This window comes from Brumimicrobium salinarum (assembly GCF_002844555.1).
GTDB classification, from domain to species: domain Bacteria; phylum Bacteroidota; class Bacteroidia; order Flavobacteriales_D; family Crocinitomicaceae; genus Brumimicrobium; species Brumimicrobium salinarum.
On the sequence record NZ_PJNI01000009.1, the window covers coordinates 57,672 to 115,342 of the forward strand.

Annotated in this window: 54 protein-coding genes and 1 tRNA gene (2 of these 55 cut by a window edge); 26 read left to right on the top strand and 29 right to left on the bottom strand. The window is 34.7% G+C overall.

Features of this window, described 5'->3' with window-relative positions; all coding sequences use genetic code 11:
• Positions 1–6 carry the end of a thioredoxin family protein gene (locus CW751_RS08990; protein ID WP_101334672.1) on the top strand. 561 nt of this gene lie to the left of the window's left edge, so the window shows 6 of its 567 coding nt (coding positions 562–567); the start codon falls outside the window, past its left edge; it ends in the stop codon at positions 4–6.
• Positions 7–50: 44 nt separating this feature from the next.
• Positions 51–527, top strand: coding sequence for a UpxY family transcription antiterminator (locus CW751_RS08995; protein ID WP_101334673.1), 477 nt, complete (start codon positions 51–53; stop codon positions 525–527).
• A 76-nt stretch (positions 528–603) separates the two neighbouring features.
• On the opposite strand, the gene hemF is transcribed toward CW751_RS08995, so the two are convergent.
• The 4 genes from hemF to CW751_RS09015 form a co-directional block, all read right to left on the bottom strand.
• Positions 604–1,506, bottom strand: coding sequence for an oxygen-dependent coproporphyrinogen oxidase (hemF, locus tag CW751_RS09000; protein WP_101334674.1), 903 nt, complete (start codon positions 1,504–1,506; stop codon positions 604–606).
• Positions 1,490–3,415, bottom strand: coding sequence for a PBP1 and LysM peptidoglycan-binding domain-containing protein (locus tag CW751_RS09005; protein ID WP_165779272.1), 1,926 nt, complete (start codon positions 3,413–3,415; stop codon positions 1,490–1,492). The genes hemF and CW751_RS09005 overlap by 17 nt, the downstream gene beginning before the upstream one ends.
• On the bottom strand, positions 3,412–4,944 hold the full coding sequence (gene guaA / locus CW751_RS09010; protein WP_101334676.1) for a glutamine-hydrolyzing GMP synthase: 1,533 nt from the start codon (positions 4,942–4,944) through the stop codon (positions 3,412–3,414). The genes CW751_RS09005 and guaA overlap by 4 nt, the downstream gene beginning before the upstream one ends.
• Positions 4,945–5,056: 112 nt before the next feature.
• Positions 5,057–5,503, bottom strand: a complete 447-nt coding sequence (locus CW751_RS09015; protein ID WP_101334677.1) for a PaaI family thioesterase — start codon at positions 5,501–5,503, stop codon at positions 5,057–5,059.
• Positions 5,504–5,654: 151 nt separating this feature from the next.
• On the opposite strand from CW751_RS09015, the gene CW751_RS09020 reads away from it, so the two are divergent.
• The 10 genes from CW751_RS09020 to mnhG all read left to right on the top strand — a co-directional run bounded on the left by CW751_RS09020 (position 5,655) and on the right by mnhG (position 13,955).
• A complete protein-coding gene (locus tag CW751_RS09020; RefSeq protein ID WP_101334678.1) occupies positions 5,655–6,140 on the top strand; it encodes a hypothetical protein in 486 nt (161 codons plus the stop codon).
• Between the two features lie 47 nt (positions 6,141–6,187).
• Complete coding sequence (locus CW751_RS09025; protein ID WP_101334679.1) at positions 6,188–6,751, top strand: L-threonylcarbamoyladenylate synthase; 564 nt, start codon at positions 6,188–6,190, stop codon at positions 6,749–6,751.
• A 1-nt stretch (position 6,752) separates the two neighbouring features.
• Complete coding sequence (locus CW751_RS09030) at positions 6,753–8,072, top strand: DEAD/DEAH box helicase (protein WP_101334680.1); 1,320 nt, start codon at positions 6,753–6,755, stop codon at positions 8,070–8,072.
• A 130-nt stretch (positions 8,073–8,202) separates the two neighbouring features.
• The gene (mbhE, locus tag CW751_RS09035) at positions 8,203–10,512 is read left to right on the top strand and encodes a hydrogen gas-evolving membrane-bound hydrogenase subunit E (protein WP_101334681.1); all 2,310 of its coding nucleotides are present in this window, start codon (positions 8,203–8,205) and stop codon (positions 10,510–10,512) included.
• A gap of 1 nt (position 10,513) precedes the next feature.
• A complete protein-coding gene (locus CW751_RS09040) occupies positions 10,514–10,927 on the top strand; it encodes a Na+/H+ antiporter subunit B (protein WP_101334682.1) in 414 nt (137 codons plus the stop codon).
• A gap of 3 nt (positions 10,928–10,930) precedes the next feature.
• On the top strand, positions 10,931–11,284 hold the full coding sequence (locus CW751_RS09045) for a Na+/H+ antiporter subunit C (RefSeq protein WP_101334683.1): 354 nt from the start codon (positions 10,931–10,933) through the stop codon (positions 11,282–11,284).
• Positions 11,281–12,807, top strand: coding sequence for a complex I subunit 5 family protein (locus CW751_RS09050; protein WP_101334684.1), 1,527 nt, complete (start codon positions 11,281–11,283; stop codon positions 12,805–12,807). Before CW751_RS09045 ends, CW751_RS09050 begins: the two co-directional genes overlap by 4 nt.
• Complete coding sequence (locus CW751_RS09055) at positions 12,804–13,280, top strand: Na+/H+ antiporter subunit E (RefSeq protein ID WP_101334685.1); 477 nt, start codon at positions 12,804–12,806, stop codon at positions 13,278–13,280. The genes CW751_RS09050 and CW751_RS09055 overlap by 4 nt, the downstream gene beginning before the upstream one ends.
• Entirely contained in the window at positions 13,277–13,552 is a 276-nt protein-coding gene (locus CW751_RS09060) for a monovalent cation/H+ antiporter complex subunit F (RefSeq protein WP_101334686.1), read from the top strand. The genes CW751_RS09055 and CW751_RS09060 overlap by 4 nt, the downstream gene beginning before the upstream one ends.
• Positions 13,545–13,955: a monovalent cation/H(+) antiporter subunit G gene (gene mnhG, locus CW751_RS09065; protein ID WP_101334687.1), complete on the top strand. Its 411-nt coding sequence runs from the start codon at positions 13,545–13,547 to the stop codon at positions 13,953–13,955. The genes CW751_RS09060 and mnhG overlap by 8 nt, the downstream gene beginning before the upstream one ends.
• Positions 13,956–14,112: 157 nt before the next feature.
• On the opposite strand, the gene CW751_RS09070 is transcribed toward mnhG, so the two are convergent.
• From CW751_RS09070 to CW751_RS09085, 4 genes are all read right to left on the bottom strand, one after another.
• Entirely contained in the window at positions 14,113–14,946 is an 834-nt protein-coding gene (locus tag CW751_RS09070) for an SDR family NAD(P)-dependent oxidoreductase (RefSeq protein ID WP_205677810.1), read from the bottom strand.
• Between the two features lie 47 nt (positions 14,947–14,993).
• Positions 14,994–15,572: a DUF1287 domain-containing protein gene (locus CW751_RS09075; RefSeq protein ID WP_101334688.1), complete on the bottom strand. Its 579-nt coding sequence runs from the start codon at positions 15,570–15,572 to the stop codon at positions 14,994–14,996.
• 203 nt (positions 15,573–15,775) lie between these two features.
• Positions 15,776–16,318 carry a PepSY-like domain-containing protein gene (locus tag CW751_RS09080; protein ID WP_101334689.1) on the bottom strand — a complete coding sequence of 181 codons (543 nt, stop codon included), beginning with the start codon at positions 16,316–16,318 and terminating at the stop codon, positions 15,776–15,778.
• Between the two features lie 174 nt (positions 16,319–16,492).
• Positions 16,493–17,728, bottom strand: coding sequence for an exo-beta-N-acetylmuramidase NamZ family protein (locus CW751_RS09085; protein ID WP_101334690.1), 1,236 nt, complete (start codon positions 17,726–17,728; stop codon positions 16,493–16,495).
• Between the two features lie 21 nt (positions 17,729–17,749).
• Between CW751_RS09085 and CW751_RS09090 the strand changes: the two genes are divergently transcribed.
• The 5 genes from CW751_RS09090 to CW751_RS09110 all read left to right on the top strand — a co-directional run bounded on the left by CW751_RS09090 (position 17,750) and on the right by CW751_RS09110 (position 21,934).
• The gene (locus CW751_RS09090; protein WP_101334691.1) at positions 17,750–19,450 is read left to right on the top strand and encodes an ABC transporter permease; all 1,701 of its coding nucleotides are present in this window, start codon (positions 17,750–17,752) and stop codon (positions 19,448–19,450) included.
• 3 nt (positions 19,451–19,453) lie between these two features.
• On the top strand, positions 19,454–20,521 hold the full coding sequence (ribD, locus tag CW751_RS09095; protein WP_101334692.1) for a bifunctional diaminohydroxyphosphoribosylaminopyrimidine deaminase/5-amino-6-(5-phosphoribosylamino)uracil reductase RibD: 1,068 nt from the start codon (positions 19,454–19,456) through the stop codon (positions 20,519–20,521).
• On the top strand, positions 20,518–21,384 hold the full coding sequence (locus CW751_RS09100; RefSeq protein ID WP_165779273.1) for an EamA/RhaT family transporter: 867 nt from the start codon (positions 20,518–20,520) through the stop codon (positions 21,382–21,384). The genes ribD and CW751_RS09100 overlap by 4 nt, the downstream gene beginning before the upstream one ends.
• A gap of 64 nt (positions 21,385–21,448) precedes the next feature.
• Complete coding sequence (locus CW751_RS09105; protein WP_101334694.1) at positions 21,449–21,718, top strand: ATP-dependent Clp protease adaptor ClpS; 270 nt, start codon at positions 21,449–21,451, stop codon at positions 21,716–21,718.
• Positions 21,719–21,860: 142 nt separating this feature from the next.
• Positions 21,861–21,934, top strand: a tRNA-Arg gene (locus CW751_RS09110).
• A 56-nt stretch (positions 21,935–21,990) separates the two neighbouring features.
• Here CW751_RS09110 and CW751_RS15840 read toward each other — a convergent pair.
• Positions 21,991–22,113 carry a hypothetical protein gene (locus CW751_RS15840; protein WP_262484526.1) on the bottom strand — a complete coding sequence of 41 codons (123 nt, stop codon included), beginning with the start codon at positions 22,111–22,113 and terminating at the stop codon, positions 21,991–21,993.
• Between the two features lie 23 nt (positions 22,114–22,136).
• Positions 22,137–22,577 (bottom strand): hypothetical protein, encoded by a 441-nt coding sequence (locus CW751_RS09115; protein ID WP_101334695.1) that lies wholly within the window; start codon positions 22,575–22,577, stop codon positions 22,137–22,139.
• A gap of 262 nt (positions 22,578–22,839) precedes the next feature.
• Between CW751_RS09115 and CW751_RS09120 the strand changes: the two genes are divergently transcribed.
• Complete coding sequence (locus CW751_RS09120; protein ID WP_101334696.1) at positions 22,840–23,781, top strand: hypothetical protein; 942 nt, start codon at positions 22,840–22,842, stop codon at positions 23,779–23,781.
• Between the two features lie 43 nt (positions 23,782–23,824).
• Here the strand turns inward: CW751_RS09120 and CW751_RS09125 are convergent, their stop codons facing one another.
• A complete protein-coding gene (locus CW751_RS09125; RefSeq protein WP_240612556.1) occupies positions 23,825–24,445 on the bottom strand; it encodes an anthranilate synthase component II in 621 nt (206 codons plus the stop codon).
• A gap of 111 nt (positions 24,446–24,556) precedes the next feature.
• Between CW751_RS09125 and CW751_RS09130 the strand changes: the two genes are divergently transcribed.
• The 3 genes from CW751_RS09130 to CW751_RS09140 all read left to right on the top strand — a co-directional run bounded on the left by CW751_RS09130 (position 24,557) and on the right by CW751_RS09140 (position 32,272).
• On the top strand, positions 24,557–26,071 hold the full coding sequence (locus CW751_RS09130) for an MDR family MFS transporter (RefSeq protein ID WP_101334698.1): 1,515 nt from the start codon (positions 24,557–24,559) through the stop codon (positions 26,069–26,071).
• Positions 26,072–26,168: 97 nt separating this feature from the next.
• Positions 26,169–30,533 (top strand): DNA polymerase III subunit alpha, encoded by a 4,365-nt coding sequence (gene dnaE, locus CW751_RS09135; protein WP_101334699.1) that lies wholly within the window; start codon positions 26,169–26,171, stop codon positions 30,531–30,533.
• A 32-nt stretch (positions 30,534–30,565) separates the two neighbouring features.
• A complete protein-coding gene (locus CW751_RS09140) occupies positions 30,566–32,272 on the top strand; it encodes a M23 family metallopeptidase (RefSeq protein WP_101334700.1) in 1,707 nt (568 codons plus the stop codon).
• Between the two features lie 523 nt (positions 32,273–32,795).
• On the opposite strand, the gene CW751_RS09145 is transcribed toward CW751_RS09140, so the two are convergent.
• The 3 genes from CW751_RS09145 to CW751_RS09155 all read right to left on the bottom strand — a co-directional run bounded on the left by CW751_RS09145 (position 32,796) and on the right by CW751_RS09155 (position 38,241).
• A complete protein-coding gene (locus tag CW751_RS09145; RefSeq protein ID WP_101334701.1) occupies positions 32,796–35,753 on the bottom strand; it encodes a glycosyl hydrolase family 18 protein in 2,958 nt (985 codons plus the stop codon).
• Positions 35,754–35,967: 214 nt separating this feature from the next.
• Entirely contained in the window at positions 35,968–36,528 is a 561-nt protein-coding gene (locus CW751_RS09150) for a hypothetical protein (protein ID WP_101334702.1), read from the bottom strand.
• Between the two features lie 75 nt (positions 36,529–36,603).
• A complete protein-coding gene (locus CW751_RS09155; RefSeq protein ID WP_101334703.1) occupies positions 36,604–38,241 on the bottom strand; it encodes an SGNH/GDSL hydrolase family protein in 1,638 nt (545 codons plus the stop codon).
• A 251-nt stretch (positions 38,242–38,492) separates the two neighbouring features.
• On the opposite strand from CW751_RS09155, the gene CW751_RS09160 reads away from it, so the two are divergent.
• Positions 38,493–38,738: a 4a-hydroxytetrahydrobiopterin dehydratase gene (locus CW751_RS09160; protein ID WP_165779274.1), complete on the top strand. Its 246-nt coding sequence runs from the start codon at positions 38,493–38,495 to the stop codon at positions 38,736–38,738.
• 34 nt (positions 38,739–38,772) lie between these two features.
• Entirely contained in the window at positions 38,773–39,255 is a 483-nt protein-coding gene (purE, locus tag CW751_RS09165; protein ID WP_101334705.1) for a 5-(carboxyamino)imidazole ribonucleotide mutase, read from the top strand.
• Between the two features lie 60 nt (positions 39,256–39,315).
• Here the strand turns inward: purE and nqrF are convergent, their stop codons facing one another.
• From nqrF to CW751_RS09195, 6 genes are read right to left on the bottom strand one after another with little or no spacing between them, the layout of a single operon-like run.
• Positions 39,316–40,614, bottom strand: coding sequence for an NADH:ubiquinone reductase (Na(+)-transporting) subunit F (gene nqrF / locus CW751_RS09170; RefSeq protein WP_101334706.1), 1,299 nt, complete (start codon positions 40,612–40,614; stop codon positions 39,316–39,318).
• On the bottom strand, positions 40,614–41,330 hold the full coding sequence (gene nqrE, locus CW751_RS09175; RefSeq protein WP_101334707.1) for an NADH:ubiquinone reductase (Na(+)-transporting) subunit E: 717 nt from the start codon (positions 41,328–41,330) through the stop codon (positions 40,614–40,616). The genes nqrF and nqrE overlap by 1 nt, the downstream gene beginning before the upstream one ends.
• Positions 41,331–41,349: 19 nt before the next feature.
• Positions 41,350–42,039, bottom strand: a complete 690-nt coding sequence (locus tag CW751_RS09180; protein ID WP_101334708.1) for an NADH:ubiquinone reductase (Na(+)-transporting) subunit D — start codon at positions 42,037–42,039, stop codon at positions 41,350–41,352.
• A 4-nt stretch (positions 42,040–42,043) separates the two neighbouring features.
• Positions 42,044–42,763: an NADH:ubiquinone reductase (Na(+)-transporting) subunit C gene (gene nqrC, locus CW751_RS09185; RefSeq protein WP_101334709.1), complete on the bottom strand. Its 720-nt coding sequence runs from the start codon at positions 42,761–42,763 to the stop codon at positions 42,044–42,046.
• Between the two features lie 2 nt (positions 42,764–42,765).
• A complete protein-coding gene (locus tag CW751_RS09190; RefSeq protein WP_101334710.1) occupies positions 42,766–44,043 on the bottom strand; it encodes an NADH:ubiquinone reductase (Na(+)-transporting) subunit B in 1,278 nt (425 codons plus the stop codon).
• A gap of 25 nt (positions 44,044–44,068) precedes the next feature.
• Complete coding sequence (locus tag CW751_RS09195) at positions 44,069–45,430, bottom strand: Na(+)-translocating NADH-quinone reductase subunit A (RefSeq protein ID WP_101334711.1); 1,362 nt, start codon at positions 45,428–45,430, stop codon at positions 44,069–44,071.
• 222 nt (positions 45,431–45,652) lie between these two features.
• Between CW751_RS09195 and apaG the strand changes: the two genes are divergently transcribed.
• A complete protein-coding gene (gene apaG, locus CW751_RS09200) occupies positions 45,653–46,051 on the top strand; it encodes a Co2+/Mg2+ efflux protein ApaG (RefSeq protein WP_101334712.1) in 399 nt (132 codons plus the stop codon).
• A gap of 134 nt (positions 46,052–46,185) precedes the next feature.
• Here the strand turns inward: apaG and msrB are convergent, their stop codons facing one another.
• Both msrB and CW751_RS09210 read right to left on the bottom strand, forming a co-directional pair.
• A complete protein-coding gene (msrB, locus tag CW751_RS09205) occupies positions 46,186–46,695 on the bottom strand; it encodes a peptide-methionine (R)-S-oxide reductase MsrB (RefSeq protein ID WP_101334713.1) in 510 nt (169 codons plus the stop codon).
• A 372-nt stretch (positions 46,696–47,067) separates the two neighbouring features.
• Positions 47,068–47,367: a hypothetical protein gene (locus tag CW751_RS09210; protein ID WP_101334714.1), complete on the bottom strand. Its 300-nt coding sequence runs from the start codon at positions 47,365–47,367 to the stop codon at positions 47,068–47,070.
• A 152-nt stretch (positions 47,368–47,519) separates the two neighbouring features.
• Here CW751_RS09210 and CW751_RS09215 point away from each other — a divergent pair, with 152 nt between their 5' ends.
• Positions 47,520–48,521 (top strand): NAD(P)H-dependent glycerol-3-phosphate dehydrogenase, encoded by a 1,002-nt coding sequence (locus CW751_RS09215; protein ID WP_101334818.1) that lies wholly within the window; start codon positions 47,520–47,522, stop codon positions 48,519–48,521.
• Positions 48,522–49,052: 531 nt separating this feature from the next.
• Here the strand turns inward: CW751_RS09215 and groL are convergent.
• The 7 genes from groL to miaB all read right to left on the bottom strand — a co-directional run bounded on the left by groL (position 49,053) and on the right by miaB (position 55,929).
• Positions 49,053–50,696: a chaperonin GroEL gene (gene groL / locus CW751_RS09220; RefSeq protein ID WP_101334715.1), complete on the bottom strand. Its 1,644-nt coding sequence runs from the start codon at positions 50,694–50,696 to the stop codon at positions 49,053–49,055.
• A gap of 25 nt (positions 50,697–50,721) precedes the next feature.
• Positions 50,722–50,997, bottom strand: coding sequence for a co-chaperone GroES (locus tag CW751_RS09225; RefSeq protein WP_101334716.1), 276 nt, complete (start codon positions 50,995–50,997; stop codon positions 50,722–50,724).
• 182 nt (positions 50,998–51,179) lie between these two features.
• On the bottom strand, positions 51,180–51,488 hold the full coding sequence (secG, locus tag CW751_RS09230; RefSeq protein ID WP_101334717.1) for a preprotein translocase subunit SecG: 309 nt from the start codon (positions 51,486–51,488) through the stop codon (positions 51,180–51,182).
• Positions 51,489–51,491: 3 nt separating this feature from the next.
• Entirely contained in the window at positions 51,492–52,709 is a 1,218-nt protein-coding gene (locus CW751_RS09235) for a hypothetical protein (protein ID WP_101334718.1), read from the bottom strand.
• The gene (gene lptE, locus CW751_RS09240; RefSeq protein ID WP_133122184.1) at positions 52,709–53,218 is read right to left on the bottom strand and encodes an LPS assembly lipoprotein LptE; all 510 of its coding nucleotides are present in this window, start codon (positions 53,216–53,218) and stop codon (positions 52,709–52,711) included. Before lptE ends, CW751_RS09235 begins: the two co-directional genes overlap by 1 nt.
• An 8-nt stretch (positions 53,219–53,226) precedes the next feature.
• The gene (locus tag CW751_RS09245) at positions 53,227–54,489 is read right to left on the bottom strand and encodes a sigma-54 interaction domain-containing protein (RefSeq protein ID WP_101334720.1); all 1,263 of its coding nucleotides are present in this window, start codon (positions 54,487–54,489) and stop codon (positions 53,227–53,229) included.
• 12 nt (positions 54,490–54,501) lie between these two features.
• Positions 54,502–55,929: a tRNA (N6-isopentenyl adenosine(37)-C2)-methylthiotransferase MiaB gene (gene miaB, locus CW751_RS09250; protein ID WP_101334721.1), complete on the bottom strand. Its 1,428-nt coding sequence runs from the start codon at positions 55,927–55,929 to the stop codon at positions 54,502–54,504.
• Between the two features lie 246 nt (positions 55,930–56,175).
• Between miaB and topA the strand changes: the two genes are divergently transcribed.
• Positions 56,176–57,671, top strand: partial view of a type I DNA topoisomerase gene (topA, locus tag CW751_RS09255; RefSeq protein WP_101334722.1) — the 5' portion only. It continues 907 nt past the right edge of the window; 1,496 of the gene's 2,403 nt are visible here — the first part of the coding sequence; the start codon lies at positions 56,176–56,178; its stop codon lies beyond the right edge, outside the window.

Sequence of the window (57,671 nt, forward strand, 5' to 3'; positions counted from 1 at the left end):
TCTTAATAGATTTAGATTGATTTAATAACTTCCATTAAAATCATCACACAATGCCTTGGTTTGTTCTTATTACCCAACCAAATTCAGAGAAAAAAGTAGAAAGTCGATTACAAAAAATGGGCATTAAAGCCTATTGTCCAACGCGCACTGAATATAGACAATGGAGCGACCGTATAAAAAAAGTACGTATTCCACTTTTACCTTCAATGATTCTTGTGAACATTGAAGCAGCAGAACGTTCAATAGTTTTTAACGCACCAGGCGTATTGCGCTACCTTTTTTGGATGGGAAAACCAGCAATTGTCCATAAACATGAAGTCGAAGCTTTAGAAGAGATTAGCGAAAAAGGAAGAGAAATCTTAGCAGTTGAGAAAATTGAAGAAGGAGATGAGATTAAAATAAATAACTTTGGTACCGAAGTTAAAGAAGGTGTTGTTCAAAAAGTTTCGGGAAATCAATGCTGGATTGCCCTAAAAAACTTGGGTTTTATTATTAAATTAAACACAAAAGTAAGTAACGAAAAATAAGTCACGTCAAGGATAAAACCAGAAAACAATAATTCTAATAAAATTGTAGGTTCAGTTCTTTAGATGACACTATTTTCTAGGTATTACGTATATAATCCACCTCTTTTCTTAAGCCGTGTAAGGTTTTTTCCTCAAGACTATCTTTTTTGGGTTTAAAATCATAAAACCATGATGCATCTTTCGGTAGACTCATTAGAATAGATTCAATTCTTCCTCCGGTTTTAAGTCCAAACTTGGTTCCTCTATCATTTACTAGGTTAAACTCAACATACCGACCTCTACGCAAGTTTCTCCATTCTATATTTTCATTAGAAAACTCAGGAGTTCTATTCTCATTAATTTGATCAGCATAAACCTTAGGAAACAATTCACCTAAATCAATAGCAAAATCTAATAATTGCGTTTTAGAAACACCATCCTTTTCTGTAAGTTTATCATAGAAAATACCTCCTACTCCTCGTGTTTCATTTCTATGTGGAATAAAAAAGTAATCATCTGCCCATTTTTTAAATTTTAGGTAAAAATCAGGATGATATTGATCACAAACCTTTTTAAGGTCCAAATGAAAACGCTTTGCCAATTGGAAGTCAATATAATGAGGCGTCATATCAATTCCTCCACCAAACCAATACTCACCAGTATCCATCTCGAAATATCTAACATTCATGTGCATTATTGGATGAAATGGATTGTGTGGATGAATTACAATAGAAACTCCTGTCGCCAAAAATTCGTTTCCATCTAGTCCTAATTGTTTATTCATAACCGTTGATACAGGTCCATGAACTGCAGAGAAGTTAACACCTCCTTTTTCTATAATGTTACCATCTGTAAGCACACGAGTTCTTCCGCCGCCGCCTTCTTCTCTATTCCAATTGTCTTCATGGAATTTAGATTTACCATCAAGCTGTTCTAATGCATTACAAATATAATCTTGAACTTTTTTAAATCGATCAATTATTTCATTGCTTTCTAACATCGAAATTCTTTTTGTTGGTAATTATATCTAATAATTCAATCTCGAAATCTTTCTGTTTAGAGATAAAAACACTGCTATTTTCATTTCCATGTTGATCTCCAACGGGAGTTACATCGAAAAAATTCATTAAGCCATCATTTTGTGGATACCCCAATAGTAATTCAGAAAGTTGTGACAACATCACATCATAGCCATGAAATGCGTATTTCGACGGGTCTGAATTATAGCGAGATCGGTACTCCTTAGTAAAAGCAAAAGTTTCAGGCAAATCATAATTTAGGTAATTTGATGCTGCAAAATGAAATGTAAAACGATTCTTATAATAGCTATTGAGTGCATTAATCTCCCTCCATGATTGCAATCCAACCATTACAATATCAGATTTACCGTATTTTGGAGTGTAGTTTTTTGCAGCGTTCAAGGTATTCACAAATTTCATTATTTGTTGCACGTCGTCAGAAAGACATATCACAAAATTTTTACGATCAGTATCAATTGATTTAACCAAAACACGACCTGAAACATCTCCAAGCGCTGTCATCTTAATAGATGCAGTCGTATCCTTAGGTAAGTTTTTGTTGAAAACATCTTTAAAGAAAGAAATGCGTTGTTTAGTTTCATTACTTTCCCCGTTAATCATCACAATACTTGCAGTAGCATGATTTTCGGCCAGATATTTTGCCATCCCTGCTATTAGGGTGAGTTCTGAAGGAATCATCGAAAGCACATAAGGATTATTTTCTAATACTTTGGTTGGTATTTTTGTTACTGCAACAACAGGCACCTTGTTATTCAGTCCCCAAGATGCAGTATACTCGATAAGCTTTGGATAAAATGGTCCAATCACAATATCAAAATTGTTGGTATTTCCATTTTCTAAGATAGTTTTAAGCTTTTTCAAATTGCCTTCTGTATCAAAAAATTCAACAGAGGCATTTAAACCAAGTTTCTCCAATGAATCAATAGCCATTTGGGCGCCCATTAAAAACTCAACTGATAAATCTGTTAGTTTATTGAGTTTTGTTGAAGATGTATAAACTCCTGATAACACTTCGGCATTTTCATTAATCTTTAAAGGAAGTGCTACTAGAATCTTGTAGACTTCTTTTTTAGGCACCAGCAAAGGTCTGTTAGTAATTTGAGAGGAATCTAACTTTACAATCTCCCTAATTTCAACCTCTTTTATGCGTTCTTTCTTCAAAACAATTTGAAGCTCTTGCCCAGGTTTAATGGTGTTTTTACGTATTTTATTATCTTCAATAAGCTTTTCTATTGGAACCATAAATCGACGAGAAATAGAATATAAAGTTTCACCTTTTTGAACAGTATATTCTACCACACTATCTTGAAATTCTACCTGATATTCAATTTTTGTAATTGAATCACCTGGTTGTATTGTAGAATCCTGAGCAATATCACGCTCCACATTTTTTTCGGGTTTCCTCTCTTCTTTCTGATTCTTGGCTGAATTGTCAATCGATGAAATTTCATCAGTTGGGATTTTTAATTCTCGCCCCACCTTTAACCCTTCTTCTACACCCGGATTCAGTTCAATTAATTCAGCTACTTTACAATCATATTGTTTTGAGATTCCATACAAAGTTTCTTTACGTTTTACCTTGTGTATTTTATGTACAAATGTTGTATCAACTTGTTTATTATCAATTTCAGCAACGAAAGGAATATACAGTTTTTGTCCAATTTTCAATCCTTCTTTTGTAGATGGGTTAGCCTTAATAATATCATCGATGGCTACATTGTATTTACGATGTAGTCCATATAATGTGTTTCCCGCTTCAACAGCGTGAATTGTATATATTTTTCCATCACGTTTTTCTTTTCCCATTTCCTGCGCAGCGGCAAAAAATGAGATGCCTAAAGTTAAAACAAACAAAATCAATATTCTCATTCCCATTCTATAGTTGCAGGTGGTTTAGAACTAATATCGTAGGTTACACGATTTATTCCTTTCACCTGATTAATAATTTTATTCGAAATCTTACCTAAAACTTCGTAAGGTAGATGACACCAATCAGCAGTCATACCATCTGTTGATGTTACGGCACGCAATGCAACGGCATTTTCATAAGTTCGTTCGTCTCCCATCACACCAACAGTATTTACAGGCAAGAAAATCGCTCCTGCTTGCCATACTTCGTCATACAAACCAGCCGTTTTTAATTCGTTAATAAAAATAGCATCTACTTCTTGAAGAATTTTGACTTTGTCGGCGGTAACTTCTCCCAAAATCCTAATACCTAATCCTGGACCAGGAAACGGATGTCTACCTAAAATAGCAGGAGAAATTCCTAAGGATTTCCCTACCCTTCTCACCTCATCTTTAAACAATAACTTCAATGGTTCTACCACTTTTAATTTCATATAATCTGGCAAACCACCAACATTATGGTGAGATTTTATGGTTTGTGAAGGTCCACCTGTTACGCTAACTGACTCAATCACATCGGGATAAATTGTTCCTTGCCCCAACCACTTTGCCTGATCGACTAATTTTGATTCTTGATCAAACACATCTACAAAGACCTTGCCTATTGCTTTTCTTTTTTCTTCTGGATCTGTTAAACCTTTTAATGCTGCATAAAACTGCTCGGAAGCATCAACTCCCTTAACATTGAGTCCCATCCCCTTATAGCTTTCTAGTACTTGTTCGTACTCGTTTTTTCGTAGCAATCCATTATTTACAAAAATGCAATATAAATTATCTCCGATAGCTTGATGCAGTATAGTTGCGGCAACTGAAGAGTCTACACCTCCAGAAAGTCCTAAAATCACCCGATCATTTCCGAGTTTCTTTTTTAAATCATCAACAGTGGAATCTACAAAAGCATCAGGTGTCCAATCTTGAGCACACCCTGATATATTAACTACAAAATTGTAAATCATTGTACTGCCATCTGTGGAATGATAAACCTCTGGATGAAATTGTATCCCGTAAGTTTTTTCATTTTTAACGGCGTAGGCTGCGTTTTTAACATCCTCTGTACTTGCTATAGTATAAAAATCATTGGGTAGTGATTTTATTGAATCTCCATGAGACATCCAAACTTGAGATTTCTGCGGAACACCTTGCATGAGCTCATTTTCCAAATCATGTTCAACTATATTTGCACGACCATACTCTCTTGTATTAGAAGCGGCAACCTCTCCACCATAATTATGGGCCATATATTGCGCACCAAAACAAACGCCTAATAAAGGTACTTTTCCTTTAATATTTGATAAATCAATATTTGGTGCTTTTTCATCTCGAACGGAGAAAGGGCTCCCAGAAAGAATTACCCCTTTGATATTTTCGGTAATTTCAGGACACTTGTCCCATGGATGAATTTCACTATATATATTAAGTTCTCTTACACGTCGTGCAATTAATTGCGTGTACTGTGAACCAAAATCTAAAATTAAAATTGTGTCTTGCATGGCGCAAAGATAATAAACGCTTCATTTGAATACGAAGTTATTATGCTTTTTTATCTAAAGTTAAAACAAATGATATTCAAAAAATAAAAAAATTAGAAGCACTATAGACGAACTATTTTTGAGGTCCTTTATAATGTTCAAATGCCTTTTCTGCGGGGTAAGCATTAAAAGTACCACTTGCTTTTGCTACCAACACATCATTTTGATTGGTAACCGAAGCTTCTACATATATCAAGCTTTTTCCCGCAGAAATAACTTTACCTATTGCCACCAATTGATCATCTAAAACAACTGGTTTCAGGTAATTTACATGCAATTCAACAGTACTTACAACTTTGTTATTTTTTCCAGCAATTGACAAAGCGGCAACACCTAAAGTTCCATCAATCAAACCTGCAACAACACCACCATGTGCTGCTATTGGTGTGGCCAAGTGTTTTTCTTTTATATTTAAAGTATACTTAACTTCGCCTTCATTCAAAACCTCAAGGTCCATTTCCAAAAACGCACCAAAATTGTTTGACGCTTTATATAACTCCATTACTTTTTCATCAATCATTCTCAAAAAATTTTCAACAAAATTAATACTTTGACCTATATTATCAATTTTGGTAGGATTCTAATAATATGGTTAAACACAATTATTATTTATTTAATCATTAAAAATAAAGAAAAGAATTAACTTTAAATTTTCCAAGTAGAATAATACCATGAAACTTTTTAGAAGAAAGAAGAAATACAAAGGAGACGCAGACAAGAAGCCTGCGGCAAAACTAAGTGTCAAACCACTAGAATATCATCCAAAAATACTATTAGCTTGGGCAAAAGGAATTGAAGGAAACCAAGAGCTTTTAAATTATTTATTAGAAAATGGTTATAAAGAATTGGTAATGGCCACCCATGCAATTCGATTAAAAGACAAAGCACGAGATTGGTTGATGGAAAATGGTTACCCACACTTGATGGCAATGATTAACGCTGCTGAAGGAAACAAACAAGCATTAAGCTGGTTACGAAAAAACAATTTTCATTTACTTTACAATATGGCACGTGCGATAGATGGTGATGCAGAGGGTTTTAAATGGATTAATACAAACAGTACACAAGAGTGGTTCTACCTAACAAAAGTAATCAAAGAAGTTAAAGATGAAATAGAAATGGGGCACAATGATATTCATAAAAGAAGTACAGATTAGCGAGATTACAAATCAGTTCCGTATTTTTGCATTAAAATAATGATCAAGTGTCTAAAAAAGTAAATATTCATGAAGCCATAAAAGGCTTAAAAGAAGGAAATACCCTACTCTATCCAACAGACACAATTTGGGGGTTAGGCTGTGACGCTACTAATGAAGTAGCAATTGAATCTTTAAAAAAATTAAAACAAAGACCTGACGAGAAATCATATATTCTTTTGGTGGACAGTGTGGCAATGCTAGAGCGGTACGTAAGTGACTTCCCAGACGTGTGCTACGACTTGATTGATTTAGCTGAGAAACCGTTAACCATTATTTATGATCAGCCCAAACAATTACCAAAAACGGTATTGGCAGAAGATGGATCAGTTGCTATTCGTGTAACCGAAGATTTAAATTGTAAAAAGCTGATTCAAGGAATGCGTAAGCCTCTTGTTTCTACAAGTGCAAATATATCAGGAAGTACTTCCCCTAATTCATTTGCTGAAATTCATGACAATATAAAAGACCAAGTTGATTTAATCCTCAACACCCGAATGGATGAAAAAATGATGACCCCTTCTGACATTATCAAAGTGAGTAACAACCAAGGGGTAAAAGTAATTCGATAAAATGAAATTTGAAGATATTAAATTAAACAAGCAACTTTTAAGCGCCCTACAACAACAGGGAATCACTGAAATGACTCCAATACAAGAAAAAGCTATTCCTAAAGTACTTTCAGGAACAGACGTTATTGGTATTGCACAAACAGGTACAGGAAAAACCTTAGCCTATTTGTTACCACTTTTACGTGATTTAAAATATGCAAAAACAAACCAACCCCGTGTTTTAATACTAGTACCCACAAGAGAATTGGCTGTACAAGTAGCTACAGAAGTTGAAAAACTTACCGAATTTTTATCTCTCAGATCACTAGCTGTTTATGGTGGTACAAATATCAATACACAAAAAAAAGCAGTTCATGAAGGATGCGATATCATCGTTGGAACACCCGGTAGACTGTACGATATTGCCATGACAGGACTTTTACGATTGAAAGATATCAAAAAAGTTGTAATCGATGAATGTGATGAAATGTTGAGTCTAGGATTCAGACCTCAAATTCAGCGAATATTTGATCTTTTACCGGAAAAAAGGCAAAACTTGTTATTCTCTGCCACAATAACTGATGAAGTTGAAACATTAGTCTCCACTTTTTTTCGAAAAACAGAAAAAATAATTGCAGCTCCATCTGGAACCCCATTACAAAAGATAAATCAAACTGCTTATTTGGCTGACAATTTTAATACAAAATACAACCTCTTAAAACACCTACTTGAGCAGGATGAAGTCATAAAAAAAGCTTTTATTTTTGTTCAGTCAAGAGTATATGCTGACATACTTAGTGAAAAAATCAACATTGATTTTCCAGATCAATTTGGCGTTGTTCATAGCAATAAATCTCAAAACTATCGCTTACGCATGGTAAAGGAATTTAAAAAAGATGAGTTAAGAGGAATAATTGCTACCGATTTAGTTGCTAGAGGAATAGACATCGACAATGTAAGTCATGTAATTAATTTTGATCTACCTGACAATAAGGAAAATTACATCCATAGAATAGGAAGAACTGCTAGAGCTGAAGCTGAAGGAAATACAATTTCATTTATAAAGAACAGCGAAAAAAACAACTTTGAAGCCATTCAAGACTTCATGAAAGTATCCATTGAATTTTCAGCGTTTCCTGAAAATGTTAATCAAACAGAAGAATTAATTCCTTTAGAGCAAACACCAGATATCAACGAAGCTCCTACAGTTCTTAACCCTAAACACTCTATTGGAAGTGGTCCAAAGGATGAACATAAAAAGAAGGAATTCAAAAGGAATATTCGTCCAATAGAGAAAAAATTGGAACGCAAAAAACAAAGAAAAAATAAACGTAAAAAATAAACGTAAAGAATAAACAAAATGATATAGATTTTGTATATTTCGCAGTTATTGTAAAAAATTAAAACTAGCTGTATACATAAGCTCTACAAAGCAATGATATACAATGATTAATCGAGATTGATATTGAATTATGACCTTATTTTTATATGTTATACTCGCTCCATTCCTATTTGCAATACTCTTGTTTGGGATAGGTCAGCAAAACTTTAAGCGAATAACATTACTCGCCTCTATTCTTCCCATTGCTTTATTTGGATATTTTTTAAGCCTCACACCAACCGTAATTAATGGAGATGTACTCACCTCCTTTACTGAATGGGTTCCTTCGTTAGGTATTAATCTAGACTTCAGACTAGACAATCTAGCGCTTCTTTTTTCTTTATTAATTACTGGAGTAGGAAGCATTGTATTTTTATACACCTCGCAATATTTAAAAGGACATCCTAAGTTATTGCGTTTTTACATCTTTCTAACTGTATTTATGGGGGCTATGATTGGATTAGTAACCTCCAACAACATTCTAACGCTATTCATTTTTTGGGAACTTACCAGTATTAGTTCATTCTTCCTAATTAGCTTTAATAATACAGAAGCGTCTTCAAGAAAATCGGCAATAATTGCACTTACCATAACAGGCTTAGGTGGTTTAGCTTTATTAGCATTTGCAGTTTTGGCAGGAGAATTAACAGGAACATACTCAATTGCAGAAATGTTGCAGTCTCCCGAAGTTTTTGCTAACAATGCTTACACAAGTTACCTCATACTCTTTTTATTTTTAGCTGCATTTACAAAATCTGCACAATTTCCTTTTCACTTTTGGTTACCCGGAGCAATGAAAGCTCCAACTCCTGTTTCTACCTATCTACATTCTGCCACAATGGTTAAGGCAGGGATATATTTATTACTTAGGTTTACACCTCATTTTAATGGAAACGAATCGTTTTTTATCATATTATTATTCGTTGGTGGATTTACAATGCTTTACGCTGCGATTAACACATTATTTAAAACAGATCTAAAAGGCATATTAGCCTATTCAACTATTGGTGCTCTCGGTATTATTGTCTTCTTAATTGGGATAGGAACAGCTGCTTCAATTACAGCGGCGATAGTATTTATTGTAGTTCACGCATTGTACAAAGCCAGTTTGTTTCTTGTTACAGGAACCATAGACCATCAAGCAGGAACGCGCGATATTACCAAACTAGGTGGATTAAGAAAAGCGCTTCTACCACTTGCGATTGCTGGGTTCATTGCTGCACTTTCAAGCGGAGGGTTTCCGCCAACCATTGGTTTTATAGGAAAAGACTTAATTTACGAATCCACTTTAAATGCAAGTATTAATCCGACCTTGCTGACCACAATTGCCGTAATCACAAACATCTTCATGGTTTTTGCTGGACTAATTGTTGGCGTTAAGCCTTTTTCAGGTTCAAAACCGGAATCCTTGGGAGCCATAAAAAAACCACACTTTATTCTCTGGCTAATGCCCATGTTGTTGGCGGCTTTAAGTTTAATTTTTGGTTTATTTCCGCAATGGGTTGAAGTATTATTTACACATCAAATTACACCATTATTAACATCCGTAGAAAGTCCACATTTAGCAATTTGGCATGGGTTCAACCTTATTTTATTATTATCTGCCATTACAATAATTAGCGGAATAATTATATACTTCTTTTGGAAACCAAACCACAGGAAAGAGCAACAAATTAAAAGGATTGAATATTTATCTCCACGATCTATTTCTTTACAATTTGCGCAACTCTTTCACAATACATCCTACTTTTTAACGCGTGTTTTTCAAAATGGCTATCTGAGAAGGTACATCATGATTATACTTGTTTTACTCACACTAGTGTTTGGTATTCATATTTTTATTAATCCAAGGATATTTTTAAGTTTAAAAGATATAAAGGCGCTTAATTGGAATGAAGTCGTTATTTTATTCATGATGCTTATATCGATATTATTTACAGTGTTCACAAAATCTAGACTTACCGCTATTGCTGGAATGGGGGTTTTAGGATACACCATGTGTTTTATTTTCGTATTCTATGGTGCTCCAGATTTAGCCATGACTCAATTCTCGATTGATACACTAACCGTTATACTTTTCGTTTTGGTAGTTTATCGTTTACCCAAATATTTAAAACTATCTAATCCTACCAATAGAATTCGAGATGGAATTATTGCTACTTCGTTTGGTACATTCTTAGCCTTTACGATTATTGAAATAATGAATGAAACACCTGTAAAGTCTACCACAGCTTTTTATGCTGAAAATGCTTACCTTTTAGCAAAAGGAAAAAACGTAGTAAATGTAATCTTGGTGGATTTTCGTGGATTCGATACCATGATAGAAGTCTCAGTTTTATCTATTGCTGCCATTGGTGTATTTGCGTTATTAAAGTTACATCTTAAAAAACACGAAAAATAATATGAAAAGTGTCATTTTAAATACCGTTTCAAAAACTTTATTGCCCTTACTGATTTTATTTTCAGTCTTTGTACTACTTCGTGGTCATTACTTGCCTGGCGGTGGTTTTATCGGAGGATTGATTGCTGCTGTGGCGTTTATTCTTCATGCTTTTGCAAATGGACTTACAGAAACACGTAAACTTTTAAGGATACATCCAGGTTTCCTCATACCTGTTGGTCTTCTCCTTGCAGTAATTAGCGCACTAGCTCCAATCTTGGTCACTGGAGAACCACTAATGACCGGTTTATGGCATGATAAAGACATTGCCATTTTAGGAAAAATAGGGAGTGCTTTATTTTTCGACACAGGAGTCTACCTGGTGGTAATTGGTGTTTGTTTAACAATTATATTCACCATTTCAGAAAGCGTTTAAGATATGGAAATACTATTAGCAATAATGACTGGAGTTTTGTACGCAGCGGGAATTTATCTCATTCTACGTCGAAGCTTAGTAAAATTAATCATTGGAATCGTAATTTTAGGAAATGGCGTTAATTTACTGATCTTTTTGATGGGTGGTTTAGTTAAAGAACGTCCGCCATTAATTCCAGAAGATGGTAAAATGCTTGAAGGTGTCTTTGCCGACCCTGTTCCTCAAGCGCTTATTCTCACCGCAATCGTAATTAGTTTTGGACTGCAATCTTTTGCCATAGTGTTAATAAAAAGAGCATACAAAGTTTTAAAAACTGACGATATTGATACTTTAAATAAAACTGACGACATCACATGAGCGAACATTTAACTATATATCCAATTATCGTCCATTTGTTGACGGCAATTCTGTTGCTCTTATTCTGGATGAAACCACAAGTGCAACGCTACATAAGCATCCTAGGAAGTGCAGTAGGAATAGTAATCGCTGTTTTACTATTTCAACGCGTGTGGGAAAACGGTATTCAAAGTGTACAATTAGGTAATTGGGAAGCGCCATTCGGAATAAGCATGGTTGCCGATACCTTGGCGGTAACCTTAATTTTACTGACGAACATTGTAGCCTTTGCACTTTCAATTTATTCAACGGAAACCATGGTTTCTTCACGTGTAAAGTTTGGTTATTACGCCATTTTTCACTTCCTCGTTATGGGCTTAAGCGGTGCTTTTTTAACAGGAGATCTATTTAATCTTTACGTTTGGTTCGAAGTAATTATAATTTCATCTTTTGTCTTACTCACCATAGGTGGACGTAAAATACAAATTGAAGGAGCGGTTAAATACTTTACCCTAAACATGATTTCATCTATAATATTCTTAACAGGAATAGCTATGGTTTATGGCGCAACGGGTTCTTTAAACATGGCAGAACTCTCTAGGATTATTCCCGAAATTGAAAACAAAGGCTTAATGGCTACTATATCATTGGTCTTTTTTATTGGATTTGGTGTAAAATCAGGTGTATTTCCGTTATACTTTTGGTTACCCGCATCTTATCACACACCTCCGGCAGCTGTTTCCGCTTTATTTGCTGGGTTATTGACAAAAGTAGGAATATACGCCATGATCCGTGTTTTTACACTCATTTTTCCACTAGGAGAAACAAATCAAATGATCTTAATGATCATTTCCGCACTTACCATATTTTTTGGCGGAATAGGAGCTCTTGTTCAAAAAGATGTTTTACGGGTTTTTTCTTACCTCATCATCTGTCATATTGGTTTTATGGTAGGAGGTCTAAGCCTTTTTACTGAAGTCGCTATAATAGGAGCTGTTTTATACATGTTCCACGACATAATAGTTAAAGCAACACTTTTCATGATGGGCGGTGTATTTTATCGCATATTCGGACACACCAAAATGGAAAACATGGGTGGTTTAATGAACAATTATCCACGCCTCTCACTGTTGTTTGCTATACCATTATTTGCCTTGGTGGGTATCCCTCCATTATCAGGTTTTTGGCCAAAAGTTTCCTTATTTTCGGCTAGCTATGAACAAGGTGCTATATTTATGTTAATCGTATTTATATTTGCGAGTTTAATAACACTCGTCATTATAGCGAAAGTGTGGAATAAAACTTTTTCTAAAAACCCAACAACATTACCTCGCCAAAAGAACTTGAGATATTTTGATCAGTTTTCCATTCGGGAGAAAGCAGCATTTATCGTTCCTATCGCTATGCTTGTTGGCGTAACATTATACTATAGCTTCTTTGCCGAACATTTTCAATTAATTGCAACACGCATTGGAGAGGAATTAATGAATTCAGAGCATTATTACAATGCCGTATTTAAAACTAAAGAAGTCACAGAATTATGAGGGTTCAGTTTTTATTAAATATATTACTCGCAATAGTATGGGTCTTTTTAACGGGAACCATTAATGCAACTAATTTTGCATTTGGATTTATCTTAAGTTTTCTCGTTTTATGGCTCATCAGTTTCAACGAGAAAAGTAGGAAATATTTCGTTATTGCACCGCGGATCGTAAGTTTTGCTTTTTATTTTCTTTATGAATTAATAAAAGCCAATTTACAAGTAGCTGCAGATGTAATTACCCCCAAATTTTACATGGAACCAGGTATAATTAAATATCCTTTAGATGCAAAATCGAACCTAGAAATTACATTATTGGCCAATGTAATCACTCTTACACCAGGAACCTTAAGCTTAGATGTTTCAGATGACAAAAAAGTATTATACATCCATGCCATGTACGTGCACGATAAGGAAGAATTTATAGCCAGTATAAAAAATGGATTTGAAAAACGAATTTTGAAAATAGTACGATGAATATAGACGAATTTTTAACATATATCATTCTACCGCTTTTAAGCACATCTAGTCTTCTGGTGTTTATACGGTTTCTCATGGGACCTCAATTGCCAGACCGAGTGGTGGCACTAGATTTATTAATTACCATTGGAATATCAATCATTGCAGTGGTGAGTATTATTTCCCACCGCCCCTCTTTCTTAGATATTGCAATGATATTTGCATTAATTGCATTTCTAAGTACAGTAGCATTTTCGTTTTACCTTGAAAAAAGAAAGAAAAATGAATGATATTATCATTATGATTATTATTTCCCTCGGAACACTTTTCATATTACTCGCAGCAGTGGGTTTATTGCGAATGCCCGATCTTTATTTACGTATATCGGTTACTACCAAAGCAGCCACATTAGGAGTTGGACTTATTTTGTTAGGCTTAGCACTCTACTATATGGAAACTTCAATTACCACACGTGTAATCGCAATTATCGTTTTTCTCTTACTTACAGCGCCAATTAGTGCGCATGTAATTGGAAGAGCTTCTTACTTCGTGGGAATTCCGATGTGGAAAAAAACAAAAATTGATGATTTAGATGGAATGTACAACACCAAAACACACGATTTAAGAAGTGGATTTGAAAGAGAGGATGAACTAAAGGAAGAAAACCATCCAGAAAATGAAGGTTTACATTAATACATTAAAAGGAAAAAAATCACATAAACAATATGCGCCTTAACCCATCTACAGCTGCTAGTTACTTTAATAAATAGTTACGGCAAACGCCAATCAGCAAGAGCTTCTAAAGTCGCTTAGCTTCTTTGGGTGACCTGCTCTATTTATACAAAGTAAGCTATTCGCTTTCGCTGGGGCGTGAAGTATCTTTTCTACCCACAAAATGTTCCATCGTTTTATAAATACCGAGAACACGACCAGCAAACCAATCAAATAATCGCAACGGCATAATTGCTTGACCTAATCTTGTTATACGGTAAATATAACCTGGTAAGGTAACCATATACCTCCCTTTCTCAATCGACTTTATAATTTTTAATGCTGAAGGTTCTGGCTTCAAAATAGGAATTTTAGATCGTACGCCGTCAAACATACCCGTGTGGATATAATAAGGCATTATGGTAGTAAATTGAACCTGCTTATTCAGTTGCTTCATCTCTAATCGCAAACTATCCGACCAACCAATTAGCGACCATTTACTCGCTGCATAAACAGACATTTTCGGATTAGAAATTAATCCACCAGAAGAGGCTATATTACATACTACTCCATCGTTTTGCTGTATCATATCATCAAGAAACGCAAGTGTTGTAAGCATAGGCGCATTTGCGTTAATTGCAGATGTATTTAAAATGTTATCAACCGTATGCTCATGGAAATATTTACCGACCACAATTCCTGCGTTATTGATTAGCACATCCACTATACCTTGTTCCTTCTTCACCTGTGTTACTGTAGATTTAATCTGATTAGCATCAGCCAAATCTAAGGTGTAACCTACAATTCTTCCATAATTAGAAAATTCTGTCAATACTTGTTCGATAGCTTCGCTATTTATGTCCCAAATAATAACTTTTGCACCACGTTCTAAACATAAGCGTGCCATTATTTTACCAATTCCTGAAGCACCTCCAGTAATCAACACCCGTTTATTCTTAAAATCCCTCACCATGTTCTTGTTAATAAAAATGCAAAATTAAAATACCCCAAGGTACGAATTTAGGGTGTATTATATCGATAATGACCCGTAATTTTATATCTAAATAAACAATCTTCTAATACTTGACCTGCACCAATATTATGAACAATCAGTGGTCTTTGTTTATCCCTCGATTTTTTATCTGCCACTATTCCAATGTGCTTCATTCCATTTGTTAACTCCCATGTCACAATATCACCAGGAAGGTAAGCATTGGCATCATTTGTAATCGGGAGAGCTGCATTTTTACGTTCGAAAAAAGTTCTCAAATTAGGTACACGCCGATGGTCGATATTTTTATCTGTGCTTTTTAGCCCCCAATTTTTAGGATAAGCACCAAAATTGCGCCGCATATCCTCATGTACTTCTTTTTGTAAATCTATGCCTACTTTTCTATACGCACGAATTACTACATCCGTACAAACACCTTTATCACTTGGAACATCACCATTCGGATAAGCTATTGAAAAGTAACTAGGATCATACGTAACTTTGTCATTTGTTAGCGTTAAAGCAGCTTCAGCCAATGTCAAACTCCCTTGTGCCTGAATGTTTGAAATGAGAAGAAAAAACAGACTAAAAACGAATATAAAACGCATAATTAAAATTTAAATTTGAACATAAATAAGCCTTGATCAATCAATATCAGATACATATAAACAAACTGTTTAAATAATTAAGGAAAATCTATTTAAAAGATAACCGATAATATAATATTCCTCGCTTTTTTTACTAAGGTCTTTAGTAAGTGATACTTCTACCCGAACAAAAATTAGTTGTAAGAAGACAGGGAGTCCATGCGTTATTTATCAATTCGCAAAAAATCTCCTTTTTTATTAAACTCCAATTCTACTCCATTATTAAGCTCTACTTCTTGTTTCATCCCATCCAGTTTCCAATCCGTAATAAAGTTATCACTATAGTTTTCAGAAACAAAAGTCAAAATTTTATTGGGAACTATGCTGTTAGGTAATTGTGTATCACTTTCCACTTCTACGAGTTTGTGCTTTGCATCAAAAGATAGTTCAACATTATTATCTAATTTCACTTCGTATTCATAATCAGTTAAGCGTTTTTCTCGCTCTGCTTCAACCACTTTTTGATTTGGAAAATGTTTTTTAATCACTTTTTGAATTTGCTTTGGTAAATCTTTAGCCGTAATCTTCTCTTCATTATCTAAAACACGATTGTTTTGCTTTGCAAGAACATCCGCATCGGCAATAGATTGTTTCATGATTACTTTTTCCTTGGTAGAAATTCGTGTTTCTTGTGCATTACTTAATCCTCCCATCAAAAAGCTTGCTGACAAGGCAACAGTTGCTATTTTTTGCATTTGATTTTTCATAAATTTTAATTTTAAATGTCTACTTCATTGTAAAAACACTACTAAAATCAACATTTTTATTAAAATAAATGCTATTGATTCCACCAAGAAAAGTTAAGCTCAACACTTTTTATATTTTTTTATGATTCTGAAAGCCAATATTCACCATTACATTCGACAAGCTAATATGGTATTCTAGTCGTATAATAAATACGCTTTCCTTGTTTTTTTAAAAGCATTTAAATCAGGTCTCCAGGACGCTCTAATTTCTTGTGCAGTCTTTCCGGCTTCAATTTGTAGCCTAAGCTGATCAGTGCCTGCCAAAAGATCAAACCATTTGTTTTTAGTTATAAAGAAATCCTCACGCTGCAAAGCATGATAAGATGCTATTAACCATTCAATCTTTAAGGTATGGTATCTTGAAGAGTCTACAAGCCTTCCCAAATCTTTTCCATAACATTGTTCATTTTCCAATTTAGGTGATTTTGCTCCATAACTTGAAACCGGCGTAAAAGTAAAATCGAAACCATCCACATCCTCAAGTGCTGGATGTCCAAACATTTCAAAAGGCCTTTCTGTTCCTCTACCTACACTCATGAGCGTTCCTTCAAACAAACATAAACTTGGATATAACTGAATTGCTGCATCACTTCTCAAATTAGGAGAAGGGGAGATTGGTAGTGAGTACTGCATATCTCTACTGTAATTTTGACAAGGAATAACTTCTAAACTACATTTTAAGCTATCCCTTAACCACTGCTCCCCATTAATCATCTTAGCAATTTCCCCCACAGTCATTCCATGTACAATTGGAATTGGATGCATGCCAACGAACGAAGAAAACCCTTCTTTTCTTACTGGTCCATCAACATAATGTCCATTCGGATTGGGTCTATCCAATACTACCACCGCTAAATTTTGTTCAGCCGCTGCCTCCATAACATAATGCAAGGTAGAAATATAGGTGTAAAATCGTGTACCAACATCCTGAAGATCAAATAATAAAATATCGATTCCAGCTAATTGTTCCTTTTTAGGTTTCTTATTTCCACCATATAAGGAAACAATTGGTAAACCTGTCTTTGCATCCACATCTGAGGAAACATGTTCTCCCGCATCTGCATCTCCTCTAAAACCATGTTCTGGAGAAAAAACAGTTTTCAGATTTACATTTAAACTAAGCAAGGTGTCAACTAAATGCCTAGCTCCTACTCTACTTGTCTGGTTAGCGATGACACCTACATTTCTTCCTTCAGTAAGAGCAAGCACTTTATTTAATTGTTCGGCACCAACTTTTATGGTTTTAGCCAAAGGTTTCTTAACTTTTTCAACTACTTTCACCTCATCATTTTCTTGTGCAGGTAGGTTTCCCTTACAAGAAAGTAGGAAAATTAGGAAAAAACTTTTTAGGAACAGACGCAATGAGTACATTAGCAAGCATTTTAGAATATCGTGAATAAATTATATTACATAGCGAAAAAAATCCACAAGGGAAAAAGCGAAGATAAAAAAGTTTCGCAACCTATCACGCGTATTGCACGTTTGAGTATCATTTTGGCTATGGTTATCAACATCATTACCCTTGCCGTAGTAACGGGGTTTCAAAATGAGGTAAAGGATAAAGTTATTGGTTTTGGTTCACACGCTACCATTGTTAAGGCTGGTGAAAGTTCCACATTTGAATCTGCACCAGTAATCTATAACGATTCCTTACTGCATGAAGTTAAAAAAATAAAGGGCATAAAAAACATTCAACCTTTTGCCTACAAACCTGCACTGCTTCAGTCAGACCCAGACACAAATTTTTATCAAATTAAAGGAGTTGACACCTTTCAAGTACAACAAGAAATTCATGGGATTGTAATGAAAGGGGTAAGCAAAACTTATAATTGGGACTTTTTTAATACGCATTTAATAGCCGGAAAAACACCTGTCATTAATGACAGTGCGCCGAAAAATGAAATAATAATCTCCGAACAAATTGCTAAAAACCTAAACATAGCACTGCAAGATCGGGTTAATGTATTTTTTGTAAAAGCATCACCAATAAAGCTAAAGTACACCGTTACAGGCATATTTAAAACAGGGCTTCAAGAATTCGATGAGCAGGTAGTTGTCGGAGACATTCGAAATGTTCAAAAACTCAATGATTGGGGAATACAAACTGCGGTTCGGGTTGCTGATACGGTAACCAAAGACGGTCAATTTGTAATTTATGCTGACCCAAGAGGAGGTAATGGAAATTACAGACATGATTGGGGAGATGGTTATGAAAATGCTAGAGGTTTTACATATTGCGATGTCAAAGACACAATTATTCGTTTAATTACGTCAGATTATCAAATGTTTTTAGATGGATTTGGTGAATTAAATGCCATTCCAGACACTGCATATCTTAAAGTTACGGTTAAAGGAAACAAACATCTTCCTTGTTACCCTGAAGAATTGGAAATGGGTAATCTTCAGCGTACATTTCTTAATGATTCGGGAACAAAGTTTGCCGTAGATATACGAGGAGGCAAACGTGTTATCTTCGAGTACATCGACGGCAAAGGAAGCCATCAAAACTACGTAGGAGGCTATGAAGTCGAAATCAATGATTTTAACGAATTAAGTGAAATCACATCAGCAGTCAAACGCGCAATTTATTTTCAAGACAATGATGATAAAACGGAATATAGAATTCGGACGATTGCTGAAGACCAGCAAGAAATTTTTCTCTGGCTTGATTTTCTAAATTTAAATGTGATAATAATCTTGGTTCTTATGTTACTCATAAGTACAATTAATATGGGGTCAGGATTGCTAGTACTTATCATAACTAAAACACAATTAATTGGTCTTTTTAAAGCACTTGGATCAACCAATTGGAACATTCGCAAACTGTTTTTATACCAAGCTGTATTTATCATCCTTCGTGGAATGATCATCGGAAATGTTATTGGTATTGGCTTATGCCTATTACAAGATTACTTTACGTTAATCCCATTAAATCCGGAAGTTTATTACCTCGATGCAGTTCCTGTGGAGTTGAATTTATGGCATATTTTATTTTTAAACATTGGAACAATTGTTCTTTGTACTGCCGCTTTAATCATTCCTTCTTATGTAGTTACTCGAATTTCTCCTATAAAAGCATTAAAGTTTGATTAGAACATGTACGATTTAAAGAATAAAGAACAGCATTTGGACTTTCCTTATATGAAAAGAGCATTAAAACTTGCGCGATTGGCAGGAGTAAATGCTGCACCAAATCCTAAAGTCGGTGCTGTCATCACACATAAGAATACAATTATAGGAGAAGGATATCACGTGGAGTTCGGCCAACCCCATGCTGAAGTCAATGCAATTGAATCAGTTAAAAACAAGTCAATACTCAAGGAAGCAACAATATATGTTACGCTTGAGCCTTGTGCACATTATGGAAAAACACCACCATGCGCAGATTTAATTATTAAACATCAGTTTAAAAGAGTTGTTATTGCGTGTAAGGATACTTTTTCAGCAGTTGCTGGCAAAGGAATTCAACGTTTAAAACAAGCAGGCATAACGGTTGATGTTGGTTTACTTGAAAATGAAGCAAGGGCAATTAATAAACGTTTCTTTACTTTTCATGAGCAAAAAAGACCATATATTATTTTAAAATGGGCTGAAACACGCGATGGATTCATCGACCGATTAGCTGCAGACAGAGCAACTGGAATTAATTGGATTACACATCCAAAAACAAAATTATTAGTACATAAGTGGCGCAGCTTAGAACAAGGCATTATGGTTGGCTGGAAAACTATAAAAAATGACAATCCAAAGTTAAACGTTAGAGCAATAGCGGGATGTTCACCGCATCGTTTTATTATTGATCCAGATGGAAAATCTCCTATTAAAGCCAATGTATTTCAAGATGGTAATCCTACATCCATAATAACTAGAAAAAAGACGATTCCCAATCTTCCAAACCATGTTGAAATCATTCATTTGGAAGAATTTAACAATAAAGCAATACTAAAGGCTTTACACGCGCGAAATATTCTTTCTATTTTTATTGAAGGTGGTGGATTCACCCATCAATCTTTTATCGATGAAGGATTATGGGATGAGGCATTTCAACTTATTGGAACCTCAACTTTTGGTCGTGGACTTCCTGCTCCACAGTTAAAAGATAAGATCTTACAATCAAGTGAAAAATGGGGTGAAGATATGGTCCAACATTATACACGGGTATGATTTATTTATTGTTAAGCATCATTAGCTCAACCCTAATCTTGGTTATCTTTAGGATATTTGAGCGGTACTCTATTAATGTTTTTCAGGGCATTGTTTACAATTATATCACTGCTTGCCTAGTGGGGCTTATCTTTTTTGGTGATGAGTGGAAACCAACAGACTGGTCACAAGGAACTTGGATACCATTCGCATTTCTCGTCGGTAGTCTTTTTATAAGTCTATTTGTAATGATGGGCAAGAGTTCTCAAGAAAATGGAATTGGAATTACTTCTGTGACTGTAAAAATGAGTTTAGCGATACCTGTTTTAGCAGCATTTTTTCTTTATGATGAATCTATATATTTTACTAAAATTGTTGGGATTATTGCAGCATTAATCGGCGTGTTCCTTATTACTTTTCAAAAAAAGAAAGCACACGATTCAGGTAAGAAAGCAAATATTATTTTTTTAATCATATTATTTGTAGGAAGTGGATTGCTTGATACGGTTGTAAATTATGTAGAAAAAGTTGCTGCTGGAAGTCTATCTCTAGCCTTATTCTCAGCAATTAGTTTTGGAATTGCTGCAACGATTGGGATGAGCATAATGTTGTTTAAAGCAAGTTTTAAAAAAATACAACTACAGAAACGAGCTATTTTTGGTGGTCTTATTTTGGGAATACCTAACTTTTTTTCAATTTATTTTTTAATGATGGCCATTCGTTTCTCGGGTTTTTCGGACTCGGTAACTTACGCACTCAACAACACAGGTGTTGTAATCACATCATTTCTAATGGGAATAATGGCGTTTAAGGAGGCTACTACAAGCTTAAAAATAATCGGTGGAATTGTCTCTATCATTGCTATCCTCTTATTGATTTTATAAAAGAATTGGTAGTCAACAAATATTACATTAAATTTGCATTTCTATTTAAAATTAAAATTCTAAAATGAGTACCGAAACATTATTTGAAGAAGAAGTTCTCGAGCAAAAGGTCGCTGAGCATAATTTAATTGTATATAATGATGACGTAAACACATTTGACCATGTAATTGAATCCTTGATAAAAGTTTGTAAGCACAAACCTCTTCAAGCTGAACAATGCACTATGCTAATTCACTATCGTGGAAAATGTGAAGTTAAGGTTGGAGAATATGAAAAGTTAGCATCGATGTGCACTGGATTGCTAGATCGAGGAATTTCTGCAGAAGTTCATTAAGAAATGACAATACTGTTAATCAACGTATTAAAATAAATATTGAAATAAAAAACATTTATTTTTAAATAAGATTTGTTTTTAGTTAAAAAACCACTATTTTTGCACCCGCTATGAACGCATAGCATACAAAAAAATAAAACATGGCTCCGTAGCTCAACTGAATAGAGCACTACATTACGGCTGTAGAGGTTTCAAGTTTGAATCTTGACGGGGTCACAAAGAATAAAAGCTTTCACTTTAGTGGAGGCTTTTTTCATTTTTCACCTTTTGATTCAATTATGAATTATGCAATTAGGAATGTTGGATTGGTTTGGATCTCCCAATTTTCCATTCTCAATTCTCAACCATCCATTACCTCTATCCAACAGAAAAGCCGCATCTTTCGATGCGGCCATTTCAAAAACATATAATATTTGAATTATTTATCAATTCGAATTCCTTTTTCATTAAAGTGAAAAGTTTCGCTTCCTTCACCTCTTTTGACACGAACTTCATACGCCTTTTCGCCATCATTATTATAAGAAAAAGCTCTTTCAACCTTACAATCTAAATAAGGTTCTGTTTTAAGTTCTTCCGTTATTGCAGGAGGTAAAAGTGTCAATTTAATTTCTTCTCGCTCTTCTTCCATGCTGGTTTCATGAGCTTCATCTGACGGATGCTCTGATGAAGCGTCACTAGATGGATGCTCTCCTTCGTTGTTTGCTGGATGTTCGTTTCCTGTTTCAGACATTTTTTCAGACATTTCTAAAGAATCTTCATAAGCCTCCATATCTTCTGAAGATGAATTTCCAGAATTACAACTCATCAAAATCATACTTGATGAAAACAAACCAATTAATACCTTTTTACTAATGTTCATACTGTTTAGTTTTTAGTTAATTTTAATTTACAATTAATTAAAAATACAAATTAACAGTAAGTCCCGCAAGATAATACGCTCAGCTTCATTGTCTTTTAGAAATTCTTAACTATTTCTAAAAATATTTACCGATAACGAAGTAATTACATAAGATAAAACAACACTAAAAGTGACCATTGTTACATATCTAAAAAAACAACTGCATTATTATGCATACCTAACATAAATAAACTACCTTTGTCGAAAATTTTACAACTATACAATGACGAAAATCAGTTTCTTAGGTTTAATTTTGTGCGTTTTACTCCTAAATTCTACAAATGCTCAGGTTATTTCTCATTTCACATGGAATGACTTAAATCAAGACCCTGAAATTGCAGATGTAGGTCCAAATGCAACAAGTATTTCACCTGATGCAACAATAACAGCCGATGGTGCAAATGGAACACCAGGTTTAAATGCTGGCAATGAAAGAACAAACATCAATATGATTTTACCTAACGATCCTATTTTTAATGTTCCAGATATTGACATATCAATTGATTATCAAAGAGATGAGAACAGCGGGACTTTTATAAAACGCGGAAGAAACTTTTCATTTTTAGGGGCTTCCAATTTATTTGTCAGATATCAAGTAATGTCTACAATTGATTCAACCATTACAGCAGTAAATTCGGGAAATGTTTATAGCATACCTCGAACCAACGATAATACGTTTAGAAAATATCGATTTACATTTGATGCCGCTACTGGAATAGGCAGACTTACTGTTGATGGAGTTGAAATGTGGGCATCTGCTCCTAGACCTAATTCTATTTTAGTATGGGATAATAGCACAATAAAAATTGGGGATAAAATGGATGGTTCCTCAGAAAACAAAGCTATTTATGACAACCTATTGATTCAGCGCTATCAACCAGAGCCATTACCCATAGAATTGATTTCTTTCTCAGCTGATGAAAGCGCTTTTAAAAATCAAGTAGATTTGAATTGGAGTACAGCATCGGAAAAAAATAATGACTTTTTCACACTCGAAAAATCAACCAATGGCAAAGATTGGGAACTTCTGAAAACTCTAAATGGCGCAGGAAATAGCACACATACTTTAAAGTACCGATGGACAGATCAAAGTCCTTATTCGGGAATATCCTATTATCGTTTGAAACAAACTGACTTTGATGGAAAATTTAGTTATTCATCATGACAAAAAAGTTAGTTGTAAGATAAAAAAACAAATTCACATCCTTTTATAGCATTGCAGACCGTTCTTTACGGTCTGTAATAGTTTTAAGGGCATGATTTAAGAAGTTATCTATAATAGCTTGTCCGTGCTCACTCAAAATAGATTCTGGATGAAATTGAACACCATAAATTGGATAATCTCGATGGCGAATAGACATTATTGTACCATATCCATCAATTGAGGTAACAATTAAAGAGGATGGGAAATTTAATGATGATAAACACCAACTATGATAACGGCCAACGACAAAGCTTTGCGGAAGTTGAGAAAAAAGTATATCCGATTGATCTTTTATAAAAATTGAATCTGCAATCCCATGATAAGTAGTCTCCATATTTTCAAGTTTTGCACCGAAGCACTCTCCAATGGCTTGCATTCCTAAACAAACACCCAAGATAGGTTTTTCAGATCCATACTTTTCAATTAGAGATAACATAATACCTGAATCTTGAGGTAATCCAGGACCTGGTGACAATACAAAAACATCATATATGGAGATTTTATTTATACAGATTTCATCATTTCTAAAAACATCTACCTCGAAGGCACCACTAGATTCTATATAATGTACCAAATTATAGGTAAATGAATCATAATTGTCTAATACAAGTATTTTCTTTTTCACGCTGTGAAGATAGATTTTTTTAAACAATTCAAACCCGATATTGTAAGGAATAAACGACTGGCTTTTAGGAGGCATTTAATTCAATCTTAAGGTTACCTTTGCAATAAGGAAATGGAAGTAAACAAAAAAGAACTCAAGAGAAATTATATCCTCGCTGCGTTAATGACCACAATGGTATTAGCCGCGATGGACAATACAATTGTAGCGACTGCCATTCCACAAATTGTTGGTGATTTAGGTGGTTTTTCCCTATTCAGTTGGCTTTTCTCCATATACCTGCTCATTCAAACTATAACTATACCACTTTATGGTAAATTAACCGATTTATTAGGAAGAAAAGCAATAATCATTTTCGGTATCCTTATATTTTTAATCGGATCAGCCGCTTGTGGATTTGCCTGGAACATGCATTCTTTAATAGCTTTTAGGGGTGTTCAAGCAGTTGGTGCAGGAGCAATTATGGCCACAGTAAATACCATTGCTGGCGATATTTACACCATTGAAGAACGAGCTAAAATTCAAGGATGGCTCTCGAGTGTTTGGGGTATTTCGGCTATTTTAGGTCCTTCTATTGGAGGAGCTTTAGCAGATTATGTTTCGTGGCGATGGATCTTTTTCATTAATATTCCATTTGGGATTATTTCAATTTTACTAATTGTCAAATACTTACATGAAGAAAAACAATTATCAAAACCGAAAATCGATTGGGCTGGAGCCATTGCAATGCTCATTACTGCTTCTGTGATCATGTTCATGTTACTTCAAAGTGGACAATCTTGGCCTTGGATCTCAAGCACAACTCTTATTTTTCTAGTCATAAGCATTGCTTTTGTTTACATCACTATGCGCATTGAACGAAATGCAATAAACCCAATACTTCCGTTATGGGTATGGAAAAAACGCGTTTTAATGGGTGCAAATCTAGCAACTATCGGCATGGGTGTTATTATGATGGGACCAGGTATGTACCTTCCAGTTTTTGCCCAATCCGTAACAGGAGTGAGCGCAATTGCTGCAGGTTTCATCTTAGCCAGTATGAGCATCACATGGCCAATAACCTCCTCCCTATCTGGAAAATTGTATTTAAGAATTGGCTTTAGAAATACGGCGTTAATCGGAATTTCACTTGTAGCAATTGGAACATATTGTTTCTCCTTTATTTCATTTCCTAGTCAAGCATGGTCTTTAGTAGGGATTCAAATGACAATGGGAGGTGGATTTGGATTAATCTCTACTCCTCTTTTAGTTGGTGTTCAATCAACTGTTCCTTATCAACAAAGAGGTGTAGTAACAGGAACCAATGTCTTTTCACGCTATTTTGGTCAAAGTTTGGGTGCTGCAATTTTCGCTGTTGTTTTTAACAATAGTATTTTAAACGCTTTTTCAAAAGCTCCTAAACATCTGAGTGAAAAGTTACCAGAGGTAAATCAAGTGGTTGATGTTTTGCAAGAGAAATCTACATCTTCATCCTTAAAGTTATTTTTAAGAGAAGTTTTCTTTGATGCCACTCAACTCGTTTATTTTGGTCTTTTCTTAGCAGCGCTCACCACTTTTATAATTCTTTTATGGACACCCAAAAAGTTTAAGGTTTTAACAGAAAAAAAGGAAAGTTCTCTTAATCCTTGAAGATAAAGGATTGTTAAAAACTATTTATCTACTTCCTCAATAAACCTCAGAAAAAGTTGCTGCTTATTTGTATCTTTGAAAGTTAAAATCAGCATCCATGTACATAGTTTTTGATACCGAAACAACGGGTTTACCAAAAAATTGGAATCTTCCTTATACAGACACAGATAATTGGCCAAGATGTATTCAAATTGCTTGGCAATTACACGATGAAAAAGGTCAACTTATCGAAGCGAAAGATTTCCTCATTCGACCCGATGGATTTGATATTCCCTACGATTCAGAACGAATTCATGGTATTTCTACACTTTTAGCTGAAACAGAAGGTGTTCCACTTCGGGAAATGATGGAGGAATTCAATAAAGACTTGGCTCAATCTGAGTTTATTGTTGGTCAGAATGTAGGTTTCGATATCAATGTAATGGGATCTGAGTTTGTGCGTTTAAATATGGAAACGCCAATGCATGATATGCCGATTTTGGACACGTGTACTGAAGTTACTGCCAATTTATGTCGTATTCCTGGTGGTAGAGGTGGAAAATTCAAACTCCCGACGCTCACAGAATTGCATGAATATTTATTTGATGTTCCATTCAATGAAGCGCATAATGCTACTGCCGATGTTGAAGCTACTGCCCGATCATTTTTTGAATTGGTAAGGCGACGTATCTTTTCAGCTCAAGAATTAAATAAAGACGAAACTTACTTTGACGATTTTCTTGCTGTAAATACTGATTTAATTGAACCAGTAGGTCTACAACATGAGAATTTAAAAAAGAAGAGTGAGGAGTTAAAAGCAAAACATGAAACGACAGATGAAGTTTCGAAAGAAGAAATTGAAGAAGGTTTACAGCAGTTAGCCGACACATCCTTTGTGCATTTGCACAATCACACACAGTTTTCGGTTTTACAATCAACCAGTAATATAAAAGCGCTTATCAACAAAACTGCAGAATACAATATGCCTGCTGTAGCGCTAACTGATACTGGAAATATGATGGCCGCTTTTCATTTTGAAAAACACATTACTGCGCATAATGAAAAGATTCGCGCAGCACGTGAAAAAGCTAAAGCAGAAGGAAAAGCATATCATCAAAATGAAATTATTCCCATAATTGGTTGTGAATTTAATATATGTGAAGACCACACCAATAAAACGGTAAAAGATAATGGTTACCAAGTTGTATTATTAGCTAAAAACAAACGTGGATACCACAATTTAGCTAAGATGTCTTCAATTGCTTTTACTGAAGGAAAATATTATGTTCCACGAATTGATAAGAAGATTGTTGAAAAGTACAAAGAGGATATTATTGTTTTATCTGGTAATATGTACGGTGAAATTCCTTCCAAAATACTTAATGTTGGTGAAAAACAAGCAGAGGAGGCACTATTGTGGTGGAAGGAGCAATTTAAAGATGATTTTTATCTAGAATTAATGCGCCATAATCAAGAAGATGAACGGCGTGTGAATGAAACACTTCTAAAGTTTGCTAAAACGCACAAAGTTGAAATTGTTGCGACCAATAACACTTTTTACATCGATAAAAAAGATGCCTCTGTTCATGATATTTTATTGTGTATAAAAGATGGTGAAATGGTGGAAACACCAAAAGGTCGTGGCCGTGGATTTAGATTTGGTTTGCCAAACGATAATTATTATTTCAAATCTCCAGAGGAGATGAAAGCGCTTTTTGCTGATTTACCCGAGGCCATAGAAAACACCATTAACATTACTAATAAGTGTGAGCCATATACATTGGCAAGTGACATTTTGCTACCTGCGTTTGATATTCCTGAGGAATTTAGAGACGAAGAAGATGAAAAAGATGGAGGTAAACGTGGAGAAAACAATTACTTACGCCACCTCACCTATGAAGGAGCAAAAAAGAGATATCCCGAGATTACAGATGAAATAAGAGAACGACTCGATTTTGAGTTATCAATTATTGCTAAAACAGGATATCCTGGTTATTTCCTAATTGTGCAAGACTTCTGTCACGCTGCACGAGATATGGGAGTTATTGTTGGACCTGGAAGGGGTTCAGCAGCAGGTTCGGCTGTCGCATATTGTAACGGAATTACAAATGTAGACCCGATTGCCTATGATTTACTTTTTGAGCGTTTTTTGAATCCTGATCGTGTATCGATGCCCGATATTGATATTGATTTCGATGACGAAGGTCGTGGACGAATCATAGATTGGGTAATTGAAAAATATGGCGCAAATCAGGTTGCTCAAATTATTACTTATGGAACCATGGCGGCTAAATCTTCAGTAAGAGATACGTCACGTGTATTAAATCTTCCACTTTTTGAAGCTGATCGCTTAGCGAAGTTAATTCCTGACATTTCCCTATCTAAACTTTTTGGTTTAGATGCCGCTGAGTTATCGGAAAAATTAAAAGGCAATCAAGATAGTATCTCTATGGCTAATCAATTAATTGATATAGCTAAAGGAGATGATTTACCGGCAAAAGTGATTAGCAACGCCCGAAGATTAGAGGGGAATGTAAGAAATACAGGTATTCACGCATGTGGTGTAATCATTACACCTAGCGACATCACAGAATACGTTCCCGTGGCATTAGCTAAGGATTCTGACATGTATTGTACACAGTACGATAACTCAGTGGTTGAGGAAGCTGGACTGCTAAAAATGGATTTTTTAGGTTTAAAAACCTTGACGTTAATAAAAGATGCTGTTGCTTTTGTAAAAGACATTCATGGCATAGAGCTGATTCCTGATGAATTTCCGTTGGACGATGAAAAAACATACGAATTATTCCAGCGAGGAGAAACAGTGGGAGTTTTCCAATATGAATCCGCAGGTATGCAGAAGTACATGCGAGAATTAAAACCAACAGCTTTTGCAGATTTGATTGCCATGAACGCCTTGTATCGTCCTGGTCCATTAGAATACATTCCTGATTTTATTAAGCGGAAAAATGGAGAACAGGAAATTGTTTACGATATAGAAGCATCTAAAGAATACCTGGAAGAAACGTATGGAATTACTGTTTATCAAGAGCAGGTGATGTTACTTTCTCAAAAATTAGGTGGTTTTACGAAAGGTGAAGCAGATACCTTGCGTAAAGCAATGGGTAAGAAAAAGTTGGATCTTCTAGCAGAATTAAAACCTAAATTCTTAAACCAAGGTGTTGAAAGAGGTCATAATAAAGCCAAGTTAGAAAAAATATGGCATGACTGGGAAGCCTTTGCTTCTTATGCGTTTAATAAATCTCACTCTACTTGTTATGCTTGGATCGCCTATCAAACCGCTTATTTAAAAGCGAATTATCCGGCGGAATATATGGCGTCTGTGTTAAGTAATAACATGAATGACATCAAGCAAGTTACTTTTTTCATGGAAGAAGCCAAGCGAATGGGGCTTGATGTTTTAGGACCTGATGTAAACGAATCTAACTTTAAATTTACAGTTAATAAAGACGGAGCAGTAAGATTCGGGTTAGGTGCAATTAAAGGAGTTGGCGCCGGTCCAGTTGAGGCAATTGTTGAGGAAAGGAAAGAAAATGGACCTTTTAGAGATATTTTTGATATTACGAAAAGGGTTAATTTAAGAAAATGTAACAAAAAAGCTTTTGAAGGTCTAGCCCTTTCTGGTGCCTTAGATTCATTTCAAACTATCCATCGTGCGCAATATTTTGTAGAAGAAAATGGTAAAACCTTTTTAGCAAACGCTATTAAATTTGGAAGTAATCATCAAGAAAGTGCCAATTCCAATCAAGTTAGTTTATTTGGAGAAGGAACAGGAGTAGAAACGCCAGCTCCAAAAGTTCCACCAGCTCAAGAATGGTCTTCGCTTCAAAAACTCAATAAAGAAAAAGAAGTGGTTGGAATTTATATTTCTGGTCACCCTTTAGATGACTATAGAATAGATATTGATTCATTTTGTAATGGAAGTGTTGAGTTCATCAATAATGTCGACAATTACAAAAACCTAGAATTTACTGTAGCAGCTATTATAACGGAAGTAGAACACCGTCATACACGTAAAGGAGATCCATTTGGAACTATCACCCTTGAAGATTACAACGATTCTGCAAAATTATATTTATTTAAAGAAGAATACGGCCGTTTCAGAGATTATATGGTTGAAGGTTCTTTTATTTATATGGTTGGAAAAGTAATGCCAAAGCGTTGGAACCCAAACGAATTTGAATTTAAAATACAAAAAATTGATTTTCTCTCTAATTTAAGGGAGCAAAAAGCAAATGCTTTAGAGTTATCATTACCATTGAGCGAAGTAAACCATTCCTTAATAGAAGACTTGGACGGAATCTTTAAAGATCACGAAGGAAACTTTCAAGTTAAATTTAAAATATTTGATACCGTGAATAAATTAGAAGTTGAGATGCCTTCTCGGGCTTTGAAAGTAGACATTAATGAAGTACTTTTAAAATCTTTACAAACGAAGAATATCGATTACAAAATGATATAGTTTTATCCAATCCGAATTTTGACGCTGTAGATATGAGAAGCTTTTTTATTTTATTTGTTAGTTACTTTTTAAGTGTGTTTTGTTATTCACAAAAGAAAGAGATAGATTATGGAGATTATGACCTACATTCTCCTTTGGATGTACCCTTAATTTTGGCGGCTAATTTTGGAGAACTGCGCACTAATCATTTTCACACAGGTATAGATTTAAAAACAGACCGACGAACAGGCTACAATATTTTGAGCATTGCTGATGGTTATGTCTCTAGAATTAAAGTTTCTCCGTGGGGATACGGACATGCTGTTTACATAGACCATTATAATGGATTAACTTCTGTTTATGCACACTGCGAATCATTTGTAGGTAAAATTGGAGAAGTAACTTTATCTCAACAGGAGAAGAATAATTCTTTTGCTATTGATTATTACCCAGAGAAAGACGCTATTCAAGTAAAGAAAGGTCAACTGATCGCAAAATCTGGTAATACAGGAGGAAGTACTGCACCGCATTTACACTTTGAAATACGAGAAACAAAAACAGAACATGCGCTTAATCCGTTATTGTTTAACTTTGATATTCAAGACACCAGAAAACCAAATATTCGGTATTTAAAAGTATATGCATTAACAGAGGAAGGATATCGAGTTCCCAATAAATCAAAACGATTTAGACTTTGGGGAAAAGACGGTCAATTTTATGTTAAAAACAACAGTGTTAATATTGATGCCTCCTACACCTCAGAGCATGGCGGAATTGGTTTTTCATTTGACGCCATAGATCAATTAAATGGTGCCAATAATATTTGTGGAATTCATGAGGCTATTTTAGAAGTGAATAATGACACCATTTACACGCAAAACATGGAGTACATTGACTTTTACACGAACCGCCACATAAACACCCATAAAGATTATGAAGAATTTCATAACCGTAGACGGCATTTTCAGAAAACTTTTATAACAGAACATAATGCACTTCCAATCTATAGACAATTAAAAAATAAAGGAATTATAAAAGCATCACCTGGTAAAAGTTATATCATAAATTATACTGCCAAAGACGCTTATGCTAATACAAGTCAAATCAATTTCACATTAAATGTGGGAACAGGCAAAAAGAAAAAACAACAAACATTATATCTTGAAGAAAAATTGCTGTATCCCGATAGTGCTTTTTTAAGTTATGATAAAAACCACTACCTTCTTTTTCCACCAGGCATAATATATGAACCTACACCTTTAAAGCTAAAATCTGAACCCAATAATATTGAATTTGGAAGTGATTTAATTCCGTTGCAAGAAACGTTTAAGCTAATGTTGCCTATTATTCCTAATCAACAAGAGAATAAACAATATATACAACGTATTTCGCGTTACGGAACGCAATATAGTGAGGGCGGAAGTGTTAAAAATGGTTGGATCACGAGCCGTATTAAGTCTTTTGGAACATTTTCGGTTGAAATAGATACAATTGCTCCGCAAATTAGAGCTAGAAACTTTATAAATAATGGAACGGTTAGGGGAAAAAGATTATCATGGTCTATTGACGAACATGAGTCTGGACTTAAAAGTTATAACATAAGTATAGACAACAATTGGTATTTACTATCCTATGAACCTAAAAGAAGCATGTTCTATTTCGATCCACCAAAAGAGTTGAAGGGAAATAAACAGGTTACTATTAAAGCAACTGATGCTTGTGGTAATGAAAACACTGAAAGTTATCAATTAACATTCTAAAATAATAAACATGTTAACCCTTCGAGATTAATAATAATTAGATAACTTAAGCAATGTGGTGCTAAAACATTTTTAAGTCATCTCCTACTTTTGAGACTGATCATTATAACCCGGATTATTCATGCATTTAATTTTAAATCTATTCTAGGCACAAGACCTAAAGTAATATATGTATATTTCGCAGGGCTTGTAACGACGAATAGATCAAAATTAAATCAAAATCTTACAAATACACAAATACCCAAAAATGGGTTTCTCAAATTTTACAGGAAATACAGTTAAAATACTGACTTACAAATGTTAATATTCTTAAACTTTAAGATTGGTGAATAATTCGGGATAAGTTTCTGTATCCTCATATGTATAGAAGGAACTTTTCAAAAGGTTCGAAAAATATCCTTCGTTCCTGATTTGACGTACGAAGGATATTTTGTTTAAAGATGAAGTCTTATACTAATTTAAAAATTGCGGATAGATTTGGCATATCATGAAAGCGTTAAGCGTTAACAAGCACCATGACAATCTATTGTTTAATCCACGTATGTTCTGTAATTTGGCCCTTAGTTTTCACACGTAATACGTACGTTCCAGAGGCAAAGTTAGCAACACTAATAGGATTAGATTTTCCACTAACTTCAATTGTTTTCAACAGTTTTCCATTCATATCATACAAACCAATAGATACAATTTCTTGATTCATTTCAATGTTTAAGAACTCACCTACGGGATTTGGATAAATTTTCGGCAATTCAACATGGTGATTTTCTAATCCACTTGTTTCCATAATTCTAAATCCATTAGATGATTGTGTACCTGAAAGTCCAGCATTATTATTTGCTTGTACATTAAAATAATAAAGTTCACCATAAACAAAGTTTTGACTATTTATGGTAACACTATTATCCATATTTACATTTGTTAAACCTACAATAGAATTATCATTAGGTTGTACACCGATGCTATAGTAAAAGCTTTGAACACCTGAATTAGGATCATACGCCGACCAGTTTGCCGAAGCTTCCAAAGCAATTCCGTTTGGTGGAATTGTATCTAAGTCTATTTGCGCATTTCCGTCATGTATGTAGTTAAAATCTGGCGCTGTCCAATCGACATTAACCAAAATTGAATCGGGTTGAGAAATCATGTCGTATGAGTTTGTCACCATAGACCTCACCATACCAGAAGGTTGTTGTGGATTTGGGTTTTGATATCGAATATCATTCGTACTGTCGGCTCCAATTTCAATAATTTCAGAAGGATATCGAGATCGATATACCATAAAGTCATCGATTTGGTAATTACAACCACCACTTTTGAACCCAACAAAATCACCCGTAGGAAAAGGATCTGCATCAACCCATTGCGCTTCTAATTGATCGTTAATATAAATATACACACCACCAGCAATTCGATCGTATATTAATTTAAAATCATACCACGTGTCTTCAACAAAAACAAAAGTTTCTCTTATTTTTGGTGGCCAAAATAAATCATTTTCTACTTTAAAAAATTGTATTTCGTTGTCATCCAAACGGAAATATACGAAATATGAATTCCCTCCATGAGGCGCATCCTGATCATCCGCGAAAATATGTAAACCAGCTCTTCGATCTGTACCGCTACCGCTTATTTTCCCTTTCCAATGATATAAATGATGATTGGATAATTGTTGATTTAAAGGCGCAAAAACACGTGCATTGTTGTCATTTTCATCCGATTGAGTAAGTATGTTCGATTCTGTCCATGTACCGCTCTTCTGCACCCAATCAACATGCATATCGAAATCATTGAAATTATCATAAAAGAAGCCATTATCTGTATTCGCTCGAAATTCGTTTCCATTATGATCTGCTACAGAGTAATATCGTTTTTTAATCTCTGAATTGGGAACACTTTCAGTAAAATTCTGCGTATAATCTGTCGATTTCCATCCCGCAACTGTGTCTACAAAAGCAATTGGAGGATCTATAACTACCGTTGTACACGTGTAATTTATCTTAAATCCAGGACTTGTTGTTGCACCATCAGATGTGAATCTAAAAGTTACTGCCCCTGTACTTGAAGTAAAATTGGAAGGAATAGAACTTCCTGTAAAAGGACTTCCCGGAATTTGCGAAGCTGAGGTATTTGCTCCATCATATACATATAAGAAATCATAATTTTCTTCTACGTCAAAATCTTCAAATTCAATATTGACATGAGTAGCATTTTCTGGAGCAATTGTAAATTCGTAATCCTCATCATCATAATAATTACGGTAATCACCACCACCAATATCTGTTATTGTTCCAGAACAAGGAGAATTGTAACAATCAGTCATTTTTTCCTCAATAGCATTCCAAAGATCTGGAAAGCCATCATCATTTCCTAAAGCCCACATTCCCATTCCAGCCAATCCACGTTTTCGAATAAATTCTAAACGTTTTTTCACTTCATCTGCACCAGATATAAAACATTGATAATTATCCCCCCCACTTGTATAATTATAATAGGTAGAATTGCTAGCGGCCTCAATATTTTTATTGCTAGAACTAAAGTTTCCATTCGCATTGGTTTTTAGAGCTGAATAAGTTACAGAAGGTCCCGAACCTACAGTGGTAGCAGGAACTGAAAAACTATTTACTTTCCATGACCTTCCATAATAAGGAATAGCCATAATAAACTTATTTTTTGGGACTCCTCTATCCAGATAATGTGTTACGGATTTAGAAAGGGTAAAGTTGTAGGTATTTCCAAAATGAAACAATGGATCAGTAGGTCCGGCTGTACTACTTCCTCCGTAATAATAATCATACCCCATTAGACAAAACAAATCAACATGTTGATTTAAAGCTGGAATATCATAAACATTTCCCCAATCGACAGCATGTAATGCAACGGAAATTTCAGCACCAGATATTGCATTTTTCATCTGGGTAGATAAGTCAGCAATAAAGTTAGTAAAGCTATTTTTATGACTTGAATTCATACTTTCAAAATCAATATTTACACCATGAGCTCCGCGATTTTGAATCAAAGTAATTAAATTATTAATTAAGTTTTGCTGTGCTGAAGCACTATTAAAAAACGTACTGTGATCATTAAATAGCGTTACACAAAGATTCACATTTACTCCATTATTTAGAGCATTGCTTACGGCGCTTGAAGTTGCAAATCCTCGGGTAGAATATGCATTTCCATTATTTGGATTTACCTCATAACCAAAATACGAGAAATCAGTTAATAAATTCCATTGATAATTTACTTCTTTACCATTGTTCCAATAGGGATGCCAACCAAAAACTCTTTTTTCTAAATTACAATTGGCTTTTTCATACATTATAGGTTCAGGAGATTGATAATTGTCCTCGTAAAACTTATAATCCTTCCCTAAGGCAGCATAATGCTCTGCTTGCTCTTGATGAATCGATTTTCTCGTAGTTTGTTGAGCATAAGAATTAAAAATAATAAATCCCAATAATAGAACATGTAGTAGTCTCATAGTATAAATTTTACAACAAATTTAAATAAGAAATTGGAATTACCTAGCTGTTTTGTTAAAAATATAACTCAATACTTATAAAATGTTGTTTTACCTATGGCACTAAAGAGGTTTAAAACGTATTTATCCTACCACAAGTAAATCAATAAATAAATATTTGAACTATTTATTGAGTTCATTAGGTTGTTAGATTTTAAACAAGGATAGAATACTTTTATCCTTTTTTACTCAGGTATTTTTGAATTCTTTTAGTGATTACCTGAAACATCAGCTTTACATCTTTATCTTCTAATTTCCTTCCGAAAGAATGCGTTTTTCCAAAATATTCAAATTGAATCCTGTTCGCTCCCCTAACCCATGGTGAGTCATCATAAACCTTTTGAAAGGAATTGTCTTTTAATTCAACTTGATTAAATTTGGTGATGTTTTCTATGAAATATTGTTTGGACTTGCCGTAGCTGCCTGTGGCTTTTTTTATTCTCAGACTATTTCGATCCAATTTTATATATTCTTTACCAAAAAACAAAAACAATAAAGTTCTAAATACACGAAGTGCAAAGTAAAACCAAAATACCATAAAAATAACGAGGGCTAACTTTTCTTCCTGTGTATAGTCTTGAAAGAATTGAAAAAAAACATAACCTCCAATCAACAACCAAAGAGCAAACCATACAACAATTAACACCTTCTTTCTTCCTAATTTAGGAGGATAAATAACAAAGCTTATACTGTCTTTTTTATCTACAAAACTAATCCTATCTCCAATCCACTTCATAATTCACAAAGATAAATGATATTTAGAGATTAATTCTGAATAAACGTAAACTAATTAGAATCTTATTAAATCAGATTATTTTTTAATGAGCTTTTGTACTGAAACTCCTTTACTTGTATGGACGTGGACAAAGTAAGCTCCAGAAGGAAGTTCATCTATTGCTAACTCACTAGCTTTTGATGTGCGCATAACACGTCCTTCAATTGAATAAATGATTACACGCTCTACTTCAGAATTTTTTGAAGAAATATGAATGTGGTCATTTGCTGGATTAGGATAAACTATTATATCGTCTTTTAACTCTTCAGTTGGCAATGAAACCAATTGTTCATCTCCATAGGTAACATTTAAAATGGGAGCAAAATCAGGATCTCCTACACCAGAAAACTCCACTACACCATTTGTAGCGTTTGGACTTTTTATTTTGAATTGTGTTACATTGTTGATTGTCATATACGAAAGCAGTTCTTCAGGGAGGTCAAATCTTACCCAATTCCCATCGGTGTTGGTCCCAAAAACACAAGGAACACCCGACTCCATTCCATTTGCGTTAAAGTCAGCTGCTTCAACAGCTGTGCTTGTTCCAAAAGCGAGGTTATTAATTTCAATGACGATATCACTCGTCACTGGATTTGCGCCCGTTGAGGTTTTACGATGTAAAAACAAACTTGCTTTTTCTGCAACTGAATCCAATTCATATAAAGTTTCAAATGTAAGCATAGCTTGATGTTCTACTCCGTTATCTACTCCTAATAAAATTTGAGAATTGGCAATTCCGTTAGATGCCACCGAACCGTTTGTTAAGGCGTTTTCAGCAATAAAATATTTATCATCCATTAATGCTTTGTGGTAGTACTTTTGTGTGGTATAACCAATTAAGTCTTCATAACCTTGTTGTGATAAATGAAAGCAGTCTTTAAAAACACCATAATTTCTCATCGAGGGTCTTGGCGATGGATAATCAACATTACCATAAGGAAGCGGAACTGTCCGAGCGGGATACACACCAAAAGGAGCTACACCTAAGGGATCGATCTGACCATAAGTATGTTGTGTTATTGCAGTTGATTTAACAAAGAAAACACGAGGATCATTCATATAATAATCTTCAATAGTCTCTGAAAATAAATTAAGCTGTTCATTAATGGCGCTATTTGAAGGCGATTCCATATTTTGCCAATTGCTATTAAAGGGGTGTGCACTTGGGATAACAGCACCCGTAATAACTTCTTCAAAGTTAGAATATGCATAACCACTCCACACAATTTTAATATTTGGTCTTACACTTTTCAAAAAGTCTATTACTGCAATTACACTATCTCGAACTTGCAAACGCAAAGAATCTGTTTGTGCTGTAGTGAAAGATTGCGATTTCCAACTTCCTAGCACATCATTTCCTCCAATACTTAAATGAACATATTCAATTGAAGGTTGACTTATTAATTGATTGGCAATTTCTCCTTGACGAGTAGATTCGAGAAAATCTTCGGTTTCAGCACCATTCTCAGCCAATGTTGTGTTCGTATAAAATTTATAATTGGAATGTCCCCAATCTTCAAAAACATCATCAATTGTATTGTCAAATCCCATAAAAAAGGCCCAGCTATCACCAATTAGGAGAACTTTTGTTTCTTCGTCTTCAGCACATTGTGCGCTTACAAATTGAGTTCCGAGGAATAAGAATAAACTGAATAATAAAAATCTAGTCATCATGTAGTAGAATATTTTATACTAAATTAACTAAAAATGATTGTTAAGACAAAAATCACTGAAATAAAATTTTGAATTAAATCTCATTGTCAGTTCTAATACAAATAATAACAAGGATGTACATAATTCAAAAGCATGGTGCTAATTAACCTCATTGAAAGTTCTAAGATTTACTTTACAATCAATTATAAATTTCCTTATTTGCATATCTTCAGTATTTTGTTTAAATTGTTATGAATCAAAAAACAAAAATTATGAATTGGAGTAAAAAAAATAACCAACTTGAGAAATCTTATGTTATGGATGATTTTAAACAAGCGATTCAATTTGTAAATAAAGTTGCAGATTTAGCAGAGCAAAAGGAACATCATCCATCGATTCACATCCACAGTTATAAGAATGTAGATATAAGATTAACAACACACGACCAAGGCAATAAAGTGACAGAAATTGATCAGGAAATGTCAAGAGAAATTGATGAGATAAAAAAACAAATGTAAAACGCACAAGAAATTTTATCTTTACAGAAAAAAAATGAAAAAGGTTGGAATTATCATGGGTAGTAAATCAGATCTACCTGTAATGCAAGAAGCTGCGGACATGCTAGATTATTTTGGTATTCCTTATGAAATGGATATTGTTTCTGCTCATCGAACACCAGAAAAAATGTTTGAATATGGTAAAAACGCACATAAAAGGGGTATAAAAACTATAATTGCAGGAGCTGGAGGAGCTGCCCATCTACCAGGAATGGTTGCATCTCTAACACCATTACCAGTTATTGGCGTTCCCGTAAAATCAAGAAATTCAATTGATGGTTGGGATTCTATACTATCCATCTTGCAAATGCCCGGCGGAATTCCCGTTGCTACTGTTGCACTCGATGGAGCAAAAAACGCTGGAATATTAGCAGCAAAAATAGTGGCAGTTGAAAACCCTGAATTAATGGAAAGATTGGTTGAATATATTGCTGAATTAAAACAAAAAGTAATAGATTCAGCTCGAGATTTAGATTAAAAAATGAAGCATAAAAAAAAGCGTTTCGAATGAAACGCTTTTTTTATTATTTTATGTTTTCTAACCACCGAAATCATCAAACGATACATTTTCTGGCGGAACTCCCCATTGATCACACATATTTAAAACCGCTTGGTTCATTAAAGGTGGACCACAGAAGTAGAATTCAATGTCTTCGGGTTCATCATGCTTAGTCAAGTATTCATCAATTACAGCTTGGTGAACAAAGCCTAAGAATCCATCACCTTCTTCATCATTTATATCTTTCTTTACCTTCCAATTATCTTCTTCTAAAGGTTCAGATAAAACCATATAAAACTTAAAGTTTGGAAATTCTCTTTCCAAAGCACGGAAATGTTCTATGTAGAACAATTCTGCTCTTGAACGACCACCATACCAATAGGTTACTTTACGATTTGTTTTCATAGTTTTAAACAATTCATAGAGGTGAGAACGCATAGGAGCCATTCCTGCACCACCACCAATGTAAAGCATTTCAGCGTCTGATTCTTCATTAATAAAGAATTCACCGTAAGGTCCAGATATAATTGCTGTATCTCCTTGTTTCAAGTTAAAGATATAAGAAGATGCAACACCAGGGTTAACCTTCATCCAACCACCAGCTTTTCTATCAAAAGGAGGTGTAGCAATACGCACGTTCAGCATAATTCTACGACCTTCTGCTGGGTATGAAGCCATTGAATAAGCTCGTACGGTATCTTCATCATTCTTCATAGTGAGTGGCCACAATTTGAATTTATCCCACTCTTCTTTAAATTTATCTGGTTGTCCAGGATGATCTTCAGGATGAGCTGTGATGTCCATAGTTTCAAAGTTCACAACACATGGTGGTACACGTATTTGAATATAACCACCAGCCTTATAATCCATATCTTCAGGAATTTCAACAATAAACTCCTTAATGAATGATGCAACGTTATAATTTGAAACAACTTTAGCCTCCCATTCTTTAATCCCCAATACTTCTTCTGGCACTTCAATTTGTAAATCTTCTTTTACCTTTACCTGACAGCTTAATCGAACATTCTCTTTAATTTCTTTTCTAGAAAAATGAGGTTCTTCTGTCGGTAATATACTTCCTCCACCTTCATGAACTTTACATGTACATTGAATACATGTTCCACCACCACCACAGGCAGAAGGTAAAAATATTTGATGATCTCCGAGCGTACTCAACAGCGTTCCTCCACCATCAACTTCAATTTCTTTTTCTCCGTTGATTGTAATTTTTATCTTTCCAGAAGGAGATAATTTAGCCTTTACAAAAAGCAGCATTGATACTAAAATCAAAATAACTGCTAAAAAGAATATTACTGTTATTAAAATTGATAAACCCATTAGTTTACTTGTTTTACGTTAATAATTTGTGAAGTTTCAACAGCTCCACCACTTTCTGTGTTAGACTTTGCTTCTTCTTTCTTACCATACTCCACTCCCATGAAACTCATAAATGCAATTCCCATAAGTCCTGTTACTATAAAAGTAATACCAAGACCTCTTAATGCAGGAGGAACATTTGAGTAACGAATTTTCTCTCTAATCGCTGCCAAAGAAACAATGGCAATAAACCATCCTACTCCAGATCCAAGTGCGAATGATGTTGCATCTAAAATTGTAGAATATTGACGGTCTTGCATAAATAAAGCACCACCCAATATTGAACAGTTTACTGCGATCAATGGCAAAAATATACCTAAAGCTCCATACAAAGCAGGTGCAAATTTCTCAACAAGCATTTCTACCAATTGAACAATTGATGCAACAACTGCTATAAACATAATGAAAGAAAGAAAACTTAAATCAATGGTATTTGAACCATTTACACCGTAATCTTCATTCAACCATGAAAGCGCACCTTCTTTAAGAACATAATTTTCTAATAAATAGTTCATAGGAACGGTAACTCCCAATACAAAAACAACGGCTAATCCCAGTCCTACTCCTGTTTTTACTGTTTTAGAAACAGCCAAATAGGAACACATCCCGAGGAAATAAGCGAAAATCATGTTTTCAGTGAAAATCGCTTTTACGAATATATCTAATGTACTTTCCATAATTAATTATCTTATACTATTAATTTTCTTCAACTAATTCTTTATTCATAGAACGTTGAACCCAAATAATTACTCCAACCACAATTAAAGCCATAGGAGGTAAAATCATTAGGTTATTGTTTACATATCCTAATGCATAGAGTCCAGATTCTTCTCCTGGAAGATTGTTTCCAAAGATATTTGCTCCCCAAATTTTTCCAGAACCTAGCACTTCTCTAACCAAAGCAACAAGTACCAATATCCATGCGTATCCGATTGCGTTTCCAACTGCATCTAATATAGAAGGGAAAGGCTTATTTGACATTGCAAAAGCCTCAAATCGACCCATAATAATACAGTTGGTAATGATTAATCCAACAAAAACAGAAAGCTTTTCTGAAACGTCGGGCACGAATGCTTGTAAAGATTCGTTTACAATAATCACAAGAGAAGCTACAATTACTAATTGAACGATAATTCTTACACGAGATGGGATCAGGTTTCTAAGTAATGAAACAATCAAGTTACCAAAAACCATTACAAAAATAACAGAAATAGACATCCAGAAAGCTTGTTCGACTTGAACTGTAATTGCAAGTGCAGAACAGATTCCCAATACTTGAATTGTAATTGGGTTATTGTCTGATAATGGGTCTGTAATTAATCGTTTATTCTTTTTTGAGAATAACGGCTCTTTAGGAGCTTTTAATTTTTCTTCAGTCGTACTCATATCATTATTTATTTTTACTGAAATATTTATAATACACGCGCATGGTTTTGTTCACCATTTTCTCAACACCTTTAGAAGTAATTGTACCTCCAGTGATTCCGTCCACTTTTTGTTCTTCTGAACCCGTACCATTTTGAACAACTTTAATAGGCGTGAATTGTCCATTATCGGCAATTTTTTCACCATTATATCGGTTTTCAAAAAAGTCTTGTGCAATTTCAGCACCTAATCCAGGGGTCTCTCCTTTGTGATCGAAAGAAGTACCAACGATTGTTTCATAATCATCAGCTAGAGCAACGAATCCCCATATTGGTCCCCAAAGTCCTTTTCCAACAACAGGAAGTACGAATATAGTGGCTCCATCTTTTTCAGCTTCAAAAATAGGATATAACCTATCTGAAACTTCGATTGTTTTATCTCTAAATTGTTTTTGTACATCTAGATTGAACGCTTTTTTCTCTTCAGGAAGGTCTTCTTGTAAAACACCGTTGTGAGAAATCACATAACTATCTTTAATGAACTCATCATATTTATCACTTCCATCTTGTCGTGTTGATTCAACACCTAATGCAGAGAGAATGTTCATTTTCTTCTTCACTGCTACATTTGCTTTTTTCAAAGGGTCTAACCCAATAGATAGGGAGGATAATATAACACCAACCACAATAACTAGTATGATTGAAAAAGCAAAAGTATAACCGTTTCCGTCTTTATTTACTTTCATAATTAAGCTGTTTTAAATCGTTTTTTACGTCTTGAAATATTCACCTGAACAACATAATGGTCAATCAGTGGTGCCATAATATTCATGAACAAGATGGCCAACATTACTCCTTCTGGATATGCAGGATTCAATACACGTATTAAAACTGCTAATCCTCCACCGAGAAATCCATACCACAACTTTCCGTATTGCGTTTGAGCAGCTGTTACTGGATCTGTAGCCATAAATACGGCACCAAAAGCAAAGCCTCCTAGAATAAGATGGTACCATGCAGGCATATCCATGTATGCATTTGCTCCGATTAGATTCATCAATAATCCGAAGACCAGACCACCTGCAAAGAAGGAAAGAATAATTCTCCATGAAGCAACTCCTGTGTAAAGTAATAACGCTGCTCCCAATAAGATTGCAATAATTGATGTTTCTCCAATTGATCCTGGAATCATTCCAATAATAGCATGCAATGGGTCGTAAGCATTTTCAAATTTTTGTATTAGCTCAGCACTACCTGCCTCCGAAGAAAGAACCTCTCCAGCTACAACGGGCGCGTCTCCAACCAAGGAGGCCATATCTCCTAATGCAGTAGCCCCTGAAGCACCGTCTGGTAAAGTACCACCGTTATCAGCAATCACTTCATTCGTTCCTGACTTCCAAACCTTATCACCAGACATTGCTGTTGGGTATGCAAAGAATAAAAATGCACGTGCGGTTAAGGCAATATTTACAATATTCATTCCTGTACCTCCGAAAACCTCTTTACCAATCACTACGGCAAATGCAGTAGCAACACCAACCATCCACAATGGAACGTCAGCTGGCATTGTTAAAGGTATTAACATTCCAGAAACTAAAAATCCTTCATGTAAACCATGACCACGAATAAATCCAAAAATAAATTCAACAGCCAATCCTACGGCATAAGAAACAATAATTAATGGCAATACCTGGAGAAGCCCATAAATAACTTTATCTCCAAAACCTACTAAATAATCACTGTAAGCTCCGTACTCTTCTGGATTAAGGTGAGACATTAACTCGTAATGCCAATGTCCGGTATTGTATATCCCAAATAATAACGCTGGAATTAACGCAAGAACTACCATAAACATAGTTCTCTTTAAATCTACTCCATCGCGAATATGAGCTCCTTTTTTTGTTACGTGTTTAGGCGTAAATAAGAATGTAGATAAGGTTTCATAGAGTGGATATGCTTTTTCCCACTTCCCACCTTTCTCAAATTTCGGATCGAGATTGTGTATGACTTTTTTTAATGCTTTCAATTTCCTAAAATTTATAATTTAACATTTACATGCACTCTTCTTCAATTACATCAAGACCTTCACGAACTTTTTCTTGAATCGCTATTTTTGATGTACATACATATTCGCACAACGCAAAATCTTCAGGTGCGATTTCATATATTCCCAATTGCTCCATGGCATCAATATCGTTAACCATGATTGCTTTAATTAATTGTAACGGTAAAATATCAAAAGGTAAGACTTTGTCTAACTCTCCTGTTACAACAAACCCACGTTCTTCACCATTCAGATTAGTATCTAATCTTCTTTTCTTCTTTGGCATCAACCAAGTCGGGAATAAACGGTGACTAGAGTATTTATCGAATCCTGGAGACAACCATCCTTCCGTTAAGAAAAACTTATACTGATCTCCTTCAGGAAGTACAGTTATGTGCGCATCATAAAACCCTAAAAAACCATCTTTACCAACAGCAGTACCCGTTAAAGCATTTCCACTTATAACTCGCACATTATCTTGCGTTAAGCTATCACCAATTACGGAATCAAGTCGAGCACCAATTATTGTTTTATAATACTTTCTATTTTCAACTTCAGAACCTGTTAAAGCAACAATCCTAGATGGATCGTATTTTCCTTCAGCGAAAAACTTACCAATGGTAATTACATCTTGTGGATTAACTGTAAAAACAAACTCTCCCTTATCAATAGGATTGAAATGATGAATTTGTGTACCTACATTTCCTGCAGGATGCTTACCTGAAATTTTATTAATGGTTACATTCTTAGCGTTCAAAAACGCTTTATCTGGAGCACCATTACCATTCACTGTAATATTTACATCTCCTTCTGTTAGTTTAGACAAGGCGTTTAAACCATGCTGAAAATGCTGATCTTGATCTCTTAATATAAAATCGTAATCTGGTGCTAAAGGTGCAGAATCAAAAGCTGAAATAAAAATAGCTTTTGGAGATACTGATGGATCAGCGATTTTATCTAGAGGTCTCTGTTTGATAAAAGGCCATAATCCATTCTCAAGAAGGATTTGCTTAACTTCTTCTTTGGAAATAGAAGAAGGATCAACAGCTTCTTTTTGAACCACCTCATCATTGGCGTCCACTACTATTCTTACTTCTAATATTCTTCTTTTATCACCTCGAACTATTTCAGAGAGCGTACCAGAAACAGGTGAAACAAATTTCACATCCTTATTGTACTTATCGTAAAAAACGACTTCTCCACGTTTAACTTTCTCTCCTTCTTTAAGGATGACTTTTGGAACTAATCCATGAAAATCTGAAGGTTTTAATGCGACCACTGAAGGAGTTTTTGAATCCACTTTCACTTGATCGGCTTCACCTACTAACTTGATATCAAGTCCTTTTTTTAGTTTAACCGCCTTTGACATGTCTTACACACATTTTATTTAGGTTACAAAAATATAAATTTGTTCGACTTTTACATATTTTAACATGGGTTAAGCCAAGACAAAAACTAATTTAGAATGATTATAAATAACAAAAATACTAAGTTTGAATTTCTTAGCCTATTTTTTTGACATATATTGCGTCAATAACTATATTTATGAAATCTTACAAAGGTTTCATTTTTTAATTTAGCACTTAAAAACATGTATGTTGCCATAACAAAAGGAATTAAAATAACTGTTAATGCAATTTTTAGATCTGATTTAACTCAGCTAAAGAAAAACTTGTATTTCTTCAATTACTCAATTCAAATTGAGAACCTAAGTAACAACAGGGTACAATTAATATCGCGACATTGGCGCATAATTGATTCTTTAGCGCCCACTAGAATTGTTGAAGGAAAGGGGGTAATTGGAGAACAACCTATTCTTGAACCAGGAGAAATGCATGTTTATTCTTCGGGATGTGATTTATCTTCGGGGCTTGGCTTCATGGAAGGCCACTATAATTTTGATGTGATTAATGACAAAGGGGAACAAACCAAATCATTCAAAGTGAGCGTTCCTAGATTCAGTTTAGAATATAATGGCAAATTAAACTAAATACAAACCTGTTTTCTCCACTAGTTATTAAAATAAGATTATCATTCATTCTAAAAAATAAAGGTTCGACCTTGATGCAACTTGAATGATTGTCAAGCACTCAATAAAGAATAAACTAATGTGTAGAGAATACGCTATTCAGTTTTAAAATCAAGTGCTGCTGAGTTGAGACAATATCTTAAACCAGTTGGGCGAGGACCATCTTCAAAAACGTGTCCTAAATGTCCGTCACACCGTGCACACACCACCTCTACTCTATTCCAACCATTTGAAGTATCCGTCTTTTCAGCAACATTAACATCGTTAATAGGCGCATAAAAACTTGGCCAACCTGTTCCTGACTTAAACTTAGTATTTGAAGCAAACAACGGTAATTGACAAGCCACACAATGATAGACACCCTTTTTTGTGTTATCCCAATACGCACCAGAAAAAGCACGTTCTGTTCCTCCTTCTCGTACTACTCGATATTGCTCTGGTGTCAATTGTTTCCTCCATCGTTCTTCTGACTTCCTTATTTTTTGAAGCGTATCCTCTTGCATATTTGTAAATCCGTGAACTTTCAAGCTCTCCTTTGTGTTGGATTCACATCCAAAAGCAGGTATTACAAACAAAAATATAAGGATATGATAATAAGTTTTCATAAATTTCTTTTTCTTACTTAACGAAACACACAAACATGTATTTTGTTTTGTACAATAGATTTCCAATTAAAGACCAAGAAGTTTTTATTTTTCAAATATTCCAAAAAGCTTTTACACCATATCAAAGACATTACATGCTCAAAAAACAACCATCTTTTGAAATAAATATGTTCATATAGAAAGTAATTACAATTGAAAAAAAACGCTATAAATTGGAATGAACCACTAATACTGTTAACCTAGACTTGATTTGCATCGTTAAATTCAAATTCTTTTTGAGAAAGATTTTTTTCCTTATCATCCGTAAATAATTTACAGATACAATGTTTTTAAACACTCAGCTTATACTTTTTAAAAAGCCTAAACATTTTGCTATTCAAATTCTTCATCCAAATTATCTTCATACTCTTCTTTTATATCATCTTTTAAAAAACCTTCTTCGTCATAATCATCATCGTCTTCGATAATTTCTTGTGCTTGGCTCACCGTCATTCTAATTAAATAGTAATAATCCTCTGTTTCGAAAGGTAGCGCACTAACGGTATTTCCTTCTTTATTCTTGAATTTGATCAAATGATCTTCAAATCCTTCTGGATAATTCACTTTTATAGCTTGTTTAACAAGTTCATCCAACTTAACATAGTCCTTAACAACTCTTGGTTTACTCTTCATAATAATTCAATGCATTTTAATTGTAAATTCAAAAGTATTAAAATAGTGCATTCGTAATAAATATAAAAGTGTTTTTTAAAAAAATAAAATGTAAGATTAGCACGGAAAGTGGTTACGAATTAAGCAAAATATGTATTTTTGTCTGAATGCGTATGGATAAATCAGAACAAATACTGGGAGTAATTGGTGGCGGTAGTTGGGCAACAGCCTTAATTAAAATACTAACCGAGAATGTATCACAGGTAAATTGGTACATGCGAAATGAGGATGCGGTAGAAAATATAAAAAAATACCGTAGAAATCTTAAATACCTACAAGCCGTAGAGTTAAACACCTCAAAAATAGAAGTAAGCAGTGAATTAGAAGAAGTTATTGCGCAATCAGATATTATTATCATTGCTACACCTTCTGCTTTTCTAACAGAGTTATTCGAAGATTTTCCTACAGAATTATTTAAAGGTAAAACAGTATTTTCAGCAGTAAAAGGAATTATTCCTGAGTATCATGCTATTCCCGCTCGATTTATTCACAAAACGTTTGGAACACCGTATGATCAAATTGGAATTATCTGCGGGCCATGTCATGCTGAGGAGGTTGCTTTAGAAAGATTATCTTATTTAACAATTGTTTGCCAAGACGAGGATATTGCAGAAGCAATGAGTGATCGATTTAAAACACGATATATTAAAACCACAATTTCAGATGACCTATTTGGAACGGAGTTTTCTGCAATTTTAAAAAATGTTTATGCTATTGCATCTGGAATCTGTGCTGGATTAGGATATGGTGACAACTTTCAAGCGGTACTCATTTCAAATGCTATTCAAGAAATAGAGAATTTTATTGATGAAGTAAGTCCCATACATCGAGATGTAAAAAGTAGCGCCTATCTAGGAGATTTGTTGGTTACAGCCTATTCAAAGTTTTCAAGAAACCGAACTTTCGGATTTATGATTGGAAAAGGATACTCTGTAAAGATAGCGCAAATGGAAATGGATATGATTGCAGAAGGTTATTATGCTGTAAAATCAGTTATGGAAATCAACAAAAAATTTAATGTTGAAATGCCAATAGTTGAAGCTGTTAACAATATTGTTTACGAACGGATTTCGCCCGTTATCGAAATGAAAATACTTACAGATAAACTAAGTTAGATTCATTATATTTCTAATTGGAAGTTACTAAGACACTATCGCATCAAGTGATTAAAGAATATACTATCATTTTCACACCGTCATACTCACTTAAACACTTCTCTCCGTATGAATGGCACATTTTTCCTACTCAACTTTTGAGACTGGTCCGCGTTACAACAAAAAACATTCACTTAACAACTATGTTAACCCGAATTATTCACCAATCTTAAAGTTTAAGAATATTAACATCTGTAAGTCAGTATTCTAACTGTATTTCCTGTAAAATTTGAGAAACCCATTTTTGGGTATTTGTGTATTTGTAAGATTTTGATTTAATTTTGATCTATTCGTCGTTACAAGCCCCGCGAAATATACATATATTACTTTAGGTCTTGTGCCTAGAATAGATTTAAAATTAAATGCATGAACCGAGCCTGCGAGCTCAACGACTAAAGGAGTTAATAATCCGGGTTAAACTCTAAATAAAAAAAGCAGTTTTGAAATCAAAACTGCTTTTTTTTGTAAACTCTATTAAGAAACTTATTAAAACTACATCATTCCAGGCATTCCTCCGGGCATTCCTCCTCCCATTGGCGCTGGAGAGGCTCCTTCTTCTTCAGGTTCGTCAACAACAACACATTCAGTTGTCAATAACATCGAAGCAATAGAAGCAGCATTTTCAATTGCAATTCGGGTCACTTTTGTTGGATCTAAAACACCTGCTTGCAACAAGTTCTCAAATTTTTCTTTCCTTGCATTGTAACCAAAATCATCTTTACCTTCAAGAACTTTTTGAACGATAACCGCTCCTTCACTTCCAGCGTTTTTAACGATCTGGCGTAATGGTTCTTCAACAGATCTTTTAACAATCTCAATACCCGTTAATTCATCATCACTTTCTCCTTTGAGCGTTTCTAAAGCTGACAACGTTCTCAACAAAGCAACTCCACCTCCAGGGATTACACCTTCTTCAACCGCAGCACGCGTAGCTGCCAAAGCATCTTCTACACGGTCTTTCTTTTCTTTCATTTCTACTTCAGAAGCTGCTCCCACATAAAGAACTGCAACACCGCCAGCTAATTTCGCTAAACGTTCTTGCATTTTTTCTTTATCATAATCAGAAGTTGAAGTTTCCATTTGCGCTCTAATTTGAGCTACACGGTCTTCAATTGCTTTTTTATCTCCTGAACCGTTTACAATCGTAGTATTATCTTTATCTATCTCTACACGTTCAGCTGTACCCAACATATCAAGCGTTGCAGACTCCAGTGACAAACCTTTTTCTTCGGAAATTACTTGACCTCCAGTTAATATCGCTAAATCTTCAAGCATTGCTTTTCTACGATCTCCAAAACCAGGAGCTTTAACTGCAGCAACTTTAAGAGAACCTCTAATTCTATTTACCACCAATGTAGTTAATGCTTCACCATCAATATCCTCAGCAATAATTAACAATGGTTTTCCTGCTTGTGCTGCTGGTTCAAGAACAGGAAGTAATTCTTTCATATTCGTGATTTTCTTATCACAGATCAACAAATAAGGATTTTCTAAATCTGCAATCATCTTCTCTGTGTTTGTCACAAAGTATGGCGATAAATATCCGCGATCAAACTGCATCCCCTCTACTGTTTTCACTTCAGTTTCGATTCCTTTAGCTTCTTCAACAGTAATTACACCATCATTACCTACAACTTTCATCGCTTCGGCAATTAACTTACCTATCGTTTCATCATTGTTTGCAGAAATGGAAGCTATTTGCTTAATTTTGTCATTATCTGATCCAACTTCTTGAGAAATCTTTTTAAGTTCTTTTACAATTACCTCAACTGCCTTATCGATACCTCTTTTTAAATCCATTGGATTTGCTCCTGCGGTAACGTTCTTCAAACCAGCAGTGATAATTGCTTGTGCTAAAACAGTTGCTGTAGTTGTACCATCTCCAGCGATATCAGCTGTTTTAGAAGCAACTTCTTTTACCATTTGAGCCCCCATGTTTTCAACAGCATCCTTCAACTCGATCTCTTTCGCTACAGAAACGCCATCTTTTGTAACGTGAGGCGCACCAAACTTTTTGCCTATTACTACATTTCGACCTTTAGGTCCTAGTGTTACTTTTACTGCATTTGCTAAAGCATCAACTCCGTTTTTTAACTTCTCTCTTGCTTTTTCGTCAAATATGATTTCTTTTGCCATTTTAGTTTAATTTTAACATGAATAATTATTGAAACACACCATAAATATCAGACTCCTTCATAATTAAATATGTTTTGTCTTCAACTTTAATTTCGGTTCCTGAGTATTGACCATAAAGAACAGTATCACCATTTTTCACAGTCATTGGCTCATCTTTTTTACCTTCACCTACGGCAACTACAGTTCCCTTTAATGGTTTTTCTTTCGCTGCATCTGGAATAATAATTCCACTTGCTGTTTTTTCTTCGGCTGGTGTGGGCTCAATAAGCACACGATCCGCCAGCGGTTTTAATACTGACATAATGATTTATTTAAATTTTAGTTTATGTTTATTTTATCAAAATTGGATTTGACGAATTCTGTGCCAATTGATAAAAAGTGGATTTTTGTCAGTTAAAAAGATAAAGGCATAAAAAAATGTCAGCGTATATGACACACTGACATTTAAAAAAAGGTTGGTTTTAAGATAAAACCGTATAAATATTATTCTTGAACTGCTCCTTCACCGCTGTTATCAGCTGGTGCTTGTTGCTCTGTTGCAGCATCATCTTGTTGAGGCACAATAACAGGTTCATGATACATCAATGTCATTACGATACTTAACACGGCAATAACACCTGCTAAGCTCCAAGTTGTTTTTTCGATAAAATCATTTGTTTGTTTAACACCTCCCATTTGATGTGCAGAACCAAAGTCAGTTGACAAACCTCCTCCTTTTGGATTTTGCATTAATACAACTAAAACAAGTAAAACACTTGCGATGATAATCAGTACTGTTAATAAAGTTCCCATATTTTAATTTAATTTTCTTTTCAAGGTTTCAATTTGAAGTGCAAAGAAACTCTTTTTTTCTGGATTTTTCAACATTAATTGCTCATAAGCTCCAATTGCTTTCGGATAATTTCCTTGTGCAACATATACTTTCGCCAATGTCTCACTCACAGGAACCCTTGTCTCATCAAGGCTTTCACGCGCTTTTTGCAATGGAGAAAAGAAGGCTTTTCTTTGACTTTTTGGCTCAGAAATTTCTTGATTTTTTTTCAAAACTTTTCTTTTCAAATCAATTTTCTCTTCCTTTTCTAATTGTTTTTTCGGTTTTTCATTTGAATTTGAAGTATTCATCCAAGCTGTAAACGATCTCAATTCACCTTCTTGGGATTGGTCGGCTGGATGCTCTTTTGGTTCATCCGAGACAAAGCTTTCACCATCTTCATCAAGCAATGGCATATCAAAAGAAATATCTATCTCTTCACTTTCATCATCCTCATTTGTATCGTCTGCTAATTTTTCCATTTTAGCAAACCTATATGTCTCTTGCTCTTCTTCATCTACCTCAAGGTAAATGGAAGAACTCACTGCATGGGCAAGAATATCTCTTTCTAAACTTCCTAAGCTTCTCTTCTCTTGATCTGATTGACCATCTGTAATATTTTGCTTTTTAGATTTAGAAGAATCTTCACTTATTTCTTCAGCTTCTTTAATAGGTAACTCTTCTTCATCTTTCTCAACTACATTATCTACCTCTTCGGCTTCTCGTTCATCAGCTTCACTCGTCTCAACTTCTTCCGCTATTTCTGAAGACAAAGAAGTAGATTCATTGTCCGACGTTTTATCAGCAGATTCAAGCACAGTATTACCATCTTGTTCCTCCGCTATTTGTTTCCCCTCTAATCTGGTATCCTCTTGAAGAGCTGTTATTGACGCATCTTCAACTTCAGGTCTTGGGTCTTCATTGGAATCCTCTAATATTTCAGTAGACTCTTTAGTTTTTTCAACTTCTACAAAGTGCACCATTTGAAAGAGTCTTGCCCGATCAGGAATACGATAGGCATGATTTTTCAGCTCTGATTCAAACTGAATTGTATTGTGCATAGCCAATCCTTTCAAATAAAGTTGTGAAAAAATGGCAGAATAAGGATAGCGTTCAGCTAAAGTTTTTAAACTGTCTAGATCCTCCAACCTGATCAACTCTGGTTGGCTTATTCGTGTAGATATTTCATTAAAATTCAACATTACCAATTCGAAAGTAGTTTATTTAAAACATCTTGCACAATTTGTTCGTTAATTTCTGCCAATAATTGTGTTTGAATACTTCCCACATCTTGTGTCGCATCAAAATCTGCAAATCGAGCACTACTAACTTCCATGATTTCCTCTTCAGGTGCAGAAATAAAAATTTCGAAACTTGCACGGATAGTCAATCTATTTTTTACATCTGTAGTGTTATCCTGCAAAGAAAGTGGTGTAACTTCATAACTATTTACGGCTCCAGTAATCACAATTTGCGGATCATCCTGCTCATTTGACACAAGTGTTAACCCTACTCTATTTTGAATTCCATCCCGTATTTCTTCGGTTAAATTAGATCCATAGCTTATAGGTGCGTTTGCCGCTTTACTTTCAAGTACATTTACCATAAAACGTTTCCATTCTGGAGGAACACTACCATCCCTAAATGAAACACTTGTTGGCCAACAAGAAGTTAGCAGCAATATAACCACGCTAAACAGTAAAAATCGCATTCAGTAATTTATTTTAAATTATACTCCTTAATCTTTCGATATAATGTTCGTTCAGATATTCCAAGTTCTTTTGCAGCATCTTTTCGTTTACCGTGATGTTTTTCCAAAGCTTTTTTGACAAACTCCATTTCTCTTTCTTCTAAAGACAATGACTCCTCTACCTCAACATGATCTTCAAAATCGCTATCCACAATCGTCATTTCCTCTTGTTCTGGGTAATTTGTCTTGTGAACTTCATCTCTAACTCCAGCTTCCAATAATCGTTTGCTGTCTTCATTAGAAATATCAGAATACACACGATTAAGCACATCACGTTGAGAACCGGTTAAATCAACATCCTTATTCCCATTCAGCAATTCAATTACAAGCTTTTTAAGCTCATTCATATCACGCTTCATGTCAAAAAGAAACTTATAAATTAATTCTCGATCAGAAAAAGCATCAGATTCGCTAGACTTTTCATTAATTACTGACGGCAGTTCTGGAATTACATCTTCTGGTAAATATGATTTCAATTTCTCTGCAGAAATTGCACGTTCATTTTCAATTACCGAAATTTGCTCAACTACATTTTTTAATTGTCTAATATTTCCTGGCCAAGGATATTTCTCTAAACCAATTACCCCTTCACTATCTAACTTTATTGCTGGCATGCGGTATTTTTCGGCAAAATCAGCAGCAAACTTTCTAAATAAAAGATGAATATCCTCCTTTCTTTCTCGAAGCGGCGGTAATTTAATTGGCACCGTACTCAAACGGTATAATAAATCTTCTCTGAATTTATTTTTCTGGATGGCTTTAGCCATGTTTTCATTGGTAGCAGCAACCACACGAACATTTGTTTTAATAACCTTTGAAGAACCTACGCGAATAAATTCTCCAGTTTCCAAAACCCTTAACAATCTCACCTGAGTTTGTTGCGGTAGTTCTGCTACTTCATCCAAAAATATAGTTCCACCATCAGCTACTTCAAAATATCCTTTCCTACTGCCACTCGCACCAGTAAACGCACCTTTCTCATGTCCAAAAAGCTCTGAATCAATCGTTCCTTCCGGTATAGCACCACAGTTCACAGCGATATAGCTTCCATGTTTACGACTGCTTAATTGATGAATAACTTGAGGAATAATCTCTTTTCCGGTTCCACTTTCACCTGTCACTAAAACAGAAATATCTGTTGGTGCAACCTGAACCGCAACTTCTAAGGCACGATTTAAACCCGAGGAATTACCTATAATTCCAAATCTCTGTTTAATTTGCTGAATGTTCATAAACTACACAATTTAAACTTCAACAATTTCACCTTTTAAAGAAGCTTTGTTGGCTGCCGTAATTTTTACCATTACATAATCGCCAATTTTTGCATCCTTTTTATCAAATATCACCTTGTGATTTTTATCTGTTCGCCCCATTAACTGTTCTGAAGAACGACGAGATTCCTTTTCTATTAACACTTCTTGAATTTCGCCTATCTGCTTATTGTTTATTGCTAAACTGTGTTTATGCTGTAATTCTATTACTTCTTCAAGACGACGTTGTTTAACATCTTCAGGAACATTATCCTCGTATTTACGCTCTGCCAAAGTTTTTGGTCGCTCAGAGTATTTGTACATGTAAGCTGAATCATATCTAACCTCCTTCATAATGGAAAGTGTATCTTGATGTTGCTCTTCAGTCTCATCACAAAACCCAGTAATGATATCTGTAGATATCCCACAATCTGGTATAATTCGCTTAATTGCATCAATTCTATTCATATACCATTCACGTGTATAACCTCTGTTCATTCTTTTGAGTACATCACTATTTCCGGATTGTACTGGTAAATGAATATAATTACATACATTCTTGTGTTTTGCAATAGCATGCAAGACATCATCTGTCATATCTTTAGGATGGGAAGTAGAAAAACGAACACGTAACTTTGGATGTACTCCTGCAACCATTTCTAATAATTGTGCAAAATTCGTGGTTGGTTTAGTTTCATCTTTTATTTCTCCTTTACTGGTCATATTCCATCTGTATGAGTCAACATTTTGCCCCAACAAAGTCACTTCTCGATATCCTGCATTATACAAAGCTGCACATTCTTGCACAATGGTGTGTGGGTCTCTACTTCTCTCTCTACCTCTGGTGAAAGGAACCACACAAAAAGAACACATATTATCACAACCTCTTGTTATACTCACAAACCCGGTTACTCCGTTTTTATCTAAACGTACAGGGCTAATATCTGCATAAGTTTCATCACGTGACAATAAAACGTTCACAGCTTTTTGTCCGCCATCAACCGCTTCAATTAAACCAGGTAAATCTCGGTAAGAATCAGGTCCTGCGACTAAGTCAACTAACTTTTCCTCCTCTAAGAGATTTGTTTTTAACCGTTCGGCCATACACCCCAATATACCTATTACCATTCCTGGCTTTTGTTTTTTCGCTTTATTAAATTGTGTAAGTCGATTTCTTATTCTTTGCTCTGCATTTTCTCGAATACTACACGTATTTATCAAAACAACATCTGCCTCATTTGAATCTTGGGTAGTCACGTATCCTTGATCTATAAGTATAGAGGCTACAACCTCACTATCGGAGAAATTCATAGCGCATCCGTAACTTTCTAAAAACAATTTCTTACCCTCTTCCTTATCATTCATGGATAGAGCCTCACCTTGACGCTCTTCATCCATATCCTTATCTAATACAATTCCCATTGCTAATTTTCAATTTTATGAACTGCAAAGATATACTTTCTTCTTCAGGTGTCAAAATGTCAGTCGATATTTTTAAATAAAAGTTTCCATAAAACTTTTTGATTTTAAAATTGTAATAATTTGTAGTGTATTTTTGAATCCTTAATAAAAATTCTGAAAAGTAAAATCAAAGGAAAGTTTGTTATTGGTATTAATTTAAAGTTATTTTGCATTCAATTTCATTAAAAGTAAATACGGTTTATCATTATGGCAAAGAATTTAGTAATTGTTGAGTCCCCTGCAAAAGCAAAAACAATAGAAGGATATTTAGGTAAAGATTTCCTTGTTTTATCAAGTTATGGACACGTAAGAGATTTAGCTAAAAAGGGCGTAGCAATCGACATCGAGAATAATTTCAAACCTAATTATGAAATAAGTACAGATAAAAAATCTGTAATTACAGATTTAAAAAAGGAAGTTAAGAAATCAGAAACTGTTTGGCTAGCAACGGATGAGGACCGTGAAGGAGAAGCAATATCTTGGCATCTTTATGAAACCTTGAAATTAAAAAATAAAGATACCAAAAGAATTACTTTCAATGAAATCACGAAATCGGCAGTTCAAAAAGCAATTGAACAACCAAGAGAAATAAATCAAGAATTGGTAAATGCTCAGCAGGCAAGACGAGTTCTAGATCGATTGGTAGGATTTGAACTTTCTCCAGTATTATGGAAAAAAGTAAAACCTAGTCTGTCCGCAGGAAGAGTTCAATCTGTTGCTGTAAGATTGATCGTAGAAAGAGAACGGGAGATAATGAATTTCAAACCCGATAATTACTTTAGGGTTACTGGAGATTTCGTTAGCGGTAAAGACAAGATAGCTGCTACTTTGGCTCACAACTTAAAGTCTAGTGAAAAAGTAGAGGCATTTCTAAACGATTGTAGCACTGCCAATTTTAAGGTTAATGAGGTTACCAAAAAGCCGGGAAAGAAAAATCCAAGCGCACCATTTATCACATCTACCTTACAACAAGAAGCAAGTTTAAAGCTTGGCTTTAGTGTTTCAAGAACCATGCGTGTTGCACAAAGTTTATATGAATCTGGGCTTATAACTTATATGAGAACAGACAGCGTAAACCTTTCCGAAACAGCCATGGAAGGCGCAAAAAAGACAATCGTTTCTAATTATGGGGCCGAGTTTAGTAATCCAAAAAAATATAAAAGTAAAAGTGCCGGAGCGCAAGAGGCACACGAGGCGATTCGTCCAACAGACTTCAGTGTTTCATCCGTTAATAAAGGCAATGATGAAAATCGCCTTTACGATTTGATTTGGAAAAGATCAATTGCTTCTCAAATGAGTCCTGCGAAATTAGAAAGAACAACGATAAAAATAGGTGCTGATAACGTAGAAGACATCTTCATTGCAAAAGGAGAAGTAATCAAATTTGAAGGATTCTTAAAAGTTTACTTGGAATCACAACTTGAAGATGAAGATGATGAAGATAAAGCATTAGAAGGATTATTACCTGATCTTAAGGAAGGAACAGAACTCGATAAATTAGCAATCGTTGCACGAGAACGCTTTACAAAAGCAGCTCCAAGATACGTAGAAGCTTCATTGGTAAAAAAATTAGAAGAACTAGGAATTGGTAGACCGTCCACTTATGCACCTACAATTTCTACCATACAAAAACGTGGGTATGTAGAAAAACTAGAACGAGAAGGTACTGAACGAACCTACCTTATATATACACTTGATGAAAA

Bases quoted from the DNA above. Each gene is read 5' to 3' on its own strand.
- miaB (WP_101334721.1), bottom strand. From the start codon at position 55,929: ATGGGAATTGTATTAGATAAGGATATGGATGAAGAGCGTCAAGGTGAG.
- CW751_RS09085 (WP_101334690.1), bottom strand. From the start codon at position 17,728: ATGTACTCATTGCGTCTGTTCCTAAAAAGTTTTTTCCTAATTTTCCTA.
- CW751_RS09225 (WP_101334716.1), bottom strand. From the start codon at position 50,997: ATGTCAGTATTAAAACCGCTGGCGGATCGTGTGCTTATTGAGCCCACA.
- CW751_RS09080 (WP_101334689.1), bottom strand. From the start codon at position 16,318: ATGAAAAATCAAATGCAAAAAATAGCAACTGTTGCCTTGTCAGCAAGC.
- CW751_RS09075 (WP_101334688.1), bottom strand. From the start codon at position 15,572: ATGCGTTTTATATTCGTTTTTAGTCTGTTTTTTCTTCTCATTTCAAAC.
- msrB (WP_101334713.1), bottom strand. From the start codon at position 46,695: ATGAAAACTTATTATCATATCCTTATATTTTTGTTTGTAATACCTGCT.
- CW751_RS09215 (WP_101334818.1), top strand. From the start codon at position 47,520: ATGGATAAATCAGAACAAATACTGGGAGTAATTGGTGGCGGTAGTTGG.
- secG (WP_101334717.1), bottom strand. From the start codon at position 51,488: ATGGGAACTTTATTAACAGTACTGATTATCATCGCAAGTGTTTTACTT.
- CW751_RS09040 (WP_101334682.1), top strand. From the start codon at position 10,514: ATGAAAAGTGTCATTTTAAATACCGTTTCAAAAACTTTATTGCCCTTA.
- CW751_RS15840 (WP_262484526.1), bottom strand. From the start codon at position 22,113: ATGGCCGCATCGAAAGATGCGGCTTTTCTGTTGGATAGAGGTAATGGA.
- guaA (WP_101334676.1), bottom strand. From the start codon at position 4,944: ATGCAAGACACAATTTTAATTTTAGATTTTGGTTCACAGTACACGCAA.
- CW751_RS09015 (WP_101334677.1), bottom strand. From the start codon at position 5,503: ATGATTGATGAAAAAGTAATGGAGTTATATAAAGCGTCAAACAATTTT.
- CW751_RS09210 (WP_101334714.1), bottom strand. From the start codon at position 47,367: ATGAAGAGTAAACCAAGAGTTGTTAAGGACTATGTTAAGTTGGATGAA.
- CW751_RS09160 (WP_165779274.1), top strand. From the start codon at position 38,493: ATGAATTGGAGTAAAAAAAATAACCAACTTGAGAAATCTTATGTTATG.
- CW751_RS08995 (WP_101334673.1), top strand. From the start codon at position 51: ATGCCTTGGTTTGTTCTTATTACCCAACCAAATTCAGAGAAAAAAGTA.
- CW751_RS09030 (WP_101334680.1), top strand. From the start codon at position 6,753: ATGAAATTTGAAGATATTAAATTAAACAAGCAACTTTTAAGCGCCCTA.
- mnhG (WP_101334687.1), top strand. From the start codon at position 13,545: ATGAATGATATTATCATTATGATTATTATTTCCCTCGGAACACTTTTC.
- purE (WP_101334705.1), top strand. From the start codon at position 38,773: ATGAAAAAGGTTGGAATTATCATGGGTAGTAAATCAGATCTACCTGTA.
- CW751_RS09070 (WP_205677810.1), bottom strand. From the start codon at position 14,946: ATGGTGAGGGATTTTAAGAATAAACGGGTGTTGATTACTGGAGGTGCT.
- CW751_RS09100 (WP_165779273.1), top strand. From the start codon at position 20,518: ATGATTTATTTATTGTTAAGCATCATTAGCTCAACCCTAATCTTGGTT.
- CW751_RS09245 (WP_101334720.1), bottom strand. From the start codon at position 54,489: ATGAACATTCAGCAAATTAAACAGAGATTTGGAATTATAGGTAATTCC.
- CW751_RS09130 (WP_101334698.1), top strand. From the start codon at position 24,557: ATGGAAGTAAACAAAAAAGAACTCAAGAGAAATTATATCCTCGCTGCG.
- nqrE (WP_101334707.1), bottom strand. From the start codon at position 41,330: ATGGAAAGTACATTAGATATATTCGTAAAAGCGATTTTCACTGAAAAC.
- CW751_RS09155 (WP_101334703.1), bottom strand. From the start codon at position 38,241: ATGATGACTAGATTTTTATTATTCAGTTTATTCTTATTCCTCGGAACT.
- groL (WP_101334715.1), bottom strand. From the start codon at position 50,696: ATGGCAAAAGAAATCATATTTGACGAAAAAGCAAGAGAGAAGTTAAAA.
- apaG (WP_101334712.1), top strand. From the start codon at position 45,653: ATGTATGTTGCCATAACAAAAGGAATTAAAATAACTGTTAATGCAATT.
- hemF (WP_101334674.1), bottom strand. From the start codon at position 1,506: ATGTTAGAAAGCAATGAAATAATTGATCGATTTAAAAAAGTTCAAGAT.
- CW751_RS09055 (WP_101334685.1), top strand. From the start codon at position 12,804: ATGAGGGTTCAGTTTTTATTAAATATATTACTCGCAATAGTATGGGTC.
- CW751_RS09115 (WP_101334695.1), bottom strand. From the start codon at position 22,577: ATGAACATTAGTAAAAAGGTATTAATTGGTTTGTTTTCATCAAGTATG.
- CW751_RS09005 (WP_165779272.1), bottom strand. From the start codon at position 3,415: ATGAGAATATTGATTTTGTTTGTTTTAACTTTAGGCATCTCATTTTTT.
- CW751_RS09150 (WP_101334702.1), bottom strand. From the start codon at position 36,528: ATGAAGTGGATTGGAGATAGGATTAGTTTTGTAGATAAAAAAGACAGT.
- CW751_RS09050 (WP_101334684.1), top strand. From the start codon at position 11,281: ATGAGCGAACATTTAACTATATATCCAATTATCGTCCATTTGTTGACG.
- CW751_RS09120 (WP_101334696.1), top strand. From the start codon at position 22,840: ATGACGAAAATCAGTTTCTTAGGTTTAATTTTGTGCGTTTTACTCCTA.
- CW751_RS09235 (WP_101334718.1), bottom strand. From the start codon at position 52,709: ATGTTGAATTTTAATGAAATATCTACACGAATAAGCCAACCAGAGTTG.
- mbhE (WP_101334681.1), top strand. From the start codon at position 8,203: ATGACCTTATTTTTATATGTTATACTCGCTCCATTCCTATTTGCAATA.
- CW751_RS09105 (WP_101334694.1), top strand. From the start codon at position 21,449: ATGAGTACCGAAACATTATTTGAAGAAGAAGTTCTCGAGCAAAAGGTC.
- lptE (WP_133122184.1), bottom strand. From the start codon at position 53,218: ATGCGATTTTTACTGTTTAGCGTGGTTATATTGCTGCTAACTTCTTGT.
- CW751_RS09195 (WP_101334711.1), bottom strand. From the start codon at position 45,430: ATGTCAAAGGCGGTTAAACTAAAAAAAGGACTTGATATCAAGTTAGTA.
- nqrC (WP_101334709.1), bottom strand. From the start codon at position 42,763: ATGAAAGTAAATAAAGACGGAAACGGTTATACTTTTGCTTTTTCAATC.
- CW751_RS09060 (WP_101334686.1), top strand. From the start codon at position 13,277: ATGAATATAGACGAATTTTTAACATATATCATTCTACCGCTTTTAAGC.
- ribD (WP_101334692.1), top strand. From the start codon at position 19,454: ATGTACGATTTAAAGAATAAAGAACAGCATTTGGACTTTCCTTATATG.
- nqrF (WP_101334706.1), bottom strand. From the start codon at position 40,614: ATGGGTTTATCAATTTTAATAACAGTAATATTCTTTTTAGCAGTTATT.
- CW751_RS09145 (WP_101334701.1), bottom strand. From the start codon at position 35,753: ATGAGACTACTACATGTTCTATTATTGGGATTTATTATTTTTAATTCT.
- CW751_RS09140 (WP_101334700.1), top strand. From the start codon at position 30,566: ATGAGAAGCTTTTTTATTTTATTTGTTAGTTACTTTTTAAGTGTGTTT.
- dnaE (WP_101334699.1), top strand. From the start codon at position 26,169: ATGTACATAGTTTTTGATACCGAAACAACGGGTTTACCAAAAAATTGG.
- CW751_RS09020 (WP_101334678.1), top strand. From the start codon at position 5,655: ATGAAACTTTTTAGAAGAAAGAAGAAATACAAAGGAGACGCAGACAAG.
- CW751_RS09045 (WP_101334683.1), top strand. From the start codon at position 10,931: ATGGAAATACTATTAGCAATAATGACTGGAGTTTTGTACGCAGCGGGA.
- CW751_RS09180 (WP_101334708.1), bottom strand. From the start codon at position 42,039: ATGAGTACGACTGAAGAAAAATTAAAAGCTCCTAAAGAGCCGTTATTC.